28 protein-coding genes and 1 pseudogene are annotated in these 42578 nt (G+C 61.8%); 13 read left to right on the forward strand and 16 right to left on the reverse strand.

Annotated elements, in window-relative coordinates; translation table 11 throughout:
- Window positions 1-41 precede the first annotated feature (41 nt).
- From FIV38_RS04845 to glnE, 8 genes are all read right to left on the reverse strand, one after another.
- Window positions 42-1493 carry a lipopolysaccharide kinase InaA family protein gene (locus tag FIV38_RS04845; protein WP_092232990.1) on the reverse strand — a complete coding sequence of 484 codons (1452 nt, stop codon included), beginning with the start codon at window positions 1491-1493 and terminating at the stop codon, window positions 42-44.
- Entirely contained in the window at window positions 1493-2245 is a 753-nt protein-coding gene (locus FIV38_RS04850) for a lipopolysaccharide kinase InaA family protein (protein WP_092232987.1), read from the reverse strand. The genes FIV38_RS04845 and FIV38_RS04850 overlap by 1 nt, the downstream gene beginning before the upstream one ends.
- Window positions 2242-2976: a lipopolysaccharide kinase InaA family protein gene (locus FIV38_RS04855; RefSeq protein ID WP_029299192.1), complete on the reverse strand. Its 735-nt coding sequence runs from the start codon at window positions 2974-2976 to the stop codon at window positions 2242-2244. The genes FIV38_RS04850 and FIV38_RS04855 overlap by 4 nt, the downstream gene beginning before the upstream one ends.
- A complete protein-coding gene (rfaP, locus tag FIV38_RS04860; RefSeq protein ID WP_029299193.1) occupies window positions 2976-3782 on the reverse strand; it encodes a lipopolysaccharide core heptose(I) kinase RfaP in 807 nt (268 codons plus the stop codon). Before rfaP ends, FIV38_RS04855 begins: the two co-directional genes overlap by 1 nt.
- Entirely contained in the window at window positions 3782-4903 is a 1122-nt protein-coding gene (locus FIV38_RS04865; RefSeq protein ID WP_092232984.1) for a glycosyltransferase family 4 protein, read from the reverse strand. Before FIV38_RS04865 ends, rfaP begins: the two co-directional genes overlap by 1 nt.
- Window positions 4903-5964 (reverse strand): lipopolysaccharide heptosyltransferase I, encoded by a 1062-nt coding sequence (waaC, locus tag FIV38_RS04870; RefSeq protein ID WP_032862116.1) that lies wholly within the window; start codon window positions 5962-5964, stop codon window positions 4903-4905. Before waaC ends, FIV38_RS04865 begins: the two co-directional genes overlap by 1 nt.
- A gap of 1 nt (window position 5965) precedes the next feature.
- Window positions 5966-7000 (reverse strand): lipopolysaccharide heptosyltransferase II, encoded by a 1035-nt coding sequence (gene waaF / locus FIV38_RS04875; RefSeq protein WP_092232981.1) that lies wholly within the window; start codon window positions 6998-7000, stop codon window positions 5966-5968.
- 198 nt (window positions 7001-7198) lie between these two features.
- On the reverse strand, window positions 7199-10138 hold the full coding sequence (glnE, locus tag FIV38_RS04880; RefSeq protein WP_092232978.1) for a bifunctional [glutamate--ammonia ligase]-adenylyl-L-tyrosine phosphorylase/[glutamate--ammonia-ligase] adenylyltransferase: 2940 nt from the start codon (window positions 10136-10138) through the stop codon (window positions 7199-7201).
- 383 nt (window positions 10139-10521) lie between these two features.
- Here glnE and aceE point away from each other — a divergent pair, with 383 nt between their 5' ends.
- The 4 genes from aceE (at window position 10522) to msrA (ending at window position 18643) form a co-directional block, all read left to right on the forward strand.
- The gene (gene aceE / locus FIV38_RS04885; RefSeq protein ID WP_029299202.1) at window positions 10522-13167 is read left to right on the forward strand and encodes a pyruvate dehydrogenase (acetyl-transferring), homodimeric type; all 2646 of its coding nucleotides are present in this window, start codon (window positions 10522-10524) and stop codon (window positions 13165-13167) included.
- Window positions 13168-13178: 11 nt separating this feature from the next.
- Complete coding sequence (gene aceF, locus FIV38_RS04890) at window positions 13179-14825, forward strand: dihydrolipoyllysine-residue acetyltransferase (RefSeq protein WP_092232975.1); 1647 nt, start codon at window positions 13179-13181, stop codon at window positions 14823-14825.
- Between the two features lie 412 nt (window positions 14826-15237).
- Window positions 15238-17928 carry a putative bifunctional diguanylate cyclase/phosphodiesterase gene (locus FIV38_RS04895; RefSeq protein ID WP_029299205.1) on the forward strand — a complete coding sequence of 897 codons (2691 nt, stop codon included), beginning with the start codon at window positions 15238-15240 and terminating at the stop codon, window positions 17926-17928.
- A 67-nt stretch (window positions 17929-17995) separates the two neighbouring features.
- Entirely contained in the window at window positions 17996-18643 is a 648-nt protein-coding gene (gene msrA, locus FIV38_RS04900) for a peptide-methionine (S)-S-oxide reductase MsrA (RefSeq protein ID WP_029299207.1), read from the forward strand.
- Window positions 18644-18762: 119 nt separating this feature from the next.
- Here msrA and FIV38_RS04905 read toward each other — a convergent pair whose 3' ends face one another.
- Window positions 18763-19599, reverse strand: coding sequence for a 23S rRNA (adenine(2030)-N(6))-methyltransferase RlmJ (locus FIV38_RS04905; protein ID WP_070996495.1), 837 nt, complete (start codon window positions 19597-19599; stop codon window positions 18763-18765).
- Window positions 19600-19849: 250 nt separating this feature from the next.
- Between FIV38_RS04905 and FIV38_RS04910 the strand changes: the two genes are divergently transcribed.
- On the forward strand, window positions 19850-21118 hold the full coding sequence (locus tag FIV38_RS04910) for an O-acetylhomoserine aminocarboxypropyltransferase/cysteine synthase family protein (RefSeq protein ID WP_029299210.1): 1269 nt from the start codon (window positions 19850-19852) through the stop codon (window positions 21116-21118).
- A 1-nt stretch (window position 21119) separates the two neighbouring features.
- On the opposite strand, the gene FIV38_RS04915 is transcribed toward FIV38_RS04910, so the two are convergent.
- The 4 genes from FIV38_RS04915 to FIV38_RS04930 form a co-directional block, all read right to left on the reverse strand.
- On the reverse strand, window positions 21120-21833 hold the full coding sequence (locus tag FIV38_RS04915; RefSeq protein ID WP_092232972.1) for a DUF4123 domain-containing protein: 714 nt from the start codon (window positions 21831-21833) through the stop codon (window positions 21120-21122).
- A complete protein-coding gene (locus FIV38_RS04920; RefSeq protein WP_092232968.1) occupies window positions 21830-23854 on the reverse strand; it encodes a type VI secretion system Vgr family protein in 2025 nt (674 codons plus the stop codon). Before FIV38_RS04920 ends, FIV38_RS04915 begins: the two co-directional genes overlap by 4 nt.
- 186 nt (window positions 23855-24040) lie before the next feature.
- Window positions 24041-25525 carry a sodium/proline symporter PutP gene (gene putP / locus FIV38_RS04925; protein WP_029299217.1) on the reverse strand — a complete coding sequence of 495 codons (1485 nt, stop codon included), beginning with the start codon at window positions 25523-25525 and terminating at the stop codon, window positions 24041-24043.
- A 174-nt stretch (window positions 25526-25699) separates the two neighbouring features.
- Entirely contained in the window at window positions 25700-25954 is a 255-nt protein-coding gene (locus FIV38_RS04930) for a hypothetical protein (RefSeq protein WP_071610064.1), read from the reverse strand.
- A 29-nt stretch (window positions 25955-25983) separates the two neighbouring features.
- Here FIV38_RS04930 and putA point away from each other — a divergent pair, with 29 nt between their 5' ends.
- Together putA and FIV38_RS04940 are read left to right on the forward strand one after the other, a co-directional pair.
- Window positions 25984-29937: a trifunctional transcriptional regulator/proline dehydrogenase/L-glutamate gamma-semialdehyde dehydrogenase gene (gene putA / locus FIV38_RS04935; RefSeq protein ID WP_092232965.1), complete on the forward strand. Its 3954-nt coding sequence runs from the start codon at window positions 25984-25986 to the stop codon at window positions 29935-29937.
- Window positions 29938-30209: 272 nt separating this feature from the next.
- Window positions 30210-32012, forward strand: a complete 1803-nt coding sequence (locus FIV38_RS04940) for an acyl-CoA dehydrogenase (protein ID WP_029299221.1) — start codon at window positions 30210-30212, stop codon at window positions 32010-32012.
- On the opposite strand, the gene FIV38_RS04945 is transcribed toward FIV38_RS04940, so the two are convergent.
- Window positions 32013-32306 carry a cell division protein ZapA gene (locus FIV38_RS04945; protein WP_029299223.1) on the reverse strand — a complete coding sequence of 98 codons (294 nt, stop codon included), beginning with the start codon at window positions 32304-32306 and terminating at the stop codon, window positions 32013-32015. It lies immediately after the preceding gene.
- A complete protein-coding gene (locus FIV38_RS04950) occupies window positions 32303-32533 on the reverse strand; it encodes a hypothetical protein (protein ID WP_029299225.1) in 231 nt (76 codons plus the stop codon). The genes FIV38_RS04945 and FIV38_RS04950 overlap by 4 nt, the downstream gene beginning before the upstream one ends.
- A gap of 289 nt (window positions 32534-32822) precedes the next feature.
- Here FIV38_RS04950 and FIV38_RS30840 point away from each other — a divergent pair.
- From FIV38_RS30840 to selO, 5 genes and pseudogenes are all read left to right on the forward strand, one after another.
- Window positions 32823-33578 (forward strand): annotated as a pseudogene (locus FIV38_RS30840) (MCP four helix bundle domain-containing protein); the annotation flags it as partial.
- Window positions 33570-34433 carry a methyl-accepting chemotaxis protein gene (locus FIV38_RS30845; RefSeq protein WP_413469502.1) on the forward strand — a complete coding sequence of 288 codons (864 nt, stop codon included), beginning with the start codon at window positions 33570-33572 and terminating at the stop codon, window positions 34431-34433. The pseudogene FIV38_RS30840 and the gene FIV38_RS30845, both read left to right, overlap by 9 nt.
- A gap of 141 nt (window positions 34434-34574) precedes the next feature.
- On the forward strand, window positions 34575-36317 hold the full coding sequence (locus FIV38_RS04960) for a potassium/proton antiporter (RefSeq protein WP_029299228.1): 1743 nt from the start codon (window positions 34575-34577) through the stop codon (window positions 36315-36317).
- A gap of 70 nt (window positions 36318-36387) precedes the next feature.
- Window positions 36388-39726: a mechanosensitive channel MscK gene (gene mscK / locus FIV38_RS04965; protein WP_092232959.1), complete on the forward strand. Its 3339-nt coding sequence runs from the start codon at window positions 36388-36390 to the stop codon at window positions 39724-39726.
- Window positions 39727-39774: 48 nt separating this feature from the next.
- Entirely contained in the window at window positions 39775-41238 is a 1464-nt protein-coding gene (gene selO, locus FIV38_RS04970) for a protein adenylyltransferase SelO (RefSeq protein WP_092232956.1), read from the forward strand.
- A gap of 6 nt (window positions 41239-41244) precedes the next feature.
- Here selO and FIV38_RS04975 read toward each other — a convergent pair whose 3' ends face one another.
- The gene (locus FIV38_RS04975) at window positions 41245-41646 is read right to left on the reverse strand and encodes a helix-turn-helix domain-containing protein (RefSeq protein WP_029299232.1); all 402 of its coding nucleotides are present in this window, start codon (window positions 41644-41646) and stop codon (window positions 41245-41247) included.
- A gap of 301 nt (window positions 41647-41947) precedes the next feature.
- On the opposite strand from FIV38_RS04975, the gene trxC reads away from it, so the two are divergent.
- On the forward strand, window positions 41948-42382 hold the full coding sequence (gene trxC / locus FIV38_RS04980; protein WP_092232953.1) for a thioredoxin TrxC: 435 nt from the start codon (window positions 41948-41950) through the stop codon (window positions 42380-42382).
- Window positions 42383-42578 lie beyond the last annotated feature (196 nt).

Raw genomic sequence — 42578 nt, forward strand, 5'->3', positions numbered from 1 at the left:
ATGAGCTGAGCCCGCCCTGTCAGGAGCGGGCAAGCGTGCAGCTACAGGACGCCGTCGATCCTGCTGGGCAAGCGCTGATCGATTACTCGATACAACGCGCTATCGACCGGCCAGTTGCGCATGAACCGCGCACGATCCTTGGCAAACGCCGGCGCAAAACTACTCAGTGAGCCGTGCTGGCACATCGAGTCCAGATCTATCAGCACCCAGCGCCCCCCCTGCCAGAACAGGTTGCGCCCCTTGAAGTCGCCATGACTGATCCGCTCGCGAATCAGTTCGCCAAACAGGCGCTCCAGGGCCAACAGTTCGGGCTCGGGTACCTCGCCGCTTTCGACATAAGGGGCCAGATGCTCAATCAGGTCTGGCCCGGCCAAATGCTCGGTAACCAGGTAAGCCCGGCTGCGCAGCCAGAAAAAACGCCGCTCCAGGAGTGCCAGAGGCTTGGGCGTGGCGATCCCCAGGAACGTCAGGCGATTGCCTTCGTACCAGGCGTGCCAGGCGCGGCTTGGCCGCCAGAAGCGCTTGAGCCAGTGCACAAAACCCTTGATGTTGTAGCGCTTGATCACCAGTGGTCGCCCGGCCACATCCACTCGGGCCACCGTGGCCGAGGCGCCGGCCTTGTACATCTGGCCTTGGCCGATGAGCCCATCGACGTTTGCCAGTACCGGCAGCAGGGCCGCCTCCTCTTCCCGGCGGATCGCCCGCAGCCCAAAGGCCCCGCGCACCACGCTGAACAAGGTGCACTCGCGGCCGACCTTGCCCAGGAAGTCTTTCAAGCGCCAGGCCCGCACTTTGCGCACCTGCTTTTGCAGGGCTTCCAGGGGCAAGGCGTGTTCGCCATTGCTTAACAGGTAGTACACCAACAACTCTTCGGTAAACGGCTCGAGGTCGCTCGGCAACTGGGCAAAAAACACCCCGAGGTTTTCCAGTACCCGGTTGCGTGACAGGGGCTTGCCCGCCTGTTCGACGCAGATCCCGCCACCATCGATCAAATACAGCTTGTCGCCCTGGCGCATCAGGTTGTCCAGGTGCAGGTCTTCCTGCCACAGGCCCTTGGCGTGCATCTGTGCAATCGCGCCCAGCGCTTCGGCCAACACAGCCTGCTGTTCATCCGCCAGAGGCGGCATGCTTTCAACCGCCGCCCAGGCCTCGGCCAGGCTTTGTGCGCCGTCGAGAAACTCGAACAACAGCCAGCCGCCCTCACCGTCTTGCAGACCGTCAGCCAGCAACAGCGGCGTGGTCAGGCCTTGCTCGGCCAGCAGGCGCACGCCCTGGAGTTCACGCTGGAAATGCCGAGCGGCGCTGCCACCCACCAGCAACTTGGCCAGCACCGGCCGGCCGCGCCAGATAGCCGCGCCCACATAACGCTGGCCCGGCAACACCCGTAGCAGGCTCAGCAGCTGCAATTGCCCTGGGCCGGCCGCATCCGCCAACTCGATACTCAAGGGCAGCGCAGGCGTGCGCCCGGCATTTTTGAGTTCAGACAAGCGCATCAGCGGGCCTCCTTGTGACTGCGCCGCCCAGCCAGGTAACGTGCCCAGGTATCCACCAGGGAGCTGTCCACCGGCTGGTCGAGGTAGGCCGCCAGAAACTGCCGCACCTGCTCTGCAGTCCAGGCCCCGGCACGCCGCAGCAACGGCTCCAGGTCCTTGACCCGGTCACGCCGGCCGAGCAACAGCGGTCGGGTCTTTTCCAGGTCGATCAACTGCGCTGCGTAACCGTCGCCAGTGGCCTGCAGGAAGATATGCTTGGGGTAAAAACAGCCATGCACCTGGCCGACGCCATGGAGCTTGCGCGCCAACTGGCCGCAGGCCACGAGGATCGCATGGTGCTGGGCGTCGCTCAGGGCTGGCCACTGCTCCAGCAGCGAATCCAGGTCATTCCAGCCATCCAGCGCGCGGGTCAGCAGCAAGGCGCGGTATTCGCCCGCAACTTTGCGCTCACCATAAAAGGCGGCCTGCAAAGCCGGGATCGCCTTCTGCCGATAGCGGCTGATATTGCGAAACTCGCGGGCAAAGGTCGGCTCGCCAAACGGCCGATGCAGGGTGCGCGTCAGGTAGTTGCTCTGGCGCTTGAGGTAAAAACCGCGACCCTCCAGCTCCAGGCGAAACACGCTGCTCCAACCGCCGCGACTGGTGTTGGGCTCGTCCACTGCGTCCAGTTGCCTGGCCCACAGGGCATCAAAGTCAGCCAGGCCATTGCGCTCCAGCAAGGCCCGGTCTTCAGTTGCCAGGAAGTCATTCATTCGCGTCCCTCGAAAAACTTCAGTACATGGCGGATCCGCTGTTTATCCGATACGCCCAGGTGCTTGCGCCGACGATATTGCATGTAGAAGCGTAGGCGCTGGGTGGCAGACAAGTGGTATTTGGCAACCTTGTCCAGGCACGCCAAGTCCTTGGTGATCCGATACTTGAGCCAGAACCCGCGCCAGAAGTCACCGTTGGGGCAGTCGATCAGGTACAGGGTCTGCTGGTCGTCGATCAGCAGGTTGCGCCACTTCAAATCGTTGTGGGTAAAGCGGTGGTCGTGCATGGTCCGGGTGTATTCAGCGAGCTGGCGGCTGACCTTGTCGACCCACACCGGGTCGGACAATTGCGGGTCCTTGCGTTCAGCCAGGGCCGCCAGGTCTTCGGTGCGCGGTAACTCGCGGGTGATCATCGCCCCACGATCATAGGCCAGGCCCTTGCGCTCCAGGCCCCAGGCCACGACTTCGGCGGTTGGGATGCCCCACTTGGCGAAGCGCTTGAGGTTCTGCCACTCGGACTTGACCCGGGGCTTGCCCAGGTAACGGCGCAGGCCTTTGCCGGCGCCGGTGTAGCGCTTGACGTAATAGTTGATCCCGCCGCGCTCCACGCGAATGACTTCGGACAGCGGATCACGGGTCAGCCGCTCGCCTTGCAGGGCGAACACTGCGTCGAGGCTACCAAAATCGTCCACAAGCTCCGAGTAAGCAGGTTCCAGGTTCCAACCCGCCATCAGAGTGCACCTCCGTACCGGACTTTGCGGTCATAGAGCTTGCTGGCCTTACGCTCCAGCCACTGCAGCAACGCGCCTTCCTCGGCCAGGATCTGGCGCAGGGGCTGCTGGAAGTAGCCTTTGAGGAAGCGCAACTTGTCGCGGCGGGTCAGGCCAATATCCAGGATCGAGAAATACAGGGCCGCCAAATCCTTGTTGCGCCAGCGCTGGCTGATGCGCGGCCGCACCTGGGCGCGGTGCAGGTCGATCACCGAGAGTTTGAAGTCATCGGCGGTTACCGGCTTGTCGGTGTGCAGCAGGAAGTGACAGATGTAGCAGTCACGATGGTTGACGCCAGCGCGATGCATCATCCCGGTCATGCGCGCCACTTCGGCAATCAGCGCGCGCTTGAGACGCGGCTCGGGCGGCTGCTTGAGCCAATCCATGCTCAAGTCTTCCAGGCTGATGGTCGGCGCCAGCTCTTCGGTGACAATAAAGGAATGCTGGTCGGCCGGGTTGGCGCCGCGTTCGCCATAGGCCACGGCGGTCATGGTCGGTACGCCAACTTCGTGCAGGCGCTGGATTGCCTGCCACTCCTGCCCGGCGCCCAGCACCGGCAACTTGGCGGTGAACAGGTTCTTGAAGATTTCACCCCAGCCGATGCCACGGTGGATTTTCACAAAGTAGCCGCGCCCATCCACCTCGGTACGCAAGGTACGACGGGCTTCCAGTTCACGGTAAACCTCACCGTCCAACAGCTCGACTTCGGCGAACGCATCGCGCCCGGCCCAAAGGCTCTTGAACGGTTCGGCAAGAATCAACTTCATCAGTGTTGCTCCGCCAGAATTACATCCGCAGCGTGCTGCGGCATGCTATAGAGGTCGGCCGTCTCGGCGAAGGCCAGACCATTGCGGCTCCAGGCCGCACGTTGCTGCTGATCGCTGAGCATCCCGGCCAGGTACTGGTTGAGCTGGGCCTGCTCGAACGGCTCGTCCAGCACACGCCCGCAATCGGCCTCGCTGATGTAATGGGCATACCCACACACCGCCGTGACCAACACCGGCAACCCGGCCACCGCTGCTTCGAGCAGCACAGTCCCGGTATTTTCGTTGTACGCCGGGTGAATCAACAGGTCGGCGCCCAGCAGGAAACGCGGGATATCACTGCGCCCCTTGAGGAACTGCACGTTGTCGCCCAGCCCAAGGGTAGCACTCTGCAGTTGGAATACTTTGGGGTCGTCCTGGCCAATTACAAACAGGCGGGTGCGCTTTTTCAGATCCGCAGGCAGTGCGGCCAGCGCCTTGAGGCTGCGGTCCACGCCCTTGGTCTTGAAGCCCGAACCGATCTGCACCAGCAGCAAATCATCGTCCGCGAGGTTGAATTCGGCACGGAACCCGGCCCGGATCTGGGCCGCATTCGGCGGCGCCCGACGATCCTGGGCGATGCCCGGCGGCAACAGGTGGAAGCGCTCCAGCGGCGTGTCGTAATGCTTGATAAACAGCGGCTGCTGGACCTCGGAGATCATCAGGACTTCAGTCTTGGCGTCCTTGGCAAACACCGCACGCTCGTACTCGGAAAAATGCCGATAGCGGCCAAAACTGCGGTACAGCGAGTGGCGCAGGTTCTGCGCCTTGTCTTCAAAACAGCCGTCTGCGGCGTAGTACACATCCAGGCCCGGCATTTTGTTGAAGCCGATCAAGCGGTCCACCGGGCGCTTGGCCAGGTCGGCCTGCATCCAGGCGGTCAATTTTTCGTTGCGCCGATGATTGAAGAACGCCTTGACCGGCGCCACCAGCACTTCAAAACCCGGCGGGATGTCGCCTTCCCAGATCAGGGTGTAGACACGGATCTGGTGGCCGCGCTGCTGGCACTCCAGGGCGATGCGCATGAAGTCGCGCTGCAAGCCACCAAAGGGGAAATATTTGTACAGAACAAATGCCAGTTGCATCAGTGCAGCTCCTCAGCCAATAACAACGTGCTCAGTCGGCTGGCCACACGCTCAGGGTTCAGGCGAGTAAAGCACAGCGGCCACTCGCGCTTGAGATCAAACCGGCGCTGGTCTTCAGCGGTCGGTTGGTAGGTGCATTTCTTTTGCAGACACGGCGCGCAGGGGAAATCGCTGCCCAAATGGATCTGCGCCTTGCCATACGCACCGGTCAGGCCCGGGTTGGTCGGGCCGAACAGAGAGATCGTCGGCACATCCAGCGCAGCCGCCAGATGCCCCAGGCCGGTATCCACGGCGACACAGGCCCGGGCACCAGCCAGGACGCGCGCCACACCGGCCAGATTCAATTTAGGCAACACTTCGGCGTTGGCCAGGCCTTGGGCCAGGCGCTCGGCCCGAGCTTTTTCGGCGGCATTGCCCCACGGCAACTTCACATCCACCCCCAGGCTGCCCATGCGTTCGGCCAGGTCGCGCCAGTAGGCTTCGGGCCAATGCTTGGTGTCCCAGGTGGTGCCGTGCAGCAGCAGTACGAACGGTTTCTTGGGCGGCAAGCCCAGCAGTTTTTCGGTGCTCAGGCCGTAATCCCCCAGGCCCTTGGGCAGGTCATAACCCAGGGCCACGGCGAACAACTGGCGCAAGCGCTCAACTGCATGCTGGCCACGGGCAACCGCCAGGCGCCGGGAGTAGAAACGTGCGGCAATGGGCTCGCGGGCCGACTGCTTGTCGAAGCCGGCCACCGGCGCCCGCACATAGCGGGTCAGCCAGGCGCTTTTCAGCAGGCCTTGGGCGTCGATCACCAGGTCATATTTGGTGGACTGGATCTGCTTCTTGAAGCGCCGCCATTCGCCGCTCTTGAAGGTCTGCCAGAGGTTCTTGCGCCAGCGGCGAATCGCCACCGGGATCACCTTGTCCACCGCCGGATGCCAGGTGGGGATTTCGGCGAAGCCTTCCTCCACCACCCAGTCGAAGCGAATCCCCGGAATCGCCCGGGCCGCGTCGGTCAATGCCGGCAATGCGTGGATCACATCGCCCAGGGATGAGGTCTTGATTACCAGTACCCGCAACTCAATGAACCTCGACCACGTTGCCCTGCAACCGCTGCAAGGCCTCGGCTACCGAATCGGGCAGCAACTGACGCAGGCAATTGTAGTGGCCGAAACGGCAGGTGCGTTCAAAACACGGGCTGCAATCCAGGCCCAGGCGCACCACTTCAACCTTGTCGGCCAATGGCGGGGTGAAGCCTGGGGACGTGGAGCCATACACCGCCACCAGCGGGCGGTTCAGCGCAGCGGCCACATGCATCAGGCCGGAGTCGTTGGACACCACCGAATCGGCGCAGGACAGCAGGTCAATCGCCTCGGCCAGCGAGGTATCGCCACTGAGGTTGACCGCTTCTTCGCGCAGGCCGGGGATCAGGCGTTGGCGGATGTCTTCACCCACCGAGTGATCGTTTTTCGAGCCAAACAGCCAGACTTGCCAGCCTTCGCGGATTTTCAGCTCGGCGACCCTGGCGTAGTGCTCCGACGGCCAGCGCTTGGACTCGCCAAACTCGGCGCCCGGACACAGCGCCAGCACCGGCCGATCCAGGGTCAGGCCGAACTTGGCCAGGGCCGCATCGCGAGTAACCGGGTCGATTTGCAGGCTCGGCCGCTGATACGGCGTCGGCAACTCGGCATCAGGCGCGTAGGCCAGGGCCATGAAGCGCTCGATCATCAGCGGGTAGCGGGCCTTGTCGAGCTTGCGCACATCATTGAGCAAGCCATAGCGGAACTCGCCGCGCCAGCCGGTACGCTTGGGGATGCCGGCAAAGAACGGCACCAGCGCCGACTTCATCGAGTTGGGCAGCAGGATCGCCTGGTCATACTGGCCGGCCAGGGACTTGCCGATGCGCCGTCGGGTCGCCAGCTCCAGCGCGCCATGGCCGAGCGGGAAGCTCAAGGCCTGCCGGACTTCAGGCATGCGCTCCAGGATCGGCCGGCTCCACTCGGGGGCGAGCACGTCGATTTGGCAGTCGGGATGACGCTGTTTCAGGCACTGGAACAGTGTCTGCGCCATCACCATGTCACCGACCCAACTGGGCCCAACGATCAGAATATTCATGTAGTTTCCACAAACGATTCGGGGAGGCTCATGCCTCCCCGCCTCGATAATTACTGTAGGTCACGGTTTGTGTGGGAGCGGGCTTGCCCGCGATAGCATCACCGCGTGCTGCCAGCCAGACCGCAGCGCCTGCATCGCGGGCAAGCCCGCTCCCACATAAAGCCGGTCTCCACATTCAATTGGGGTCGCTGTAGTGTTTTAGCTTAACCCCAGTTCTTGCCAGATCCGTTTCACCTGGCGCCGTTCGTCAGCAAACTGATCCCCGGCAACCACCCCAGCCTCGTTCTGCAGGGCCTGGCGATGGGCCGCCGAGCGGTAGGCCTTATACACCTCGCGCAACAGGTGGGCATCGGCGGCGGGCATCAGCCCGACCTGCTCCAGGCCTTCCAGGATGCGGATATTGTCGGTATAGCGTAGCAACGACGGATGTTGCGCAGACCACGCCAAAGCGGCGTATTGCACCATAAATTCAATATCGACGATACCTCCGGCGTCCTGCTTGAGATCGAACACCGCCGTGGGCTCGAAGGCATTCGCCGCCGTGCCGGCCCCGGTCGACTTGGTGCCCAGGTTGTCGCGCATCTTGGCGCGCATCTCGCTGACCTCCTGGCGCAGCTTCGCCAGGTCCTGCGTGCGCCCCAACACCTGCGCCCGCACGCCTTCAAACGCGCGGCCCACATCCTGGCTGCCGACCAATACCCGCGCCCGCACCAGGGCCTGATGCTCCCAGGTCCAGGCCTCGTTTTCCTGATAGCGGGCAAAGGCCCCCAGGGAGCTGACCAGCAGCCCGGATGCGCCAGAAGGTCGCAGGCGCATATCCACTTCGTACAATTGCCCGGAGTTGGTCTGGGTGGTCAACAGGTGAATGATCCGCTGGCCCAGGCGCGTAAAGAACTGCGCACCATCGATTGGCTTGGCGCCATCGGTTTCGGCCTGCGGGTCACCGTCATGGATAAACACCAGGTCCAGGTCCGAGCCATGTCCCAGCTCGATGCCGCCGACCTTGCCATAGCCGACGATGATAAATCCGGGATCACACAAGGTGCCGTCCAGGCGCTGCGGCGTACCGTGGCGGGCCACGGTCTGGCGCCAGGCCAGGGCCAGCACCTGCTCGAGAATGGCCTCGGCAAGCCAGGTCAGGTAGTCGCTGACCTTCATCAGCGGCAGGCTGCCGGCGATTTCCGACGCCGCTACGCGCAGGCGGTGGGCCAGCTTGAAGTGGCGCAGGGCTTCCATCTGCTGCTCAAGGTCATCCTCGGGGATGCGCGTGAGGCGCTCGCGCAATTCGGCGGCCAACTCCGGCGCCAAGGGCGGCTTGAACAGCCGGCCTTCGTTGAGCAATTCGTCCAGCAGCAGCGGGAAGCGGGTGATCTGCTCGGCAATCCATGGGCTGGCGGCGCACAGGGTCAACAGCCGACGCAGAGCGTCAGGGTTTTCGGTCAACAGCACCAGATAAGCGGACCGCCGCGCCACCGCTTCCACCAGCGGCAATACGCGCTCCAGCACCAGGTCCGGATTAGCGTGCTCGACCGCCTGGGCCAGCAGGCGCGGGATAAACGCATCCAACCGCTCACGCCCCAGGCGCTGCATCGCCCGCAACTGCGGGCTGCCGCGCAGGCTGGCCAGGGCCTTGAGGGCCTTGGGTGCGTCGGCAAAACCACCTTCGGCCAATTGGCGACAGGCCGCCTCTTCATTTTGGGACTCTTCCCACAGCGGCAACCACTCGCCGCCCACCACCAATTCGCTTTCTACACCCTCCTCTTCGTCCGGATCGGCAATCACCTGGCGAAAATGCCAGTCCACCCGGCCACGCCAGTACATCAATTGCTCATGGAACGCGGTCCAGTCGGCAAAGCCCATCATGAACGCGATCCGCGCCTGGTCTTCGTCAGTGTTGGGCAGCATCTGTGTCTGGCGATCAGCGATGGCCTGGATTGCATGTTCGGTGTAACGCAGGAATTCATAGCCGCTGCGCAGCTCGGCAATCACCGCCGGCGGCAGGTAGCCCTGGCCTTCCAGGGTGCCCAGCACCTTCAACAATGGCCGTTGTTGCAGGCTGAGGTCGCGCCCGCCATGAATCAGCTGGAACGCCTGGGCGATAAACTCCACCTCGCGGATGCCGCCCGCGCCCAGCTTGATATTGTCGGCCATGCCCTTGCGCCGCACTTCCTGCTGGATCAACTGCTTCATGGTGCGCAGCGCTTCGATCGCAGAAAAGTCCAGGTAGCGCCGGTAGACGAACGGGCGCAGCAGGTCGAGCAACTGCGCACCCGCCACCTGATCGCCGGCCACCACCCGCGCCTTGATCATCGCGTAGCGTTCCCAGTCGCGCCCCTGGTCCTGGTAGTACTGCTCCAAGGCATTGAAACTGAGCACCAGCGCCCCGGCTGAACCATACGGCCGCAAACGCATGTCGACACGGAACACAAAACCGTCGACGGTCATCGGGTCCAGGGCCTTGATCAGCTTCTGGCCCAGGCGGATAAAGAACTCCTGATTGTCCAGGGCACGCTTGGCGCCCACGGTCTCGCCGCCCTCGGGGTAGGCGAAGATCAGGTCGATGTCCGACGACAGGTTCAACTCCACCGCCCCCAGCTTGCCCATGCCGAGGATGACCATCTGCTGCGGTTCGCCGCTGCGCCCGCCGGTGGGGGTGCCAAATTGCGCACAATGGCGCTGGTACAGCCACTGGTAAGCCTGGTCGATGCTGGCGTCGGCCATGTCAGACAGGTCGCGGCAGGTCTGCACCAGGTCCGCCTGTCGGGTCAGGTCGCGCCAGATAATCCGCACCTGCTGGCGGGTCCGCTGGCGACGCAGGACGCGGCCCAGCTCGTCTTCTGTTTCAACCTGTTGCACCGCTGCGGCAATCTGCCCACACAGCTCATCGGGTGCAAAGCCGCGATCCAGTTCGCCCCAGGCCACCAGTTCCAGCAACATCAAAGGGTCACGAACACTCTGTTCAATCACAAAATCACTGGCGGCGCAGACACGGGCGAAGTCGGCCCAACGTTGCGGCGTCCACGCGGACAGGCCATGATCGGCATCCAGCATGGCCGCTGCGTCACGAAATGACTGCTCGGCCCGGCTGGCAAACGGCAACAGAACGGCAGGGAGTTCAACCAGCATTGGAAGGCTCATGGTCTATCCTTGATCGGCGTGTAAATGGCTTGTGGCTGTGAACGCAAGAACCACGCTTGGCGAAGGACTGTCGAACAAAAGTTAGAAATAGCTGAAAATTCATTAATTTTGGCAGGCAACATTAAACTTCTACCTTTTCTTGTTCGCAAAAGATCAACAATAACGATTATGCTCACCAGCCAGACCGAGTCATACACTCAGTCTTGTGTAGTTTTACTACTCGTATATACATTCGAAAGGCTGAAATGGCCGACGATTTGTAGTAAAACTACAGGACGCCGAAGCAACCTTCGGCCATCCAAGAATTTATGTCGTCTGCCCACAAGGCCAGTCGCAAACTTCAGGCAACCGATTCTGGTAGCCTTTCCGCCCTGGAGCAAGCCATGCAAGACCTCGATCCCGTCGAAACCCAGGAATGGCTGGACGCCCTGGAATCGGTTCTCGACAAAGAAGGCGAAGACCGTGCGCATTACCTGATGACCCGTATGGGCGAACTCGCGACCCGCAGCGGCTCGCAACTGCCTTACGCCATCACCACGCCATACCGCAACACCATCCCCGTTACCCACGAAGCACGCATGCCTGGCGACCTGTTCATGGAACGCCGCATTCGCTCGCTGGTACGCTGGAACGCGATGGCGATGGTTATGCGCACGAACTTGAAAGATTCTGACCTGGGCGGTCACATCTCCAGCTTCGCTTCCAGCGCAACCCTGTATGACATCGGCTTCAACTACTTCTTCCAGGCCCCGACCGACGAACACGGCGGCGACCTGATCTACTTCCAGGGCCACACCTCGCCAGGCGTCTACGCCCGTGCGTTCATGGAAGGTCGCATCACCGAAGACCAGATGAACAACTTCCGCCAGGAAGTCGACGGTGGCGGCCTGTCGTCGTACCCGCACCCTTGGCTGATGCCTGACTTCTGGCAGTTCCCGACCGTTTCCATGGGTCTGGGCCCGATCCAGGCGATTTACCAGGCACGTTTCATGAAGTACCTGGAAGCCCGTGGCTTCATCCCCGAAGGCAAGCAGAAAGTCTGGTGCTTCCTGGGCGACGGCGAGTGCGACGAGCCGGAATCCCTGGGCGCCATCTCCCTGGCCGGCCGCGAGAAGCTGGACAACCTGATCTTCGTCATCAACTGCAACCTGCAGCGCCTCGACGGCCCGGTTCGCGGCAACGGCAAGATCATCCAGGAACTCGAAGGCGTGTTCCGCGGTGCCCAATGGAACGTGACCAAAGTCATCTGGGGTCGTTTCTGGGACCCACTGCTGGCCAAGGACGTCGACGGCATCCTGCAACGTCGCATGGACGAAGTCATCGACGGCGAGTACCAGAACTACAAGGCCAAAGACGGCGCATTCGTACGTGAACACTTCTTCAACACGCCTGAACTCAAGGCGATGGTTGCCGACCTGTCCGACGACGAGATCTGGAAACTCAACCGTGGCGGCCACGACCCGTACAAGGTCTACGCGGCGTACCACGAAGCGGTCAACCACAAAGAACAACCTACCGTCATCCTGGCCAAGACCATCAAGGGTTATGGCACCGGTGCCGGCGAAGCGAAGAACACTGCGCACAACACCAAGAAAGTCGACGTCGACAGCCTGAAGTTGTTCCGTGACCGCTTCGACATCCCGGTCAAGGATGAAGAGCTGGAGAACCTGCCGTTCTTCAAGCCAGAGCCGAACAGCGCCGAAGCCCGCTACCTCAGCGAGCGTCGCACTGCCCTGGGTGGTTTCGTGCCACAGCGCCGCGCCCAGAGCTTCAGCGTACCGACACCGGACCTCAGCACCCTCAAGGCAATCCTTGATGGTTCGGGCGACCGTGAAATCTCCACCACCATGGCCTTCGTGCGGATCCTCGCGCAGCTGGTCAAGGACAAGGAAATCGGCCCGCGCATCGTCCCGATCATCCCGGACGAAGCCCGTACCTTCGGCATGGAAGGCATGTTCCGCCAGTTGGGCATCTACTCCTCCGTCGGCCAGCTCTACGAGCCAGTCGATAAAGACCAGGTGATGTTCTACAAGGAAGACAAGAAGGGCCAGATCCTCGAAGAAGGCATCAACGAAGCGGGCGCCATGAGCTCCTTCATCGCTGCCGGTACTTCGTACTCCAGCCACAACCAGCCGATGCTGCCGTTCTACATCTTCTACTCGATGTTCGGCTTCCAGCGTATTGGCGACCTGGCTTGGGCAGCAGGCGACAGCCGTACCCGTGGCTTCCTGATCGGCGGCACCGCCGGCCGTACCACGCTCAACGGCGAAGGCCTGCAACACGAAGACGGTCACAGCCACATCCTGGCTGCCACCATCCCGAACTGCCGCACCTTTGATCCCACCTACGGCTACGAGCTGGCGGTGATCATCCAGGACGGCATGAAGAAGATGACCGAAGAGCAGCAGGACGTTTTCTACTACATCACCGTGATGAACGAGTCCTACCAGCAACCTGCCATGCCGGCCGGTGTTGAAGAAGGCATCATCAAGGGCATGTACCTGCTCGAAGAAGACACCAAGGAAGCGGCACACCACGTACAGCTGATGGGCTCCGGCACCATCCTGCGCGAAGTGCGTGAAGCGGCGAAGATCCTGCGTGAAGAGTTCAACGTCGGCGCTGACGTGTGGAGCGTTACCAGCTTCAACGAACTGCGTCGCGACGGCCTGGCCGTGGAACGCAGCAACCGCCTGCACCCAGGCCAGAAGCCTGCGCTGAGCTACGTCGAAGAGTGCCTGGCTGGCCGTAAAGGTCCGGTTATCGCCTCTACCGACTACATGAAGCTGTTTGCTGAACAAATTCGCCAGTGGGTCCCGTCCAAGGAATTCAAAGTGCTGGGCACCGACGGTTTCGGCCGCAGTGACAGCCGCAAGAAGCTGCGTCACTTCTTCGAAGTCGATCGTCACTTCGTGGTGTTGGCAGCCCTGGAAGCCTTGGCTGACCGTGGAGAGATCGAACCCAAGGTGGTGGCTGACGCCATCGTCAAGTTCGGGATCAACCCGGAAAAACGCAACCCACTGGACTGCTGAGGAAACTATCTGTGAGCGAGCTCATTCGCGTACCTGACATCGGCAGCGGTGAAGGTGAAGTAATTGAACTGTTTGTGAAGGTCGGCGACAAAGTCGAAGCCGACCAGAGCATCCTGACCCTGGAGTCGGACAAGGCGAGCATGGAAATCCCTGCTCCCAAGGCCGGTGTGGTCAAGAGCCTGAAAGTGAAGCTGGGCGACCGCCTGAAAGAAGGCGACGAACTGCTGGAGCTGGAAATCGAAGGAGCCGCTGACGCGGCCCCGGCGGCGGCACCTGCTGCAGCTGCTGACCCTGCGCCGGCTGAAAAGCCCGCTGCTGCAGCCGAGGCCCCAGCGGCCCCGGCTGCTGCACCGGCAGCGGCCACCGTTCAGGACATTCACGTCCCGGACATCGGTTCGTCGGGCAAGGCCAAGATCATCGAGCTGCTGGTCAAGGTCGGCGACACCGTCGAAGCCGACCAGTCGCTGATCACCCTGGAGTCCGACAAGGCCTCCATGGAAATCCCTTCGCCGGCTGCCGGCGTGGTGGAAAGCATCGCGGTCAAGCTGGAAGACGAAGTCGGCACTGGCGACTTCATCCTCAAGCTGAAAGTCGCGGGCGGCGCAGCTCCTGCTGCAGCCCCTGCACCAGCCGCTGCTGCTCCGGCCGCCAAGGCTGAAGCTGCACCTGCCGCCGCCCCGGCTCCTGCGGCAAAAGCCGAGGCCGCTCCGGCCCCGGCTGCTGCCCCTGCGCCAAGTGGTGCCAAGGCTCATGCAGGCCCTGCCGTGCGTCAACTGGCCCGTGAATTCGGTGTCGAGTTGAGCGCTGTCAGCCCTACCGGCCCACACGGTCGCGTGCTCAAGGAAGACGTGCAGGTCTACGTCAAATCCATGATGCAAAAAGCCAAGGAAGCTCCGGCTGCCGGCGCTGCCACCGGTGGCTCGGGCATTCCGCCGATCCGCACCGTGGACTTCAGCCGCTTCGGTGAAATCGAAGAAGTGCCGATGACCCGCCTGATGCAAATCGGCGCGGCCGGTCTGCACGCCAGCTGGCTGAACATTCCGCACGTGACTCAGTTCGACCAGGCCGACATCACCGACCTGGAAGCTTTCCGCGTTGCGCAGAAAGCCGTGGCCGAGAAGGCCGGCGTGAAACTGACCGTACTGCCACTGCTGCTCAAGGCCTGTGCGCACCTGCTCAAGGAACTGCCGGACTTCAACAGTTCGCTGGCACCAAGCGGCAAAGCGATCATTCGCAAGAAGTACGTGCACATCGGCTTTGCGGTCGACACCCCGGATGGCCTGCTGGTACCGGTCATCAAGAACGTCGACCAGAAGAGCCTGCTGCAACTTGCTGGCGAAGCCGCGGCACTGGCTGCCAAGGCCCGCGACAAGAAGCTGACTCCGGACGACATGCAAGGCGCCTGCTTCACCATCTCCAGCCTCGGGCACATTGGCGGCACTGGCTTCACGCCAATCGTCAACGCGCCGGAAGTGGCGATCCTCGGTGTTTCCAAGGCCACTATCCAGCCTGTGTGGGACGGCAAGGCCTTCCAGCCGAAGCTGATGCTGCCACTGTCGCTGTCCTACGATCACCGTGTGATCAATGGCGCGGCCGCTGCACGCTTCACCCAGCGCCTGAGCCAGTTGCTGAACGATATCCGCACCATCCTGCTGTAACCCGCAGCAGCCTCCCCCTTCATCGGGGGAGGCTGGCTGCACGATTTCCGAGCGCCACGCTCGTACCTCAACCCCGCCAATTTGGCGGGGCTTTTTTTGCCCACCCAAATTGCCCATGCCCTTGTGTAGGAGCGAGCTTGCTCGCGAAGAACTCAAGGACGCCACGCTCATTCAGGTCAGGCGCGTTATCGTTAACGATTTTCGCGAGCAAGCTCGCTCCTACAAAGGGCATGCAGGATAACCGTCCATCATTGCGACTGTAGAAAACAGCTGCGCGGCCGATAACCCACTTATAGCACTTAGCCTTCATCCTCTCTTGTCAGTCCGCGCTGCATGATGCAACCTTGCCGCAGACAGCAGTAAAGAGGGCGATAGCCCGGCGCGATGCGCATTTTTCCAAGCGAGTTCCCCCATGAAAAGCCAACCCGATGTCGCCCGAACGGCGGCCGAGGTCGTGACGCAATTACCGGTGCCTTCGCGCCTCGGTATGCTGCGTTTCGAACGGCTTAATGAGGCTAGCTGGGCGCTGCTGTACCTCGATCCCAATTGTGAACGCCAATTCGGCTTGCCCGCAGTAGAGCTGTGCTCGCTGCTCGGCGCCCCCTACGCCAGCCTGATGGAACCCCAGGCACGCTACCAGTTGCATGATGCGATCCAGCAGCAACTGACCGCCAGCCCCCATTACCTGGTGCGCTACACCCTGCACACCAACGACGGCCCGCTGAGCCTGCTGGAGGTGGGCGAGGCCTACAAGCAACACAATCGTCACTTGCTGCGCGGCTACCTGATGGTGGTAGACGGCTTGTTCAGCAACCTGGCACCGATGCCCGCCGCCGACCTGGAAGACCAGAACAGCCGCCTGCAGATCGCCCTGGAGCTCAACCAGCGCGCGCAACAGGAGCAGTTGCAACACCTGGAGCGGGTGCGCGCCCAGCAGGAACTGATCCTGCTGCTGGCCCGCCAGCGCTACAGCACCACCAACTCCCTGCAAGAAGCCGCCGAACTGATCACCCGCAGCGCCTGTGATATCTACCAGATCGACTGCGCCAGCATCTGGAACCTCGAAGGCCAGCAACTGGTGCCGATCTCTGCGTTTCATCGCGCCGACCAACAGCACCATATGCCGGCACCGATCGATGCCAGTGGCTTCCCGGACTACCTCGAAGCCCTGCACAGCAGCCGCGCCATCGACGCCAGCAATGCAATGCGCGACCCGCGCACCCGGGAAATGGTCGAAAGCCTGCGGCCCATGGACATCCATGCAATGCTCGACGCCAGTATCCGTGTCGATGGTCAGGTCGTGGGCGTGCTCTGCCTGGAGCAAAGCACTGGCACCCGGGATTGGCTGTCCGATGAGATCGCTTTTGCCGGCGAGTTGGCCGACCAGTTCGCCCAGGTCATCAACAACCACAATCGTCGCACCGCCACCAGTGCCCTGCACCTGTTCCAGCGCGCGGTGGAGCAAAGTGCCAATGCCTTCCTGCTGGTCAATTGCGACGGCGTGGTGGAATACGTCAACCCCAGCTTCACCGCGATCACCCAGTACAGCACCGAGGAAGTCCACGGCCATCGCCTGGCCCAGTTGCCGGCCCTGGAAAACCTCAGCGAACTGTTGTTCGACGCCCCTTCCAGCCTGGCCAAGAGCAACAGTTGGCAGGGCGAATTCAAGAGCCGGCGCAAAAACCTCGAACCTTACTGGGGCCAGCTGTCGATTTCCAAGGTCTATGGCGACAACCGCGAACTGACCCACTACATCGGCATCTACGAAGACATCACCCAGACCAAGCTCGCCCAGCAGCGTATCGAGCGCCTGGCCTACACCGACAACCTGACCAACTTGGGCAACCGTCCGGCGTTTATCCGCAACCTCGATGAGCGCTTTGCCCGTGACAGCGACGCGCCTATCAGCCTGCTGCTGGTGGACATCGACAACTTCAAGCGGATCAATGACAGCCTCGGCCACCAGACCGGCGACAAGCTGCTGATCAGCCTGGCCCGGCGCCTGCGCAACAGCCTCAATGCCGGCGGCAGCCTGGCGCGCTTTGCCAGTAACGAATTTGCAGTGCTGCTGGATAACGCCGACCTTGAGGTCGGCCAGCAAATGGCCTCCCAGCTGTTGATGACCCTCGACAAACCGATGTTCGTCGACAACCAGTTGATCAGTGTCACCGGCTCCGTGGGTCTGGCCTGCGCGCCGCTGCATGGCCGCGACCCGCAGACCTTGATGCGCAACGCCGGCCTGGCGCTGCACAAGGCCAAGGCCAACGGCAAGCACCAGGTACAGGTGTTTACCGAGGCGCTGAATGCCGAGGCCAGCTACAAACTGTTCGTCGAAAACAACCTGCGCCGCGCCCTGACCCAGAACGAGCTGGACGTGTTCTACCAGCCCAAGCTGTGCCTGCGCAGCGGTCGCTTGCTGGGCATGGAAGCGCTGCTGCGCTGGAACCACCCGGAAAAGGGCATGATCCGTCCGGACCAGTTCATCAGCGTCGCGGAAGAGACAGGGCTGATCATCCCCATCGGTAAATGGATCGCGCGCCAGGCCTGCCGCATGAGCAAGCAGTTGAGCGCCGCCGGCATGGGCAACCTGCAGGTGGCGATCAACCTGTCGCCCAAGCAGTTTTCCGACCCGGACTTGGTGGCCTCCATCGCCAGCATCCTCAAGGAAGAACAACTGCCGGCCAATCTGCTGGAGCTGGAGCTGACCGAAGGCCTGCTGCTGGAGGCCACCGAAGATACGCGCCTGCAACTGGACCAGTTGAAGAGCTTCGGCCTGACCCTGGCCATGGATGATTTCGGCACCGGTTACTCATCCCTGAGTTACCTGAAGAAATTCCCCATCGACATCATCAAGATCGACCGCAGCTTTATCCATGAAATCCCGGACAACCAGGACGACATGGAAATCACCTCGGCGGTGATCGCCATGGCGCACAACCTCAAGCTCAAGGTGGTCGCCGAAGGCATCGAGACCGCCGAGCAGCTGGCGTTCCTGCGCCGCCATCGATGCGACGTCGGCCAGGGCTACCTGTTCGACCGGCCAATCCCCGGCTCCGAGTTGCTGGACAAGCTCAAACGCTATCCACGTGGGCCAATCGCCTGACAGCGCTGTAACACTCGGGCACACTGGTGGTCTGAACTGTTAACTCAACCTGACGAGAGGACTGATCATGGTCTTGCGCTCGGAAATCCTGGTGAATAAAAACGTGCTGCCGACTGCCGAACAAGCCCTGCCTGGTCGTGAAACCCCGATGAACCTGCCCGAGACGCACTTCGTCAACGGCAACCCGCTGCTGGGCCCGTTCATGGACGATGTGGGTTTTGCGATCTTTGGCCTGGGGTGTTTCTGGGGTGCCGAACGCAAGTTCTGGCAACGCGATGGTGTGGTCAGCACGGTGGTCGGCTACGCCGGCGGCTTCACGCCCAACCCGACCTATGAAGAAGTCTGCTCGGGCCTGACCGGCCATAGCGAAGTGGTGCTGGTGGTGTATGACCAGGCCAAACTCAAATACGAAGACCTGTTGAAGATGTTCTGGGAGTTGCACAACCCGACCCAGGGCATGCGCCAGGGCAATGATATTGGCAGCCAGTATCGCTCGGTGATCTACGCCACCACCCCTGAGCAACTGGACGCGGCCAAGGCCAGTGCACAGGCTTATCAGGAAGAACTGACCAAGGCCGGCCTGGGGGAAATCACCACTGAAATCGACCAGGCGCCGACGGTGTACTTCGCCGAGGCCTATCACCAGCAGTACCTGGCGAAGAATCCGCAGGGTTACTGCGGGATTGGCGGGACTGGCGTGACCTGCCCGATCTAAAAATGTGGGAGCGGGCTTGCTCGCGAATGCGGTGTGTCAGTCAGAGAATAGGGCGACTGATACACCGCTTTCGCGAGCAAGCCCGCTCCCACATTTGTTCTGTGACCGACTTGATGCCGTTATTCGGCGATCAGCCAATCCATCTGCCACCCACCCTGGGTCTGTCCCAGTTTCTTCGACAGCCACGGCAGCAGCTCACGCAACTCCTCCTCAAGGCCCCACGGTGGGTTGGCAATCGCCAGGCCCGAGCCGGTCAGGGTGTTGGGGGTGTCCAGCGGATGCACCAGCAATTCCACGCGCAGCAGCTTTGGCGCGCCGGTGCCAGCCAGGTCCTGATAGAAGCGGCGCAGCATGCGCTGGTCCTTCACCGGGTACCAGATCGCGGCGACCGTCTGGCGCATGCGGCCCACGGCTTCCTTGAGGGAGGCGGCGCAGCGCTGCATCTCATCGAGTTTTTCGAAAGGCGGGTCGATCAACATCAAGGCACGCTTTTCCGGCACCGGCAGCAAGGCCCGTGGCACATGCCAACCTTCGCCCAGATGGACCTTCACGCGGCGGTCGCCCTTCATGTTGTCCTTGAGCAGCACGCCGTCTTCCGGGTGTTTTTCGTTAAGCAGCACGCGGTCTTGCGGCCGGGTCAGGCGCCGCGCCAGTTCTGGCGAACCTGGGTAATAGCGCAATTGGCCATCCGGGTTCATCTCGTGCAGCACCTGCATGTAGTCAGCGGTCAGCGCCGGCAGGTCCGCCTCGCCCCACAGGCGGGCGATGCCTTCCAGGTATTCACCAGTGCGGTTGGCCTGGTCGCCCTGCAGGTCGTACAGACCGATCCCGGCGTGGGTGTCGAGATAGGCAAACGGCTGCTCCTTGCGCGACATCAGGGCGATGAGGCGGGTCAAGGTCAGGTGTTTGAAGACATCGGCGTGGTTGCCGGCGTGAAAGGCGTGACGATAATTCATGGTTGCTCCTGCGCAGGGGGCGAAGTTTACCTTTTACGCGGGCAAAGGTGCAGGGCTGCATGCCAGGCGGTGCTTATGCCGCAAACGTAGGGGCAACACCGAAAACGTTCTAGCCGGTTATGTTGGAGCGGGCTTGCCCGCGATGCAGGCTACGGGGTATTACCCATACGCTGCGGTGATGCTATCGCCGGCAAGCCAGCTCCCCCGTTATCCGGGCTGCCCATGCAATCCAAGGAGGTCAAACAGCACCATGAAAGACGCCACCCTCGCCCTGCACCATGGTTTCAAATCGGACCCGACCACCAAGGCCGTCGCCGTACCGATCTACCAGAACGTCGCTTTCGAGTTCGATAACGCCCAGCACGGCGCCGACCTGTTCAACCTCGACGTGCCGGGCAATATCTACACGCGGATCATGAACCCCACCAATGACGTGCTGGAACAGCGCATGGCGGCGCTGGAAGGCGGGATCGCGGCCCTGGCCGTGTCGGCAGGCAGCGCGGCAATCCACTATGCCATCCAGGCCCTGACCCGCGCCGGCGACAATATCGTCTCCACCCCCCAGTTGTACGGCGGCACTTACACCCTGTTCGCCCACCTGCTGCCCAGCTTCGGCGTCGACGTGCGCTTTGCCCGCGATGACTCGGCCCAAGCCATCGCCGAACTGATCGACGAAAACACCAAGCTGGTGTACTGCGAGAGCATCGGCAACCCGGCCGGCAATATCGTCGACCTGCAGGCCCTGGCCGACGCTGCCCACGCCCGCGGCGTACCGCTGATGGTGGATAACACCGTCGCCACGCCGATCCTGTGCAAGCCGATCCAGTTTGGCGCAGACATCGTCGTGCATTCCCTGACCAAATATGTCGGCGGTCATGGCAACTCCCTGGGCGGGGTTATTGTCGACAGCGGCACCTTCCCCTGGACCGACTACCCGCAGAAATTCCCTGGCCTCAACCAGCCGGAGCCGGCCTACCATGGCGTGGTCTACACCGAAAAGTTCGGCCCGGCGGCCTTTATTGCCCGGGCCCGCACCGTGCCGCTGCGCAACACCGGCGCCGCCCTGGCGCCGATGAACGCCTTCCTGCTGCTGCAGGGCCTGGAAACCCTGGCCCTGCGCATGGAGCGCCACACCGAGAACGCGCTGAAAGTCGCGCAGTTCCTGCAGGCCCACGAACAGGTGGAATGGGTCAGCTACGCCGGCCTGGCGGATCACCCGCACCATCACCTGGCGCAAAAGTACATGCAGGGCAAACCCTCGGCGATCCTCTCCTTTGGCCTCAAAGGCGGCTATGAAGCCGGGGTGCGCTTCTACGATGCGCTGCAAATCTTCAAGCGCCTGGTGAATATCGGCGATGCCAAATCCCTGGCCTGCCATCCGGCCTCCACCACTCACCGGCAGATGAATACACAAGAGCAAGCCAAGGCCGGTGTGCGTCCGGAGATGATCCGCCTGTCGGTAGGCATCGAGGCGATTGAAGACCTGCTCGATGACTTGCAGCAATCCCTGAACGCCTGATTCAACCCCGCTCGCCGGCCAGGTAGGCAACCAATGCCTGGTCCCCGGCGTAGGGCTGGCGCACAAAGTACGCGACCTTGTGCTTCAAGGTCGCGGGTGCGAAGGCGTCGTGCAGGTCGGGGTGCTCTTGGGCCAGCCATTGCAGCAGGTTGTCCACCAGAGTCACGCTGGACTGCTCGCCAAGCTGCTTGAGTAGGGTGGCCGGCACATTCCACCAGGGACTTTTCTTCGCCGCCCCCACCACCATGCCCGGCACGTGCTGAAGCTGCCCATTGATCCAGTAGCGTCGAAATACGGGAATCACCTCCCCCGCCCCAGGCCCCAGCGCTTGCAGGATCGGCAGCAGATAGCCGCCATCCCAGAAACGAAAGAACACCTCCTGCCCCTCGGGCAAGCGCACCTTGGTCAGGCTAGCGAGATGGTCAACCACTGTGGGCAACGGGCTGGAGGAAACACCCAGCCAGCCCCAATCGGTAGCAGTGCACCGCGCCACCCAATCGAGAAACCCACTGCTGTCGCTGACCAACGCCACATAGGGCATCACCTCACCCCAGGCGCCATACTCGCTGCCGGCCCACACCGGGCTCAGCGGCCCGCCATCCGCCTGGCGCCAGGCCGCGACCGGCTGGCACTCGCTGGTGCTGGCCAGGATGACAAACACCTGCTCGCCGTCCTGCAGCGGCTCCTGGGCCAGCCATTCACGCGGGGTCATCATCGCAAGCCTCCAACGCGATGCTGCGGGGTATCACAGACACCATTCTTGCAGCGCTCACATTCCTCGCAGAACGGCGCACTGCGCTTGAGGCTGAACACCTGCGCGGCACTCAACGCCGCCTGCAGGGTTTCCTGCACGCCCGGGCGCAACGCTGATGGCGCCACGGCCGCCGCCGGCGCACCACCCAGTTGGATCGGCGTGCTACTGAAAATCCCTGCCGCCGACAGGGTGATCCATTGCCCCCCGGCCTGCAGTGTCAGGCTGGCACCGCCATCGACCACCATTTGCTGGCCCGCGCCAAGGCTGATCTGCTCGCCCGCCTGCAGCGCATAACGTGCGACGTGCACCTGCTGCTGCCCCGCGATCACCAGATGATCGTCCTGCTTCAATTCCGTCAGCCGGTTGCCGTGGGTAATCCGCTGCTCCTGGCCGTGCAATTCGTGGTGCGACTCGCCGCGCACCTGCACATGGCGCTGGTGATCCACCTGCACGCGCAAATCATGGAGCACGTGCTGGGTCCAGTCGCGCTGGGCACGCAGGTAGATCTGCTCGGCGCCCTTGCGGTCTTCGATGCGCAGCTCGTTATAGCCGCCACCTCCCGGGCTGCTCTGGCTGCGGAAGATGCTGCGGGTCTTGTCCGCGGGCAAGTCGAGGGGCACCGGCGTCGCGCCGTTGGCCAGGCAACCCACCACCAGCGGCATGTCGATATCACCGTTGACGAAGCCCACCAGCACTTCCATGCCCACCCGCGGGATCGTCACGCTGCCGTAATGCTCATGGGCCCAGGCGCTGGCGACCCGCAGCCAGCAACTGGAATGTTCGCCGGATTGGCCGTGGCGATCCCAGGCCAGTTGCACCTTGACCCGGCCGAACTCGTCGCAATGGATTTCGCTGTCCGCGGGCCCCGTGACCACGGCGTTCTGATATCCGGCAAGCGGGGCCCTGGCCTCAGGCAGCGGCGGGCGAAACGGCACGTCCCAGGGCGTGGCGAAAAACTCGTTGCGGTAACCCTGCTCGTCCACCACGCCCACGGATTCCTCCAGCACTTGCGGCTGCCTGCCCTGATGGATCACCCGCGTCAACAGCCACAGGCCATTCCATTGCTGACGCGGATGATCGGCCAGCTTGAGGAACTGCCCGCTGACCAACGCCGCCTGGTCGCCCTCACCCCGGGCCTGGCGCTGATCGCTGCGGTAACGCTCCAACGCCCGCTGCGCCAGATGCTTGCCCTGCCCACGGTCGGTGAAATGCCCGGGATAGCCCTGGGCCTCCAGCGTTGGCAGTTGCTCGCCCAGGGCGGCGCTTTCCAGCACCAGGCGCGGCTTGCGAAAGTCATAGTCGCGCAGGTTGACCCCGGTGGTCCGCGCCTCCAGGCGCACGTTGAAACGTTTGATCACCGGCACCGCCGCAACCATCCCTGAGCCCGGTGCATAGCCTGTCGGCTGATCCGCCTGGGCAAACACCGTCTGGTCATCACCGAACACCAGCAGGTGGCCGTCCGGCGAATGCTGAAAGTGATAGTGAATCCCCAGTTCGGCACACAGGCGCTGGATAAACGCCAGATCGGTCTCATCGAACTGCACGCAGTATTCACGTTCGGGGTAGTCCGTACCCAGGCGCCATTCAAAGGCATCGCGCTGGATGCCCTGCCCTTCAAGCACCAGGCTGACGATCTGCGGCACGGTCTTGTGCTGGAAAATACGTTGGTGGGCACTGTGCTGCAGGTACGCCAGTTGCGGCACCAGGCTCACTTGATAGCGGGTCAGGCGCTGCCCCGAGTCACCTTGCGCAACGCCCTGGATTTGCCCGTGAATACCATGGCCCAGCGTATCGAAGGCGAGAAAGGCCTGGCGGTGCAGCAGGTCTTCCAGATCCAGGTCCGGCTGTTCGCTGACCAGTTCAATATCAAAACAATAGGGCTGGCTGATCGCCTCCTCGCCCTTGAATGCCAGGACCTTGAGATCACTGGACCGGCCGTCGACGGTCAGGCTAAACGCACTTTGATTGGCAGGAGCGAACATCCGGTGTTTCTCTGCAAGTGGAGGGCCTGGGATTCTGCACCAGCCATTTGCCGAGCGGCGCTGGCTGCAGGCAATTCAGTATTTCCCTACAAGGCAACCGTCACCGTCGCACCAAAAAAAAGGCCCGACATCCAGGGATGCGGGCCTTTTTCAGTTCAGCGGGCCATCAAGGCCTGGATGAACGCCTCATTTGTTGAGGTTGTAGTCTTTCTCGGCAGCGGTGAAGCGCTCGACCATACCGGCAGTCGGGGCACCCATCTTGCTCACGAAGTAGATCGCCAGGCTGGCGAAGATAAAGCCTGGGATGATTTCGTACAGACCCAGCAACTCGAAGTGTTTCCACACGATCACGGTGATCGCGCCGACCAGGATACCGGCCAGTGCGCCGTTACGGGTCATGCCTTTCCACAGTACCGAGATCAGGACCACAGGGCCGAACGCGGCGCCGAAGCCGGCCCAGGCGTAGCTCACCAGGCCCAGTACACGGTTTTCCGGGTTGGCGGCCATCGCGATAGCGATCAGCGCAACCACCAGCACCATGATGCGACCTACCCATACCAATTCAAGCTGGGAAGCGCCCTTGCGCAGGAAAGCCTTGTAGAAGTCTTCGGTCAGGGCACTGGAGCACACCAGCAACTGGCAGCTCAGGGTGCTCATCACGGCAGCCAGAATGGCCGACAGCAGCACGCCAGCGATCCATGGGTTGAACAACAGCTTGGCCAGTTCGATGAACACACGCTCAGGGTTTTCGGTCACAGGACCTGCAACTTCAGGGTGTGCCGAGAAGTAGGCAATACCGAAGAAGCCTACAGCCACGGTACCGGCCAGGCACAGGATCATCCAGGTCATGGAGATACGACGTGCATTGGCAATCGACTTGACCGAATCCGCCGCCATGAAACGCGCGAGGATGTGTGGCTGGCCGAAGTAGCCCAGGCCCCAGCCCATCAGCGAGATGATGCCGATGAAGGTGGTGTTTTTCAGCATGTCGAAGTTGGTTGGATCGTTCGCTTCAATAGCCAGGAACGTGGTATCGACGCCGCCGGTGGCCAGCAGCACGATGATTGGCGTGAGGATCAAGGCGAAGATCATCAGCGTGGCTTGTACGGTATCTGTCCAGCTTACTGCCAGGAAACCACCGATGAAGGTGTAGGCAATCGTCGCCGCAGCACCGGCCCACAGCGCCGTCCCGTAGGACATGCCGAAGGTGCTTTCGAACAGACGGGCACCCGCAACAATGCCGGACGCACAGTAGATGGTGAAGAACACCAGGATCACTACTGCCGAGATAATCCGCAGCAGGCCGCTTTTGTCTTCAAAGCGGCTGGAGAAGTAATCCGGCAGGGTCAGGGCGTCGCCGTTGTGTTCGGTCTGCACGCGCAGGCGACCGGCCACAAACAACCAGTTCAGGTAAGCACCGACGATCAGGCCGATGGCGATCCAGCTTTCCGACAGGCCCGACATGTAGATGGCACCTGGCAGGCCCATCAACAACCAGCCGCTCATATCCGAGGCGCCAGCCGAGAGTGCGGTGACGACGCTGCCGAGGCTGCGACCACCGAGGATGTAATCGGAAAGGTTATTGGTGGAGCGATAGGCCATCAGACCAATCAACACCATTGCCGCGATGTAGATCACAAATGTGATCAGGGTTGGATTACTTACGCTCATTGAGTTACGCCCTGGCTTTGTTTTTATGTAGCGGCGGTCTGTCAGCCCACCTACAAGAGAGTAGCTTGTAGACGAAACTGCATGCCGCGCATTTATGACTGACGTTTCCCCAGGAAAGCCATCAGCCGATGAACCGAACCTTGCAGTTGGTTGCACCTTGGGCGCGAATGCTATTCAACAAAGCAAATAAGGTGCAACCAGTTTCGTGAGAATAAGTTGCACCCAGGGATGATTTTCGGCAAACGGCGGGTTTTTGCTCCTTTTCGGAGCAAGAACAGCCAAATCCAGAAGTAAATGCACCAATACCAAGCCGATTCCGTCGAGTGAAAATGAATTCTGACGAGCAGCGCGGATTTCGTGAAGAAAATGGGTTGCACCCGGTTGCACCTCGTACTGCGCAAAGCTAATCTTGCCGCCAGCTGATGCCACGCAGTAGTGGCACCCATGAGGATAAAAATATGGCTACGACCACCCTTGGGGTCAAACTCGATGACCCGACCCGCGAACGCCTGAAGGCCGCCGCGACCTCCATTGATCGCACGCCGCACTGGCTGATCAAGCAGGCAATTTTCAATTACCTGGAGAAACTCGAGGGTGGTGCAACCCTGACCGAGCTCAACGGTTCGGGCATCAAGGACGCAGACGACGCCGGTGAGGTGCAGAACGACCACGCCCACCAGTGCTTCCTCGAATTTGCCGAGAGCATCCTGCCGCAATCGGTGCTGCGCGCCTCGATCACTGCTGCTTACCGTCGCCCCGAGCCGGAAGTGGTACCGATGCTGATCGAGCAGGCACGCCTGCCGGCCCAGATGGCCGAAGCCACCAACAAGCTGGCCGCCTCGATTGCCGAAAAACTGCGCAACCAGAAGAGCGCCGGCGGCCGTGCCGGTATCGTCCAGGGCCTGTTGCAGGAATTCTCCCTGTCGTCCCAGGAAGGCGTGGCACTGATGTGCCTGGCCGAAGCCCTGCTGCGTATCCCCGACAAGGGCACCCGTGACGCACTGATCCGCGACAAGATCAGCACCGGCAACTGGCATCCGCACCTGGGCAACAGCCCGTCGCTGTTCGTCAACGCGGCCACCTGGGGGCTGCTGCTGACCGGCAAACTGGTCGCCACCCATAACGAGGCCGGCCTGACCTCATCCCTGAGCCGCATCATCGGCAAGAGCGGCGAGCCGATGATCCGCAAGGGCGTCGACATGGCCATGCGCCTGATGGGCGAGCAGTTCGTCACCGGCGAAACCATCGCCGAAGCCCTGGCCAACGCCAGCAAGTTCGAAGCCAAGGGCTTCCGCTATTCCTACGACATGCTCGGTGAAGCCGCACTCACCGAACACGACGCCCAGAAATACCTGGCCTCGTACGAACAAGCTATTCACTCCATCGGCAAAGCCTCCCATGGCCGTGGGATTTATGAAGGCCCGGGCATTTCCATCAAGCTGTCGGCCCTGCACCCTCGCTACAGCCGCGCCCAGTACGAGCGCGTGATGGAGGAGCTGTACCCGCGCCTGCTGTCTTTGACCCTGCTGGCCAAGCAATACGACATCGGCCTGAACATCGATGCCGAAGAAGCCGACCGCCTGGAACTGTCCCTGGACCTGCTCGAGCGCCTGTGCTTCGAGCCGCAACTGACCGGTTGGAACGGCATCGGTTTCGTGATCCAGGCGTACCAGAAGCGCTGCCCGTACGTGATCGACTACGTGATCGACCTGGCGCGCCGCAGCCGTCACCGCCTGATGATCCGCCTGGTAAAAGGCGCGTACTGGGACAGCGAAATCAAGCGCGCCCAGGTCGAAGGCCTGGAAGGCTACCCGGTCTACACCCGCAAGGTGTACACCGACGTTTCCTACATTGCCTGCGCACGTAAGCTGCTGTCGGTACCGGAAGTCATCTACCCGCAGTTCGCCACGCACAACGCCCATACCCTGTCGGCCATCTACCATATTGCCGGCCAGAACTATTACCCCGGCCAGTACGAGTTCCAGTGCCTGCACGGCATGGGTGAACCGCTGTACGAACAGGTTGTAGGCAAGGTCTCCGAAGGCAAGCTGAACCGTCCGTGCCGCGTGTACGCTCCGGTCGGTACCCACGAAACACTGCTGGCCTACCTGGTGCGTCGCCTGCTGGAAAACGGCGCCAACACTTCGTTCGTCAACCGTATCGCCGACCAATCCATCTCGATCCAGGAGCTGGTGGCCGATCCAGTGGCCAGCATCGAGCAGATGGCGACGCTGGAAGGCGGCTTCGGCCTGCCGCACCCGCGTATCCCGCTGCCGCGTGACCTGTATGGCAGCGAGCGTGCCAACTCGGCCGGTATCGACCTGGCCAACGAACACCGCCTGGCGTCGCTGTCCTGCGCCTTGCTGGCCACCGCGCACAACAACTGGAAAGCCGCGCCGATGCTCGGTTGCGCCTCCAGCAATGAACCCGCTGCGCCGGTGCTGAACCCCTCCGACCTGCGTGATGTGGTCGGCCATGTCCAGGAAGCCACCGTCGAAGACGTCGACAATGCGATCCAGTGCGCCCTCAATGCCGCTCCGATCTGGCAGGCCACTCCACCGGCCGAACGCGCCGCGATCCTGGAACGTGCCGCGGACTTGATGGAAGGCGAGATCCAGCCACTGATGGGCCTGCTGGCCCGTGAAGCCGGCAAGACCTTCGCCAACGCCATCGCCGAAGTGCGTGAAGCCGTGGACTTCCTGCGTTACTACGCCGTGCAGGCGCGTAACGACTTCACCAACGACGCCCACCGCCCACTGGGCCCAGTGGTGTGCATCAGCCCGTGGAACTTCCCGCTGGCAATCTTCAGCGGCCAAGTCGCCGCTGCACTGGCCGCCGGTAACCCGGTCCTGGCCAAGCCGGCCGAACAAACCCCGCTGGTCGCCGCGCAAGCCGTGCGTCTGCTACTGGAAGCCGGTATTCCGCAAGGCGTGCTGCAACTGCTGCCGGGCCAGGGCGAAAGTGTTGGTGCCCGCCTGGTGGGTGATGATCGCGTCAAAGGCGTGATGTTCACCGGCTCCACTGAAGTGGCGCGCCTGCTGCAGCGTAACGTCGCCGGTCGCCTGGATGCCCAGGGGCGCCCGATCCCGCTGATCGCCGAGACCGGTGGCCAGAACGCGATGATCGTCGACTCCTCGGCCCTGACCGAGCAAGTGGTGATCGACGTTGTCTCCTCGGCCTTCGACAGTGCCGGCCAGCGTTGCTCGGCCCTGCGTGTACTGTGCCTGCAGGAAGATTCGGCAGACCGCGTCATCGAAATGCTCAAGGGTGCCATGGCGGAATGCCGCCTGGGGAACCCGGAGCGCCTGTCCGTGGATATCGGCCCGGTGATCGACGCCGAAGCCAAGGCTGGTATCGAGAAACACATCCAGGCCATGCGTGACAAAGGCCGCACCGTGTACCAGGTGGCGATTGCCGACAGCGAAGAAATCAAGCGCGGCACCTTCGTGATGCCAACCCTGATCGAGCTGGAAAGCTTCGACGAGCTGCAACGGGAGATCTTCGGCCCGGTACTGCACGTGGTGCGCTACAAGCGCAAGGAAATCGACCAGTTGATCGGCCAGATCAATGCCTCGGGCTACGGCCTGACCCTGGGCGTGCACACCCGTATCGACGAGACCATCGCCAAGGTGATCGACAACGTCCATGCCGGTAACGTCTACGTCAACCGTAACATCGTCGGTGCCGTGGTCGGCGTGCAGCCATTCGGCGGCGAAGGCTTGTCGGGCACCGGTCCGAAAGCCGGTGGCCCGCTGTATCTGTACCGCCTGCTGTCGACCCGTCCTACCGATGCGATCGAGCAATCCTTCGTACGTGGTGACGCACTTGCCGCGCCGGATGTACGCCTGCGTGACGCCATGAGCCAACCGTTGACCGCCCTGAAAACCTGGGCCGAAAGCAATAAGTTCAGCGACCTGAGCGTGCTGTGCAGCCAGTTTGCCGCGCAATCGCAAAGCGGTGTCACCCGCCTGCTGGCCGGCCCGACTGGCGAACGCAACAGCTACGCCATCCTGCCCCGCGAGCACGTACTGTGCCTGGCAGAAGTGGAAGGCGATTTGCTGGCGCAACTGGCGGCCGTACTGGCTGTGGGTAGCTCGGCGGTGTGGCCGGAATCTGACCTGACCAAGGCGCTGTTCCCACGGTTGCCGAAGGAAGTTCAGGCGAAGATCCAGCGTGTGGCCGACTGGACCAAGGACGAAGTGATCTTCGATGCGGTTCTGCACCATGGCGATTCCGACCAACTGCGTGGAGTGTGCCAGCAAGTGGCCCAGCGCAGCGGCGCGATTGTCGGGGTCAATGGCCTGTCTTCGGGCGAAACCAACATTGCGCTGGAGCGTTTGGTGATCGAGCGCGCGTTGAGCGTCAACACCGCTGCGGCTGGCGGTAACGCGAGCTTGATGACGATCGGCTGATCACTGCCAAAGTGGGGCACCTGCAATGGGTGCCCCACTGCATTGCATCTGTCGAAACCGGATAAATGTAGGAGCTGGCTTGCCTGCGATGGCGGTGGGCCAGGCACTATTTGCTTGGTTGACACTCCGCCATCGCAGGCAAGCCAGCTCCTACATTGACCGCGTCAGACCTTTACGTTGTGTTTTGCTGCTCCATCACCCAGATCAATCTTGCTATCGCGCCTCTATTCGCGCACTTAGACTGCGGCCTATTCCCACATAGGTAAGCCGCCATGTCCGAGACGCTCCTCAGTTCCCGCAATCTGGCTTTCGAGCTGTATGAAGTCCTCGATGCCGAGGGCCTGACCCAGCGCGAGCGGTTTGCCGAACATAATCGCGAAACCTTCGACGCCGCCATCGGCACTGCGCGCAGCATCGCCGAAAAGTACTTCGCCCCTCACAACCGCAAGGGTGACGAGAACGAACCGCGCTACGAAGACGGCCAGGCGATCCTGATCCCGGAAGTGAAACCCGCAGTCGACGCCTTCCTCGAAGCAGGCTTTCTCAACGCGGCCCGCAGTTTCGAAGCCGGTGGCATGCAACTGCCGACGCTGCTGTCCCAGGCCTGCTTTGCGCACTTTCAGTCAGCCAATGCGGCCTCTACCTCCTACCCGTTCCTGACCATGGGCGCGGCCAATCTAATCGAGAGTTTTGGCACCGAGGAGCAGAAGCAACGCTTTCTGCAACCGATGATCGAAGGCCGGTTCTTTGGCACCATGGCCTTGACCGAACCCCATGCCGGTTCGTCGCTGTCGGATATCCGCACCCGCGCCGAGCCGGCGGCGGATGGCACGTACCGGCTCAAGGGCAACAAGATCTTTATCTCCGGCGGCGATCATCCGCTGTCGGAAAACATCGTGCATATGGTCTTGGCCAAACTGCCGGATGCACCGGCCGGGGTGAAGGGCATTTCGCTGTTTATCGTGCCCAAGTTCCTGGTCAACGATGACGGCAGCCTGGGCCCGCGCAACGATGTGTTGCTGGCCGGGTTGTTCCACAAGATGGGCTGGCGCGGCACCACCTCCACGGCGTTGAACTTCGGCGATAACGGCGAGTGTGTCGGCTATCTGGTGGGCAAGCCACACCAGGGCCTGGCTTGCATGTTCCAGATGATGAACGAGGCGCGGATTGGCGTCGGCATGGGCGCGGTGATGCTGGGCTACGCCGGTTACCTGTATTCCCTGGAGTACGCCCGGGAACGCCCGCAAGGTCGCCTGCCCGACAGCAAGGACCCGAACACCGCACCGGTGTCGATCATCCAGCACGCCGATATCAAGCGCATGCTGCTCACGCAAAAAGCCTATGTGGAAGGTGCCTTCGACCTGGGCCTGTACGCGGCACGGTTGTTCGATGACACCACCACCCTGGACAGTGAAGCCGGACGCAAGCAGGCCCATGAACTGCTCGACCTGCTGACCCCGATCGTCAAGTCCTGGCCCTCGGAGTTCTGCCTGAAGGCCAATGAACTGGCGATCCAGATTCTCGGCGGCCACGGCTACACCCGTGAATACCCGGTAGAGCAGTACTACCGCGACAACCGCCTGAACCCGATCCACGAGGGCACCCACGGCATCCAGTCCCTGGACCTGCTGGGGCGCAAGCTCGCGCAAAACGGCGGCGCGGGTTTGAAGCAGCTGGTTCGCTTGATCGCCGAGACCGGCGCACGGGCCCAGGAATACCCGTCACTCACGGCCATGCGCGAGCCGCTGGAACAGTTGGTGGCGAGCCTGCAAAGCGTGACCCTGGGGCTGTTGACGGATCTCGCCCAGGGCAAGGTCAACAGCAGCCTGGCGAACTCGGCGCTGTACCTGAAAGTATTTGGGCATACGGTGATTGGCTGGCGCTGGCTGGAACAGGCGATCCGCGCCGAAGAAGGCTTGGCCAAAGGCAATGCAGCGGATGTGGCCTTCTATAAGGGCAAGCTGCAAGCGGCCCGGTACTTCCTGACCTGGGAGGTACCGGGCTGCCATCATGAACTGTCGATCCTGCAGGCACGGGACGATACGTGCCTGACCATGCAGGATGAATGGTTCTGATCAGGGCTGGCCGATGGCCTTGGAAATCACATCGACCGTGGCGCTGACTTGCTCTTGGTAACGGTCGAGTTCCTGCTGGTGACGCTGCTGCATGTCGATCTGTTCGGCACATAGATTCAGCGCCGCCAGCACCAGCAGTTTGTCGCCGATCAGGGTCGGGTACTTCTGCTTGGTGGTGGCCAATGACGCCTTGAGCATGGTCACGGCTTTGAGCAGGGTGTTGTCTTCCCCGTCCGGTGCCTTGATCGAGTAATCCTCACCGAGAATCGAAACGACCTTTATCCCTTCACTCATGCGCTCACAGGACCTGCGCTCACACGCTCAACCAACGCCTGGATACGGGCGGCGGTGGCGCCCTGCTTTTCTTCCTGTTCCATCAGGTTCAGTTGCAGGCTGTCGTTCTCATCCTTGGCGCGGGCCAGTTCCGCCTTGAGGGATTCGTTGGTACCCAGCAATGCTTGATTCTGCTGCACCAGGTCACTGACCAGTTGTTCCAGTTGGCTGAGGGATGTTTCTAACATTTTGAATTCTCGGGCTTTTTCAAAGGGCGGTGACGATAAAGAAAATTCACCGTGGAAGCCAGGGTTATCCTGGCGCGCAGCCCTGATTTCACGGGTCAGGCCACGCTGTGGAGCCTTAGTGACTGCATTTACGCCATCTGGTTCCTGAATCCCTGCCAATCCGTGCCGGGTGCGACAAAAGCGCACAGCCCCTCAAGACTTTGGTCGCATGTCCGATAGGTCATGCTTACCCCGCCTCAAAGCCGCACGGATCGCGCCTCTCCCAGGACCACTCATGTCTCTTCGTAATATGAATATCGCGCCGCGCGCGTTTCTCGGCTTCGCGTGCATTGGCGCGCTGATGTTGTTTCTCGGTATTTTTGCGCTGAACCAGATGAGCAAGATCCGTGGGGCCGCCGAAGACATCACCCAGAGCAGCGTGCCGAGTATTCGCGCCCTCGAGGACTTTACCCAACTGACCCTGCGCCTGCGCGTGCTGTCTTATCGCCTGCTGACCAACCGCGAGCCAGACGTACAACAGAAGACCCTGGAAGCCTTTGAACTGCGCAACCAGCAGATTCGTACGGCCCAGGGCACTTATGAAAAGCTGATCGAAAGCCGTGAGGAACGCTCGGCCTACGAGGAGTACGTACGCCTGCTGGGCCAGTACCACCAGATTGAAGAGCGGATGAAGAGCCTGTCGCGCAGCAACCAGATAGAAGAACTGCGCACCCTGCTCAACACGCAATTGCTGAGCAACTCCGAGCAGATCAACGCGGCCCTCACGCGCCTGCTGGACCTCAACAACAGCATGGCCAATGCCACCAACCAAAAGGCTGCCGATCAATATGACTCGGCCTTTGACCTGGTGGTGGCCCTGCTGGTGCTGGCCACCGCACTGACCGTGCTGTTTGCCTGGCTGCTGACCCGCAGCATCACCCTGCCCATCGCCCAAGCCCTGGACGCCGCCGAGCACATTGCCGAGGGCAACCTGACCCAGTCGATCAAGGTCGATGGCGATGACGAAGCCGGCCGCCTGTTGCGCGCAATGAATAAAATGCAGGAGAAATTGCGCGACACCCTGCAGCGCATTTCTGGTTCGGCCACCCAACTGGCCTCCGCTGCCGAAGAGCTTAACGCCGTCACCGACGAAAGCGCCCGTGGCCTGACCCAACAGAACAACGAGATCGAACAGGCGGCCACCGCCGTCAACGAGATGACCAGCGCCGTTGAAGAAGTCGCGCGCAATGCGGTCAGCACCTCCGAAGCCTCGAAAAACGCCACGGCCTCGGCGGGTGATGGTCGCGACCTGGTGCAGGAAACCGTCAGCGCCATCGAGCGCATGAGCGGCGATGTGCAGGGCACCGCCACGCTGATCGGCGCCTTGGCAGAAGAGTCGCGGGATATCGGCAAGGTGCTCGACGTGATTCGCGGCCTGGCCGACCAGACCAACCTGCTGGCCCTGAACGCTGCCATCGAGGCCGCGCGTGCCGGGGAAGCCGGGCGTGGTTTTGCGGTAGTGGCCGATGAAGTGCGGGCCCTGGCCCATCGCACCCAGCAATCGACCAGTGAGATCGAACGGATGATCGGCAGTATCCAGGCCGGTACCGAACAGGCGGTGGACTCGATGCGCAACAGCACCGAGCGCGCCGAATCCACACTCAATATCGCCAAAGGCGCAGGGATGTCCCTGGATACCATCAATAGCGCGATCATCGAGATCAACGAGCGCAACCTGGTGATCGCCAGCGCCGCCGAAGAGCAGGCGCAAGTCGCGCGGGAAGTGGACCGCAACCTGGTGAACATCCGCGACTTGTCGGTGCAATCGGCCACAGGCGCCAGCCAGACCAGTGCGGCCAGCAGCGAGTTGTCGCGCCTGGCAGTGGATTTGAATGGGATGGTGGGGCGTTTCCGCCTCTGAAATACAGTCACCCCCTGTAGGAGCTGGCTTGCCTGCTCCTACAAAAGCTTTTTGACAGCGCAGCAATTCAACAGGTTAGAATCGCTGGCACGCAGACTGCATGGTCAGACTGCGCCTCGCCTTATTTCCGGAGTACTGCCTTTGAATGCGACGACCATCAACAGCCTGTTCTTGATCGGCGCGTTGCTGGTAAGTGCGAGCATTCTGGTGAGTTCTCTTTCGTCCCGCCTGGGCATCCCGATCCTGGTGATCATCCTGGCCGTGGGCATGATCGCCGGCGTCGATGGCGGCGGGATCATTTTCGATAACTACCCGACCGCGTACCTGGTGGGCAACCTGGCATTGGCAGTGATCCTGCTCGATGGCGGCTTGCGCACACGGGTCGCGAGTTTTCGCGTGGCACTGTGGCCAGCCCTGTCGCTGGCGACCGTGGGGGTGTTGATAACCACCGGCCTCACCGGTATGGCGGCGGCCTGGCTGTTTGACCTCAATATCATCCAGGGCCTGCTGATCGGAGCCATCGTCGGCTCCACCGATGCCGCCGCCGTGTTCTCGCTGCTGGGCGGCAAAGGCCTGAACGAACGGGTCAGCGCCAGCCTGGAAATCGAATCCGGCAGCAACGACCCAATGGCGGTGTTCCTCACCGTAACCCTGATCGACATGCTCGCCAGCGGCCAGACCGGCCTGCACTGGAGCCTGTTGACCCACCTGATCCGCGAATTCGGCATCGGCGGCATTATCGGCCTGGGCGGCGGCTGGCTGATGCTGCAACTGGTCAACCGGATCAACCTGGCCAACGGCCTGTATCCGATCCTGGTGATCGCCGGCGGCCTGTTCGTCTTCGCCCTGACCAACGCCCTGCACGGCAGCGGCTTCCTCGCCGTGTACCTGTGCGGCCTGGTGATCGGCAACCGTCCGGTGCGCAGCCGCCACGGCATCTTGCATATGCTCGACGGCATGGCCTGGCTGGCGCAGATCGGTATGTTCCTGGTACTGGGCCTGCTGGTCACGCCCCATGACCTGCTGCCCATCGCCCTGCCGGCCCTGGGCCTGGCGCTGTGGATGATCCTGTTTGCCCGGCCGCTGTCAGTGGCGGTTGGCCTGCTGCCGTTCAAGGCCTTCCACGGCCGCGAAAAAGTATTTATCGCCTGGGTCGGCCTGCGCGGCGCGGTACCGATCATTCTTGCGGTGTTCCCGCTGATGGCCGGCCTGCCCCACGCCCAGCTGTATTTCAACCTGGCGTTCTTTATCGTGCTGGTGTCGTTGCTGGTGCAGGGCACCAGCCTGCCGTGGGTGGCCAAGCTTTTGAAAGTGACGGTACCGCCCGAGCCCGCGCCGATTTCCCGGGCCGCCCTGGAAGTGCACGTCACCAGCGAGTGGGAGCTGTTCGTCTACCGCCTGGGCGCCGAAAAGTGGTGCATCGGCGCCGCCCTGCGCGAGCTGAAAATGCCCGAAGGCACGCGCATCGCCGCACTGTTTCGCGGCCAGCAACTGCTCCATCCGTCGGGTAGTACGGTGTTGGAGGCCGACGACCTGCTGTGCGTGATCGGCCATGAACACAACCTCGCCGCCCTCGGCAAACTGTTCAGCCAGGCGCCGCAACGGGGCCTGGACCTGCGCTTCTTCGGCGACTTCGTGCTCGAAGGCGACGCGCAACTGGGCGCGGTGTCGGCGCTGTACGGGCTCAAGCTCGACGGTATCGATCCGGATATGCCCCTGGGCCAGTTCATCACGCAAAAGGTCGGTGGCGCCCCCATCGTCGGCGACCAGGTGGAGTGGAACAACACCATTTGGACAGTCGCCGTGATGGACGGGAACAAGATCGGCAAAGTCGGCGTCAGATTCCCCGAAGGAAGTCGCCCGGCCCCCGGACTCTTCCTCTAAACTGCGGGGCGACGGTGTGCCAATGGCCATCAGCACGCCCCCTATTCTTCATCTTGTTCGACCGGTCTCTATGACAATCCTGCGCACTTTTTTAGCCACTGCCTTGCTGGGCCTGAGTCTCTGCGTCAGCCCCGTGTTCGCCGCCGATCCACCAAGCATCGAGAGTGTGCAACAGACCCTGGACAAGCTGCCGGACCGCAAACTGCCCGACGCCGACATGAAGGCGCTGCAGAACGTTTTGCAGCAGACCCTGACGTTGCTGGGCAACAAGCAGGACTACGAGCAACGCCTGAGCGATCTCAAGCGCCAATTGCAAGATGCACCCCGCCAGACCACGGAAAACTCCCGTGAACTGGCCCGGCTCAAGGGTACCAAGGTTGTCCCGGTGGCCCAACGCTACGCCAGCCTGCCGGTGCCGCAGCTCGAACAACTGCTGGTGCAGCGCAGCACCCAGCAAGGCGACCTGCAAAAAGAGTTGGCCGACGCCAACAGCCTGAGCATCGCCGCACAGACCCGCCCCGAGCGCGCCCAGACCGAAATCAGCAACAGCCAGACGCGCATCCAGCAGATCAACAGCATCCTCAAGGCCGGCAAGGACAATGGCAAACCGCTCAATGGCGACCAGCGCAACCTGCTGAACGCCGAACTGGCGGCGCTCAACGCCTTGATCCCGCTGCGCCGCCAGGAACTGGCCGGCAACAGCCAACTGCAAGACCTGGGCAACAGCCAGCATGACCTGGCGGTGGAAAAAACCGCGCGCCTGGAGCAGGAAATCCAGGACCTGCAAACCCTGATCAACCAGAAACGCCTGGCCCAGTCCCAGGAGACTGTGACCCAGCAGTCCATCGAGGCACAGAAGGCCGGCGGCAGCAGCCTGCTGGCCACGGAAAGCGCAGCCAACCTGAAGCTGTCCGACTACCTGCTCAAAAGCACTGACCGGCTCAATGAGCTGACCCAGCAGAACCTGCAAACCAAACAGTTGCTGGACAATGTGACCCAGAGCGATTCGGCCCTGGACGAGCAGATCAACGTGCTCAAGGGCAGCCTGCTGCTGTCGAAAATCCTCTATAAACAGAAGCAGGCCTTGCCGCGCCTGAAAGTCGATCGCGACCTGGCCGACGATATCGCCAACATTCGCCTGTACCAATTCGAGGTCAACCAGCAGCGCGAGCTGATCAGTTCACCGAGCGCCTACGTCGACAACCTGCTGGCCGACCAGCCAGAGGACCAGGTCACGCCACAGCTGCGCCGCACCCTGCTGGAACTGGCCGTGACCCGCAGCGACTTGCTCGAACGCCTGAGCCGGGAACTGAGCTCACTGCTCAACGAATCCATCACCCTGCAACTGAACCAGAAGCAACTGCTCAGCACCGCCGCCAGCCTGCGCGCGACCCTCGACGAACAGATGTTCTGGATCCCCAGCAACAAACCGCTGGACGTCGAATGGCTCGAAGGCGTGCCCAACCGCCTGAGCAAACAGGTCGACACCCTGCCCTGGGCCTCCAGCCTCAGCGAACTGTACGACGGCCTGGCCCAGCGCCCGTTGCTGTTTTTGCCCCTGCTGCTGCTGATCGGCGCACTGTTGTGGCGGCGCAGCAACCTGTATGACCGGCTGAAGAAAATCCACATGGATATCGGTCACTTCAAGCGTGACAGCCAGTGGCACACCCCGGTCGCGATCCTGGTGAATATCCTGCTGGCCTTGCCCGTGACCCTCGGCCTGGCGCTGTGCGGCTATGCCCTGCAAATCGATGCGCGTGGGCAGAACGCCAACCTGGGCATGGCCCTGGTGCAGATCGCCCAGGCGTGGCTGGTGTTCTACACCGCCTACCGGATCCTCGCGCCGGGTGGCGTGGCCGAATTGCATTTCCGCTGGGAAAAACCCCAGGTCGAATTCCTCCAGGGCTGGATCCGCAAACTGGGGCTGGTGGTGTTGGCGCTGGTGGCCGTGGTGTCCATCGCCGAGCATCAACCGGCGGCCCTGGCCGATGATGTTCTGGGCATCGCCGTAGTCCTCACCTGTTATGGGCTGATGGCCTGGCTGCTCAGCCGCCTGCTGCTCAACAGCCCGACCCATGAAAAAGCCTCACTGTTTCGCAAGGTCGTCGGCGTCGCGTTTACCGCGCTGCCCATCGCGCTGTTTATTGCCGTGTGCTTTGGCTACTACTACACCGCGCTCAAACTCAGCGACCGCCTGATCAACACCCTGTACCTGCTGATGTTCTGGCTGGTGATCGAAGCCACCTTCGTCCGTGGCCTGGGCGTTGCCGCACGGCGCCTGGCCTACTCCCGCGCACTGGCCAAACGCCAGGCCGCCAAGGAAGCCGGCGACGGCGAAGTGGTGATCGAGGAACCGACCCTGGATATCGAGCAGGTCAACGAACAATCCATGCGCCTGATTCGCCTGGCCTTGCTCGGCGGTTTTATCGCGGCGCTGTACTGGGTCTGGTCCGACCTGATCTCGGTGTTCTCCTACCTGGACAACGTCACCCTCTACGAATACACCAGCGGTACCGGCGCCAATATCAGCATGGTGCCCATCAGCATCGGCGACATGCTCGGCGCGCTGATCATCATCGGTATCACCTTTGCCCTGGCGCGCAACCTGCCCGGGCTGCTGGAAGTGCTGGTGCTGTCGAAGCTGGACCTGGCCCAGGGCAGCGCCTATGCCACCACCACCTTGCTGTCGTATGTCATTGCCGGTGTGGGTTTTGTGTCGACCCTGTCGACCCTCGGGGTGAGCTGGGACAAGCTGCAATGGCTGGTGGCCGCACTGTCGGTGGGCCTGGGCTTCGGTATGCAGGAGATCTTTGCCAACTTTATCTCCGGCATCATGATCCTGTTCGAGCGCCCGGTACGCATCGGCGACACCATCACCATCGGCAACCTGTCGGGCACGGTGAGCAAGATCCGCATCCGCGCCACCACCATCACCGACTTTGACCGCAAGGACATCATTGTCCCGAACAAAACCTTTATCACCGGGCAACTGATCAACTGGTCGCTGACCGACACCATCACCCGGGTCACCCTCAAGCTCGGCGTGGACTACGGCTCCGATCTGGACCTGGTGAAGGAATTGTTGCTCAAGGCCGCCAGGGATAACCCGCGCGTCCTGAAAGACCCGGAACCCCACGTGTACTTCCTCAACTTCGGCGAAAGTACCCTGGACCACGAATTGCGCATGCATGTGCGCGACCTGGGCGACCGTAACCCGGTGATCGATGAGGTCAACCGCTTCATCAATCGTGAGTTCAAGAAACAGAGCATCAATATTTCGTTCCGGCAGATGGAGGTTTACCTGAAGAACCTGCACGGCCAGGAATACAAACTGGTGGAAATCGAACCCCTGAGCAAGCCGGCCAATGACGGCTCGCCACAACCCACGCCGCCGACCAAACTCGACTAACCGCTTTATCCCCAGCAGAATGCTCGGACATTCTGCTGGAGATGGCCGGTGAAAGCCCTCGACGACCTGACCTTCGACAACCGCTTCGCCCGCCTGGGCGATGGTTTCTCAACCCACGTACTGCCCGAGCCCATCGACGCGCCACGGCTGGTGGTGGCGAGCAGTGCCGCCATGGCCCTGCTTGATCTCGACCCGGCCGTCGCCCAGACACCGGTGTTCGCCGAACTGTTCGGTGGCCACAAGCTGTGGGCCGAGGCCGAACCACGGGCGATGGTCTATTCGGGGCATCAGTTTGGCTCCTACAACCCGCAACTGGGGGATGGTCGCGGCTTGCTGCTGGGCGAGGTATATAACGCGGCGGGCCAACACTGGGACTTGCACCTCAAGGGCGCGGGGCAAACGCCTTACTCACGCATGGGTGATGGCCGCGCGGTACTGCGCTCTTCGATCCGCGAGTTTCTCGCCTCCGAAGCCTTGCACGCCCTGGGCATCCCCAGCAGCCGCGCCCTGTGCGTGATCGGCTCCGACACCCCGGTATGGCGCGAAAAACAGGAACGTGCGGCCATGGTCCTGCGCCTGGCGCCGAGCCATATCCGCTTTGGGCACTTCGAGTACTTCTACTACACCCAGAAAACCGAGTTGCACCAGCAACTGGCCGAGCACGTGCTGAAGTTGCACTTCGCCCCATGCCAGGAGCAACCCGAGCCGTACCTGGCGATGTTCCGCGAGATTGTCGAGCGCAACGCCGAGCTGATCGCCAAGTGGCAGGCTTATGGCTTTTGCCATGGGGTGATGAACACCGACAACATGTCGATCCTGGGTATTACCTTCGACTTCGGGCCATTTGCCTTCCTCGATGACTTCGACGCCCATTTCATCTGTAACCACTCCGATCACGAAGGGCGTTACTCCTTCAGCAATCAGGTACCGATCGGCCAGTGGAACCTCAGTGCCCTGGCCCAGGCATTGACGCCGTATATCAGCGTTGAAGCCCTGCGCGAAACCCTGGGCCTGTACCTGCCGCTCTACCAGGCCCACTACCTGGACCTGATGCGCCGCCGCCTGGGCCTGACCACTGCCGAAGACGACGACCAGAAACTGGTAGAGCGCTTGCTGCAACTGATGCAAAACAGCGGCGTGGACTACACCTTGTTCTTCCGCCGCCTGGGGGATGAGCCCGCAGCACTGGCCGTGGCGCAGTTGCGCGATGACTTTGTTGACCTCAATGGGTTCGATACCTGGGCAGACCTATATAAAGCCCGTGTCGAGCGCGATGGCAACAGCCCCCAGGCTGAACGCCGCGAGCGGATGCACGCAGTGAACCCGCTGTACATCCTGCGCAACTACCTAGCACAAAATGCCATCACCGCCGCCGAGTCCGGCGACTACAGCGAAGTGCACAGGCTGCATGAGGTGTTGAGCAAGCCATTTGAAGAACAGGCAGAGATGGAGCACTACGCCCAGCGGCCGCCCGATTGGGGCAAGCATTTGGAGATCAGTTGTTCGTCATAGCTCTTTTCAGATGAACATATCCACAGGCACTTTAAAGTGCTCTGCCAGCCAACGAATCTGTCGCACGTTGAGCTGGCGCTTGCCACTGAGAATTTCAGAGACCACCGATTGAGGACCTACGCCCGGTAAATCACTCTGGGTCAAACCGTGCTCCTGCATCATTGACCGCAACACTTCGACACCACTCACCTCGGGTATCGGCCAATGCTCCAGATCGTAGGCCTCGACCCAGTCGCCGATAATATCCACCAACCCCATCAGGGGGTGGGTTTCGTCGTCCCCGACAATATCCAGCAATTCGTCGAGGGCCTCGACCAGCACATCGTAGTCAGCCTCGCTTTTGGGCTTGCGCAACAGCGGTGATACAAATTCCCAGTGCTCAACAGCCTGCTCAATCAATACGCTCATTTTCCTGTCACTCCTTCCACTTGCCCTTGGCATTTCGAATGGGCCTCACACTGATTACTCGCATGCAATATCCTTATCGCATCTTGCTATGGGGGTTAGTCTCGGCATCAAATTATCGCAATATGCGATAGGTGCTCAGCAGACCAGCGGCACAATCTCAAACTTGCATACGTAGCCTAGGTAGGCGGCCAAACGTGCGCACAGGCAAAAATGTGAACACATGCGTCGCCACCGCCGAGCCTTGATAATTTCGGTCTTGGCTCCAAATAGAGTTCATTGGCAACTTCAACGGAATCCCACCATGTCCGATCCCCTGGTAATCCCCTGCCCTCATTGCAACGGCCTCAACCGCATCCCCCACGAACGCATGGGCGATGCCCCAAAGTGCGGGCGATGCAAGCAGCCGGTGTTGCTGAGCAAACCGTTTGAACTGAAACAGGGCGACTATTCCAGCCAGATCAAGGGCGACTTGCCGCTGCTGGTGGATGTGTGGGCAGAGTGGTGCGGGCCGTGCAAATCGTTTGCGCCGGTGTTTGAACAGGCGGCCGGGCAGTTGGCGGGAAAGTGCCGCCTGGCCAAGCTCGATAGTGAGGCCAACCAGCAGCTTTCGGCACAATTGGGGATTCGCTCGATTCCCACCCTGATCCTATTCAAGAACGGCCGGGAAGTGGCACGCCAGAGCGGCGCGTTTGCGCTACCGCAATTGATGAGCTGGTTGCGCAGCCAAGGGGTGTAACCCTGTAGGAGCGGGCTTGCCCGCGATGGCCATAGGTATCTACACAACTTTGCAGCAACACCTAAATCCAGACAGATAGCGCAGTTGTGGCGAGCGGGCTTGCCCCGCGCTGGGCTGCGAAGCAGCCCCAATAAGACGAATACGTTGTACCAGATACACCGCAGCGGCTGGTTTTGGGGCTGCTTCGCAGCCCAGC

The sequence above is a fragment of the Pseudomonas proteolytica genome, from assembly GCF_007858275.1.
Taxonomy (GTDB): Bacteria; Pseudomonadota; Gammaproteobacteria; order Pseudomonadales; family Pseudomonadaceae; genus Aquipseudomonas; species Aquipseudomonas proteolytica.

Coding starts and splice junctions, on each gene's coding strand:
- putA (WP_092232965.1), top strand. CDS start 25,984: ATGGCTACGACCACCCTTGGGGTCAAACTCGATGACCCGACCCGCGAA.
- FIV38_RS04920 (WP_092232968.1), bottom strand. CDS start 23,854: ATGTTCGCTCCTGCCAATCAAAGTGCGTTTAGCCTGACCGTCGACGGC.
- FIV38_RS04850 (WP_092232987.1), bottom strand. CDS start 2,245: ATGAATGACTTCCTGGCAACTGAAGACCGGGCCTTGCTGGAGCGCAAT.
- putP (WP_029299217.1), bottom strand. CDS start 25,525: ATGAGCGTAAGTAATCCAACCCTGATCACATTTGTGATCTACATCGCG.
- FIV38_RS04855 (WP_029299192.1), bottom strand. CDS start 2,976: ATGGCGGGTTGGAACCTGGAACCTGCTTACTCGGAGCTTGTGGACGAT.
- msrA (WP_029299207.1), top strand. CDS start 17,996: ATGGTCTTGCGCTCGGAAATCCTGGTGAATAAAAACGTGCTGCCGACT.
- FIV38_RS04945 (WP_029299223.1), bottom strand. CDS start 32,306: ATGAGTGAAGGGATAAAGGTCGTTTCGATTCTCGGTGAGGATTACTCG.
- glnE (WP_092232978.1), bottom strand. CDS start 10,138: ATGAGCCTTCCAATGCTGGTTGAACTCCCTGCCGTTCTGTTGCCGTTT.
- mscK (WP_092232959.1), top strand. CDS start 36,388: ATGACAATCCTGCGCACTTTTTTAGCCACTGCCTTGCTGGGCCTGAGT.
- FIV38_RS04895 (WP_029299205.1), top strand. CDS start 15,238: ATGAAAAGCCAACCCGATGTCGCCCGAACGGCGGCCGAGGTCGTGACG.
- waaF (WP_092232981.1), bottom strand. CDS start 7,000: ATGAATATTCTGATCGTTGGGCCCAGTTGGGTCGGTGACATGGTGATG.
- FIV38_RS04910 (WP_029299210.1), top strand. CDS start 19,850: ATGAAAGACGCCACCCTCGCCCTGCACCATGGTTTCAAATCGGACCCG.
- FIV38_RS04975 (WP_029299232.1), bottom strand. CDS start 41,646: ATGAGCGTATTGATTGAGCAGGCTGTTGAGCACTGGGAATTTGTATCA.
- FIV38_RS04905 (WP_070996495.1), bottom strand. CDS start 19,599: ATGAATTATCGTCACGCCTTTCACGCCGGCAACCACGCCGATGTCTTC.
- FIV38_RS30845 (WP_413469502.1), top strand. CDS start 33,570: ATGCAGGAGAAATTGCGCGACACCCTGCAGCGCATTTCTGGTTCGGCC.
- FIV38_RS04950 (WP_029299225.1), bottom strand. CDS start 32,533: ATGTTAGAAACATCCCTCAGCCAACTGGAACAACTGGTCAGTGACCTG.
- aceE (WP_029299202.1), top strand. CDS start 10,522: ATGCAAGACCTCGATCCCGTCGAAACCCAGGAATGGCTGGACGCCCTG.
- FIV38_RS04845 (WP_092232990.1), bottom strand. CDS start 1,493: ATGCGCTTGTCTGAACTCAAAAATGCCGGGCGCACGCCTGCGCTGCCC.
- FIV38_RS04915 (WP_092232972.1), bottom strand. CDS start 21,833: ATGATGACCCCGCGTGAATGGCTGGCCCAGGAGCCGCTGCAGGACGGC.
- FIV38_RS04865 (WP_092232984.1), bottom strand. CDS start 4,903: ATGCAACTGGCATTTGTTCTGTACAAATATTTCCCCTTTGGTGGCTTG.
- FIV38_RS04940 (WP_029299221.1), top strand. CDS start 30,210: ATGTCCGAGACGCTCCTCAGTTCCCGCAATCTGGCTTTCGAGCTGTAT.
- rfaP (WP_029299193.1), bottom strand. CDS start 3,782: ATGAAGTTGATTCTTGCCGAACCGTTCAAGAGCCTTTGGGCCGGGCGC.
- trxC (WP_092232953.1), top strand. CDS start 41,948: ATGTCCGATCCCCTGGTAATCCCCTGCCCTCATTGCAACGGCCTCAAC.